Consider the following 56,595-nt stretch of genomic DNA (forward strand, 5'->3'; position numbering starts at 1 on the left):
AACTGCTACGACCGGCTGCACACGCGCGGCCTCAAGCTTCCGCAAGTGCCGACGCCGATCGGCAACTTCACGCACTGCACGCGCGAGGGCAATCTGCTGTTCCTGTCCGGCCAGGGGCCGCTCGACGAACGCGGCGAACTGCTCACCGGCAAGGTCGGTGCGACCGTCAGCGCGGAAGAAGCGTACCGTCACGCGCAACTGGTCGGTCTCAATCTGCTGGCCGTGCTGCACAACGAACTCGGCGATCTGCGGCGCGTGAAGCGCGTCGTCAAGCTGCTCGGCATGGTCAACGCGGCGCCGGATTTCACCGAGCATCCGCGCGTGATCAACGGTTGCTCGGATCTGTTCGTCGACGTGTTCGGCGACGCGGGACGTCACTCGCGCTCGGCGGTCGGCGTGGGTTCACTGCCGGGCAATATTACCGTCGAGATCGAGGCGATCGTCGCGGTCGCGGACTGAATTTCCGTCCGCTGTTCGCGGGGTCGCTCGCGGGCCGGTTTGCAGTCTGGTGGTTGCGCCGCCGCTGCAATACTTATTTCCTCAATTTTCCCCAACTCACCAATACTTCACAAAAGTTACACAGGTCAGCGACTATCCTTCGGCATCGCTGACCTGGGCACATGACTGCCCCGGCGCTCCCCCCGTGCTGGAGACATTGCCATGTCCTTTGCGTCGAAGCCGACAGTTTCCTCGCATCGCAAACGTTTGACTTACGGGCTGTTCGCCGCCGCGCTGTGCACGCTTTGCACGCTGAGCGCCTGCGGCAACGACGACGACGCGCCGGCCCGCGGTCAGACGAACGCCAACGCGATGACCGCCGGCAACGACGGCGCGAATGGCAACGCCAGCACGAGCAACGACAACGCGAACGGCCCCGGCGCCGCGCAGTTGTCGGCGAACCCCGCATCCGTAGCACCCGCACCCGCAGCACTCGCGATTCAAAGTCCAGCACTGCCCGCCTCAAGCGCCGACCCGGCATTGTCCGCCGCCGCGTCGACGCCGCTCGCCACGCCCGTCATCCACACCGTGGATTGAGTTTCGCGCCTTGCCCGGCGCATGGCTCACGCTCGCGCGCCGGGTGCCTCGTTCCTCTTTCGAAGATCGACCGCCCATACCATGACCTCAAAAAATCGCCGTGATTTTCTGCGCTCCGCCGCGCATGCCGCCGGTTCCGCCACCGCGCTAAGCATGTTGCCGCTGGGCATCCGCAACGCCCTCGCCATTCCGGCGAACAACAAGACCGGCACGATCCGCGATGTCGAGCACATCGTCGTGCTGATGCAGGAAAACCGTTCGTTCGACCACTACTTCGGCACGCTGAAGGGCGTGCGCGGTTTCGGCGATACGCGCGCGATCAACCTGCCGAACGGTCAGCCGGTGTGGTACCAACCGCTCGCCGCGGATGCGGGTTACGTGCTGCCGTTCCGCCCGAGCGCGCCGAACCTCGGCCTGCAATTCCTGCAGGATCTCGCGCACGACTGGACCAGCACGCACGCAGCCTGGAACGGCGGCCGCTACGATCAGTGGGTGCCCGCCAAGGGCACCACGACGATGGCCTACCTGACGCGCGACGACATTCCGTTCCACTATCAACTCGCCGACGCCTTCACGATCTGCGACGCGTACCACTGTTCGCTGATGGGCCCGACCGATCCGAACCGCTACTACATGTGGAGCGGCTGGGTCGGCAACGACGGCAGCGGCGGCGGCCCCGTGATCGACAACTCGGAACTCGGCTACGGCTGGTCCACGTACCCGGAAGTGCTGCAAAGCGCGGGCATCACGTGGAAGATCTATCAGGACATGGGCACGGGTCTGAACGCGAGTGGCTCGTGGGGCTGGACGCAGAATCCGTACATCGGCAACTACGGCGACAACTCGCTGCTCTACTTCAACCAGTACCGCAACGCGCAGCCGGGCAATCCGCTGTACGACAACGCGCGCACGGGCACCAACGCCGCGCAGAGCGACGGCTACTTCGACATCCTCAAGCGCGACGTGCAGAACAACGCGCTGCCGCAAGTGTCGTGGATCGTCGCGCCGGAAGCGTATTCCGAGCATCCGAACTGGCCGTCGAATTACGGCGCGTGGTACATCGATCAGGTGTTGCAGATTCTCACGTCGAACCCCGAGGTGTGGAGCAAGACCGTGCTGCTGATCAACTACGACGAGAACGACGGCTTCTTCGACCACATGGCGCCGCCGTTCGCGCCGGCGTCGAGCGCAAACGGTCTGTCCACCGTCGACACCAGCAACGAAATCTACGCCGGCAGCGGCAGCACGCCGGCAGGCCCGTACGGCCTCGGCCCGCGCGTGCCGATGCTGGTGGTGTCGCCGTGGTCGAAGGGCGGCTACGTGTGCTCGGAACTGTTCGACCATACGTCGGTGATCCGCTTCATCGAAAAGCGTTTCGGCCACGACCATAACCTCGGCGAATCGAACATCACGCCGTGGCGCCGCGCGGTGTGCGGCGACCTGATGTCGGCCTTCAACTTCAGCAACCCGAACGACGCGTTCCCGACGCTGCCGAGCACGAGCGGCTACGTGCCGCCGGATCAGAACCGTCATCCGGACTACGTGCCGCTGCCGCCGGCGGTGCAGGCGGTGCCGAAGCAGGAGCCCGGCGTGCGTCCGGCGCGCGCGTTGCCGTACGAACTGTTCGTGCGCGTGCATGGCGAAGGTTCGGCCAACAAGCTGACCATGCGCTTCGTCAATACGGGCCGCACGGGTGCGGTGTTTCTCGTGTACGCCGCCAACAGCAGCGACGCGCCGCGCACGTACACGGTCGAAGCCGGCAAGCGGCTTCAGGATCAACTGCCGTGCAACGCCGACGGCACGTACGACTTCACCGTGTACGGTCCGAACGGGTTCCTGCGCCGCTTCGCGGGCAAGCCGGTCGCGCGCAGCTGGTGGAACGGGTCGGACATCGCGCGTCCGGAAGTGGCCGAAGGCTATGACGTGTCGAACGGCAATCTGCAATTGCGTCTGGAAAACGTCGGCAGCGCGCGCTGCACGTTCACGATCGTCAACGCGTACGACGCCGGCAAGCCGATCAAGCACTCGGTGCGCGGCGGCGATACGGATCAGGTCTACCTCGATCTGCGCAATGCGCACGGCTGGTACGACCTGGCGATCACCGTCGATACGGACCCGACGTTCGCGCGGCGCCTTGCCGGTCACGTGGAAACGGGCAAGAGCAGCATGAGCGATCCGGCGCTGGGGAGCTAAGTTGGGGCGCTGAGTCGAGGCGGCGCTTCGGGTTGGTGTTCCGGCTCGCCGCTTGAACCGCTCGAACCGCTTTAGCCGCTTGAACCGCCCGAAACACGCTGAACGAAACGGCCGCCGCGACTCGATTCGCGGCGGCCGTTTTTTCATCGAGCCGTCATGACATCACGCCGCCACGGCCGTCGTTCGCGACTCGCGTTTGCCTGCCTCGTCCGCGATGGTCTGCACGATGAACTCGGCGTCGCGCGCAATCCCCGAGAAGCGCCCCGATCCCCACGTATGCAGCCATGGCAGTCCGACGAAATACAAGCCGTCGATCGGCGTCACGCCGCGCGCATGGGCCGGATAACCGCGTCCGTTGAACACTGGCGCGTCGAGCCAGCTGAAATCCGGCGTGAAACCGATGCACCAGACGATCGCCGCAATCCCGCTGGCGTCGATGTCGAGCGTCGTGCGCTCCCCGGACGGCTGCCACACCGGTTCGTACGCGCCGCCGGCCGGCACATCGATCCCCTGCTTCGCGATGAAGCTGTCGATGCTCGCGTTGATGCGGTTATACACGGCGTCGGCCGCATCGAGACTGGCGGCCAGCGTCGGCGCGAAATGAAAGCGGCCGTCGCGCAGATCGTCGAGGCGGCCATACAACTCCATGCCCTCGGCGGCGAACCGGCGCAGATCGATATCGCGTCCGCCGTCGCGGCCGGTCACGTAGTGATTGGTGTTATCGCGCACCCCTTCGCGCAGCGGATGCTGTTCGACCGGCATGTCGTAATACTGCATGTCGGCGAGCCAGTCGACCACGTCGCGGCCGCGATAGAAGCGCGCGCAACGTGGCGCCTCGCCGACCGCGAGCACCACCTTGCGTCCGGCCAGATGCAGATCCTCGGCAATCTGCGCGCCGGATTGTCCCGTGCCGACCACCATCACCACGCCGTCGGGCAACGCCCGCGGGTTGCGATACGCGGACGACTGCATCTGCACGATCCGCGCGGGCAAGCGCTCGGCGAGGCGCGGCACGATCGGCGTGTGATAGCCGCCAGCGGCCACCACCAGTCGATCGGCGGTGAAGTCGCCCTGCGTCGTCGCGATCGCATATACGCCGTCGTCGCGCCGTTTCGCGCGTTTGACTTCGGTGCGTTCGAGCACCGGCGCGCCGACATGTTCGATGAATCCGTCGAGGTACGCGACGATCTCGTCCTTCTTCATGAAGCCGTGCGGATCGTCGCCGCGATACGGATAACCGGGCAGCGCGCATTGCCAGTTCGGCGTGACCAGACAGAACGCGTCCCAGCGCTGTTCGCGCCAGGTGTGCGTGACCGTGTTCTTCTCGACGACCAGATGATCGATGCCGGCCTGCGTCAGGTAATAGCTGATCGACAGACCCGCCTGCCCGCCGCCGACGACGAGCACGCTGTAATGTCCATCGGCGCGCGCGGGTTGTTCTCGATTCGACATGATGCGTCCTCTACGAAAATGAGCGGCTAGCTGAAACCGATAATCCTGACCGTCGCGCCGGGCCGGTCGCGATAGCGCGCCGCATCGCGTTCGATCTGCGCGAGCTGATCCAGCGCGGCCGAACACGCGAAGCCGTATTTCTCGCGCACCCGCTCCGACGCGATGCCGAGCGCCTGCCGCGAACGGGCGACGAATTCGTCGAGCGCGTACACGTCGCCCGCCGAGAAGAACTCGCCGACCACGCGCGACGGCGAATAGCAGCTCGCCTCTTCGCCGTCGGGCCATTGAATATGAAAGTGAGTGACGGGCATCGCGATTCCTCAACGCGTGGCGGGCAACGCATCGTCCGGCGGTTGCATCGCGGGTCGTTCGCTATCACCTTCGCCGGCCATGAACGCTTCACGCTCGAAGTCCCACAACACCGCCGTCTCTTCCCGCCGATGCAGAATCACCTGACGCGGCGCGTGAACCACACCGATCACCGAACACGCGAGCGAGCGTTCGTCGAACAGCGCCTGTACCGCCTCCACGTGATGTTCACGCACCGACAGCAGATAGCCGAAGCTCGGAAACGCCGTCACCCAACGCGACAACGGCACGTCATCCGGTTTCGGAATCCGTTCGAGGTCGATGCGCGCGCCCACCTGCGAGCACTCGAGCAACATCAACGCGGTACCGAGCGCGCCCGCCATGCTGATGTCCTTCGCCGCATCGCACAGCCCGCTTTCCGCGAGATGCGGCAACACGTCGAGATCGCCGCGCAGACGTTCCGGCGGCGCACCGGTCGACGCATTCCAGAACGGATACGGTTCTTCGAAGCGTCCGCGCAAATCGGCCGCCATCATCAAACGGTCGCCCGGCTTCGCGTGAAAACTCGACAGCAAGGTCTTCGCGCGGCCAACGATCGACACCGCCAGTTGCGCGGCCTCGCTGCGCGTATTCGTATGACCGCCGACAATCGGCACGCCATACGCGGTGGCGGCCGCGGCCATGCCAGCCAGCACGTCTTCCGCCGCGCCGAGGCCCGGGCTCCACAACGCATCCACCACGGCCAGCGGACGGCCGCCCATCGCATAGATATCGCTGACGTTGACCATCACGCTGCTGTAGCCCGCGAACCACGGCATCGCGTCGACGAAATCGCTGACCATGCCTTCGATCGCGAACAGCAGATAGCCGTCGCCCTCCGCGAGCGCCGCGCAGTCGTCGCCGAGCGCGACCGCCTGATCGAGATCGCGGGCGCCGCGCGGCAGACGTCTCGCCAGCGCATCGACCACGCCGGCGATATCGGTCTTGTGCAGAAAGCCGCGACTCGCGCGCAGACCGGCGACCAGTTCGGCGACACTCATGCCGCGCTCCGTGCGCCAACCTCGGCCGCGTCCGAGGTTGTGGCTTCCGCTCGTGGAGACACGACCTGCGTGCGCGTGACAAAACCGCCGTTCGGCGTGGTGCACGGCGGATACCAATCCAGTTGCGCCCGCATCAAATGATGCGGACGGCCGAGCAGCGTTTCCTCCGCGAGCGTGTCCCAATGCATCGCGTTAAAGAGCGGCACGTTCTGGCTCTGTACATGGGCGAGGAAGGTCTCGCAACCCAGCGCATGCGCGCTGCTGACTGCGAGCCGGATCAGCGTCGCGCCGATCTTGCCGTGACGCCGGAACGCCGCGTGCACCGCCAGCCGCGAACCGAACCACACGTTGCCGCGATCGCGATGAATGCGCACGGTGCCCACCACCTGCTCCGGCATGCCGGCCACGCAACTGAGCGCGACCAGTTGCTGCGCGTGGCGGTCGATCTCGTCGCGATCGTCGCCGACGAAAATGCCCTGCTCGATGCAGAACACCGCGCGCCGCAAGCGGAACGCCTGCTCCGCTTCCCAGTCGAGCGTGGTCCACTTGATGCGGAATTCGTTCGGCGTATAAGGCGTAGCGGGAATGCGAGGCGCGTGGCGTTCATCGCTGACGCGCCCGCTCCGGGCTTCCGCATCCGGCGCCAGACCGGCAATCGCTTCACCAAACATGCTCACACCTCGTACGATGAAAGCGACGAACACGCGCCGCATTTGCCGCAGCCAGCCTTGATATCCGACGAACGCATCGCCGCCTCTTTCAGCATCGCGCCGAGCGGTTGCAACACGGTCTTCATGAATGCCGGCGTCGGTGCGGGATGATCTTCGAGCGGCGTGCCGCTGATCGGCACGAACGGCACCACGAACGGATACACGCCGAGCGCGATCAACTCGCGCGACATCGCGAGCATCGCTTCCGCGCTATCGCCCAGGCCCGCGAGCAGGTAGGTGCTGACCTGTCCGCGCCCGAACACCGCGACCGCCGCCTTGAACGCATCCATGTAGCGCGACAGCGGCACGCTCGCCTTGCCCGGCATGATGCGTTCGCGCAGCGCGGGCGTCACCACTTCCAGATGCATGCCGAGCGTATCGATGCCGCTCGCCTTCATGCGCGCGAACCAGCGGTCGTCGTCGGGCGGTTCGCATTGCGCCTGGATCGGCAGATCCACCGCGGCCTTGATCGCGAACGCGCTGTCGCACAGTATCTGCGCGCCGCGATCCGGCGTCGGCGGCGTACCCGTGGTCAGCACCATGTGCTTCACGCCGTCGAGCAACACCGCCGCGCGCGCCACTTCCGCCAGTTGCTCCGGCGTCTTGCGCGCGATCGTGCGGCCCGCCGCGAGCGACTGGCCGATCGCGCAGAACTTGCAACTCTTGCGGCGGCTCTCGTAGCGGATGCAGGTCTGCAATACCGTGGTCGCCAGTACGTCCGCGCCGTGCAGCGTGGCGATCTGCGCGTACGGCACGCCGTCGAGCGTCTGCATGGCGTAGAAACGCGGCGCCTTCGGAAAGCTCACGCTGGCGATCGGGATCGTGCCGCGCAGCAGCGCGCTCGTGCCCGCCGCGTCCGGCGTCTGCGCGACGAACGGCGAATGCCATGCGCTGCTCGTATGCACGGGCACCATGATCGTCACGCCGTCCACCGTCACGGCCTTGTGGTCGGACGGCCCCGCGCCGCCCCGGCGGCTTGCCGCGCCCGCATCCGGCGACACCAGCCGCAGGCCGGCCGACTGCAACTCAGTCATCAATTGCCGGCTCGCGGCCGACGGCGTCTCGCTGGCGTTCATCGCCTTCTCCGGTGGAAAGGAAATCGGTATCGGCGGCGCCGGACCACGCCGGCATCGGCGCGACGGTTCCGGCGGGCCGCCGGTTGATCGCGAGACTCAGCAACTCGGGACGCGCGTAATGGCCGACCGAATCCATCATCCGCTTGCGCTTGGTGATCAACGCCATGTCGAGATCGGCGATCACCATGCCCTCGCCCTCGCGCAACGGCGGCGCGAGGTGCTGCCCTTCCGGCGACACGATCGCGGTATTGCAGCCGCCACGCAGCGCCTTCTGCAAACCCGGGTCGGCGCTCACCGAGGCAATCTGCGCCTCGCTCAGCCAACCGGTCGCATTGACGACGAAGCAGCCCGACTCCAGCGCGTGATGACGGATCGTCACCTCGATCTGATCGGCGAAGATCGGCCCCACCAGCGAACCCGGGAACTGGCTGCAATGAATCTCTTCGTGCTGCGTCATCAGCGCATAGCGCGCGAGCGGGTTGTAATGCTCCCAGCAGGCGAGCGCGCCGACCCGCCCGAGCGCCGTGTGCGCAACTGTCAAGCCGGCCGCGTCGCCCTGCCCCCAGATCATCCGTTCGTGAAACGTCGGCGTGATCTTGCGGCGCTTGAGCAGCAGGCGGCCGTCCACGTCGAAGATCAGTTGCGTGTTGTAGAGACTGCCGTGATCGCGTTCGTTGACGCCGAGCACCACGACCATGCGATGCAACCGCGCCTGCTCGGCCACCGCCTGCGTGACCGGACCGGGCACCACCACGGCCTGCTCGTACAGCTTCATGTGCTCGGCGCCGGATGCGACCGGCGGCCTCACGAACGAAAAGTACGGGTAATACGGCACGAAGGTCTCGGGAAAGACGATCAGTTGCACGCCTTCGCGCGCGGCCTTGCCGATCGCCTCGCACACCTTGTCGAGCGTGCCGCCGGCGCGTTCGAAGTCGGGTGCGATCTGCACCGCGGCGGCTCGCACCACGCGTTTGCCGGGCATGTCTGATTTCTCGGCCATGGTGATCACCCGCGCTCCGTCAGACCGTCCATGTGTGAATGACCAGTGCGTTGTCCTTGCGATGCAGTAGCTGCAGATCGAGCACGTCGAGCGGATTGATCGGGCGGATGCCCTCGATCAGCGAAGCCTCGCCATGCCCGTAGAGCGCCTGCAATGCAAAGCGGCACGCGTAGACCTTGCCGCCCTCTTCCATGAACTTCGTCAGTTGCTTGTTGAAGTTCAGGTGACCGGGAAACGCCTCGTCGCCGAGTGTCGGGAAGCCGCGTTGCAGACCGAGCGTGACGCCCGGCCCATACAGCAGCACCGAGGTCTCGAAGCCCTTGCGTTGCAGACGCGTGGCCTGCAGCATGTTGACGAAGCCGATCGAGCCTTCGAACGCGACCGTATGAAACGTGACGAGCGCCTTTTCTCCGGGTTCGGCTTTCACATCCTCGAAGACTTTCTCCTCGTAGTCGACGAGATAGTCGCCCTTCTGATGCAGCGGTTTATTGACGGCTGGCATGACACTCTCCGATCAGGTTCACTAAGTAAAGTCCGGCGCGCTTCAAGTTCTCACGCACGGTCCTTAATGCAACGCCCATGCCATTGATCGGCCGCGCGAATGCGATCAATCGACAATCAATTCCGCCTCGATTCGAAGTCCGACACAAAATTTTTTAGGTGCGAAGTTTGCATACAGCGCAGCACGGCCGCGCCGGCGCCTTCGCCGCGTTGCCGGCGCACCAGCCGGGTGCGATTGCGTGGTGAACGCGTGTCGGCGTGGTGCAGTCATTCACCACGGGCGATCAATCCGATCATTGCGCGCGCATCGATCCGATCAACCGTCGTCCTGTCCAAAGCGCAGACTGCACACGATGAATAGCCCGACCCATCACTGGATCAAACGTCTCGCCGACCTTCGCAAGCCGGCCTATCTCGCGATTCCCGATCTGATCGAGGAAGACCTCGCCACGGGCCGGCTGCGTCCGCGCGACCGCCTGCCCGGTCTGCGCGATCTCGCCGAGGAACTCGCGCTGAACTACACGACGGTCGCGCGCGCGTACGCGGAGGCTCGCAAGCGCGGCCTGCTCGATTCGCGCGCGGGCAGCGGCACGTTCGTGCGCGGGCGCACCGCGACCTTGCCGCTCACGGGCGGCAGCAGCATCGAAATGTCGATGAACACGCCGCCCGAACCGCCCGACTACGCGAACCGTTTGCGCGACTCGGCCGCGCGCCGCATGGCCGAGTGCGACCCTTACCAGTTGCTGCGTTATCAGGACTTCGGCGGATCGGCCGCCGATCGCGACGCGGGCGCCGCGTGGCTGCGCCGCCGCGTGCCGCACGCGGATGCGCAGAACGTGCTGGTGTGTCCCGGCATTCACAGCGCGCTGGTGGCGCTGGTGTCGCAACTCGCGCGGCCCGGCGGCACGATCTGTCTCGACACGCTCGCGTATCCGGGCATCAAGGCGATCGCCGCGCAACTCGGCGTGCGTCTGCAGGCGCTGCCGCGCGACGACGAAGGCCCGCTCGCGCACGCGTTCGAAGCGCTCTGCAAAACCGACAAGCCGTGCGCGTTCTATTGCAATCCGACCTTGCAGAATCCGAGCACGCTGACGCTCACGCACCAGCGCCGCGAGGCGCTGGCCGATGTCGCGCTGCGCTACAGCGTGCCGCTCATCGAGGACGACGCGTATGCGATGCTGCCGCACGGCGCGCCCGATGCGCTCGCCACGCTCGCGCCCGAGTTGACCTACTACGTGACGGGTATGTCGAAGAGTTTCGGCGCCGGCTTGCGCGTCGCCCATCTGCATGCGCCGACGCCCCGGCAAACGCAGCGTCTGGCCGGCGCGCTGCGCGCGACCACCGTGATGGCGAGTCCGTTCACGGTGACGCTCGCCACGCAATGGATCGTCGACGGCACCGCGCTCGACATGCTCAACGCGATCCGTCACGAGTCGCGCGCGCGTCAGGCGATCGCCGCGCGGCAACTCGAAGCGTGGCCGTTCGACGCGCATCCGGACGGTTTTCATCTATGGCTGCCGGTGCCCGCGGCGAGCGGCTGGAGCGCATCCGAACTCGCGCTGCAATTGCGCAACCAGGGCATCGCCGCCGTCGCGGGCGCGGCATTCTCGACCGATGGGAATCCGCCCAACGCGATGCGCGTATGCCTCGGCGGTTCGAAGACGCGCGACGAATGCGCCGAGGCCTTGCATATCGTCGCGGAGACGCTCGACCATCCGCATCATCTGCACTCGCCGGTGATGTAGACCGATCTGTCTTCGCGGATTTTCGATGCGTCTTCGACGGGTCTTCGTCGGGTCTAGGACGGGTCTTCGTCGGGTCTAGGACGGGTCTTCGTCGACTTGCACGCGTTATCGTCAGACGAATACAACGCTTCGTGACCGGTGCAGCAGCTCGCCACGCCTTGCGCCATGCGGGTTTCCGCGCATGCTGAAAAGATCCGCGCGACGAAAAATTTTGTGTAGGATCGCGCCCAGCCGCCACAAGCGGCTCACGGGCGGCTCGCCGGCAGGTTTCCAGGGCCGCTGTCACAAACTGAAAGCATTACCTGCTCAAGTCCCAACTGCTCACGCCGTATACCTCCATGAGGCGCCCGCTTCACCGACTACGGCTCACTGCTCACTCCGAAAGACTCCCGACATGTTCTCTACCATTCGCGCGCGCATCGTCGCCCTGTGCGTCGCCATCGTTGTGGTTGCACTCGCCACCAACGCGGCGCTCAACTATGTCGTCGCCAATTCGTACAACGCCGACGCGATCGAAAGCAGTCTGAATGCAGTCGAAAGCGGTCACGCGGACGGGATCGACGACTGGGTCGTCACGCACAGCCAGATGATCAAGTCGTTGCAGGACACGGTGCTGCAACCCGATCCGACCGCGGCGCTCAAGCAGATCGCCGCCGCGGGCAAGTTCACCAACGTGTACGTGGGCTATGCGGACAAGACCACCAAATTCTCCGACCCCGCCGGCATTCCGCCCGACTACGATCCGACCAGCCGTCCGTGGTACAAGCAGGCCGCCGCCGCGGGCAAGCCGGTCGTCACGCCGCCGTACGTCGACGTGGGCACGGGCAAGCTGGTGGTCGCGTTCGCGGTGCCGGTGGTGCGCGACGGCGCGGTCAAGGGCGTGGTCTCCGGCGACGTCGCGATGGACAGCGTGATCGCCAACGTCAAGGCGATTCATCCGACGCCCGCGAGCTTCGGCATGTTGATCGACGCGAGCGGTCATATCGTCGCGCATCCGGATGCGAAGCTGACCCTGAAGCCGGTCTCCGATATCGCCCCGGCCCTGACCAGCGACAAACTGGCGGCGCTGTTCGGCGCCGAGCATCCGCTCGAAGTCGACGTGAACGGCAGCGCCAAACTGCTGCGCGCCCAGGCGATTCCGGGCACCGACTGGTACGCGGTGGTCGCGCTCGACAAGGCCGAAGCGACCGCCGGCATGCGTTCGCTGCTGACCGCCTCGCTGATCGCGCTGATCGTGATCGCCGGCATCGCGGCCGCGATCGTGGCCGCGGTCACCGCCGTGTCGTTCAAGCGCCTGTCGAACGTGCGCGACGCGATGGACGCGATCGGCTCGGGCGAAGGCGATCTGACCCAGCGTCTGCCGGCCGAAGGCAACGACGAAGTCGCGCAGATCGCGCGCTCGTTCAACACCTTCATCGACAAACTGAGCCACGTGATGCGGCAGATTCGCGACGCGAGCGAATCGGTGCGTGTCGCCGCGAATGAAATCGCCGCGGGCAACGTCGATCTGTCGGGCCGCACCGAATCGGCGGCGGCGAGCCTGCAGCAAACGGCCGCATCGATGGAAGAAATTACGTCGACCGTCACGCAGTCGGCGAGCGCCGCGAAGCAGGCCGACGACTCCGCCGTCTCCGCATCGCATGTCGCATCTCGCGGCGGCGTGGTGATCGCCGAAGTGATTACGACTATGGGCGAAATCGAACACGCGTCGGTGAAGATCGCCGATATCATCGGCGTGATCGATGGGATCGCGTTCCAGACCAACATTCTCGCGTTGAACGCGGCGGTGGAAGCAGCCCGTGCCGGCGAACAGGGCCGCGGTTTCGCGGTCGTGGCCGGTGAAGTGCGCAGCCTCGCGCAACGCAGCGCGCAGGCCGCCAAGGAAATCAAGGCGCTGATCGAATCGACGGTGGCAAGCGTCACGTCGGGCTCGGGTCAGGTGCGCCAGGCCGGCGAGACGATGACCGAAATCGTCAGCAACGTCGCCAACGTGACCACCATCATCTCCGAGATCACTCAGGCCGCGAACGAACAGACGCGCGGCATTCAGGAAGTGAATCGCGCGGTCAGCCAGCTCGACGAAATGGTTCAGCAGAACGCCGCGCTGGTCGAGCAATCGACCGCGGCCGCCGCCGCATTGCAAAGCCAGGCGGTAAGCCTCGCGGGCGCGGTCACGCAATTCAAGCTGGACTAACAAGAAACACGTACTACCGGTAAGCCGAAGGAAAATCGCAGTGACGTTTTATCGCAATCTGAAAATCGCCATCAAGCTGGCGTTGCTTGGCGCGGTGCTGCTCGCCGCGACCACGGTAGTCGGCCTCGAAGGCTGGCACGCGCTGACGCAAACCCACGCGTTGCAGGTGCAGTCCGCGCAGACCTTGACGCAATACGCGCAAGCCGCCGATACGGCGCGCGTCGCGCAGGTCGAATTCAAGAAGCAGGTGCAGGAATGGAAAGACCTGCTGCTGCGCGGCGCGGACCCGGCGGCGTTCGCGAAGTATCGTGACGCATTCAATCAGGAAGGCGGCACGACCCACGCCGCGCTCACGCAATTGAAGGATCAGTTGAGCGCGCTCGGCGCGAACGCGGACGGCGTCGACAAGGCGCTCGCCACCCATGCGTCGCTGCAGGACAGCTACCTGGAAGCGCTCAAGCATTACGACGCCGCCGATCCGAATACCGCGCACGTGGTCGACGGACTCGTCAAGGGTATCGACCGCGCGCCGACGGCCGCGATCGACGACATCGTCGCGTCGGTGATGCGTCAGGCGCAGGAGTCGAACGTGCGTACCACCGAAGCGGCGCAAAGCGCGTACACCCTCGCGTGCGTGCTGCTGTTGACGGTGGTGCTCGCCTCGCTCGGCGTCGGCGCGTTCGCGGTGTGGTTCCTCAGCCGCAGCATCACCGTGCCGGTCAAGCAGGCAGTCGGCGTCGCGCAAGCGGTGGCGGCCGGCGATCTGCGCGCGGATGTCGCCGTGATGAGCCGCGACGAAACCGGCCAGTTGCTCGTCGCGCTGAACGAGATGAATCATCGCTTGCGGCATATCGTCAGCGAGATCCGCGAAGGCGCGCACACCATCTCGTCGGCCACCCAGGAAATCGCCGCGGGCAACCTCGACCTCTCCGCCCGCACCGAGGAACAGGCCGCGTCGCTCGAGGAAACCGCCGCGTCGATGCAGCATTTCACCGACTCGGTTCAGCGCAACGCGGACAACGCGCGCGAAGCCACCTCGCTCGCGCAAACCGCCGCGCAAGCCGCGCGCGAAGGCGGCGTGGTGATGAGCGACGCGGTGCGCACCATGGATCAGATCAACGTCGCGTCCAAACGGATCGTCGATATCATCGCGGTGGTCGAGGCGATCTCCGCGCAGACCAACATTCTCGCGCTCAATGCCGCGGTCGAAGCGGCACGGGCCGGCGCCCAGGGTCGCGGGTTCGCGGTGGTGGCGAGCGAAGTGCGCAGTCTCGCGCAGCGTTCGGCCGATGCCGCACGCGAGATCAAGACGCTGATTCGCGAATCGGTCGCGACGATCGATGCCGGCACCGAACTGATCAATCGCGCGAGTACGACGATGGAAGGCGTGGTGCAGAGCGCGGGCAGCGTGACGCGTATCGTCGAATCGATCGCGACGGCCAGTGTCGATCAGGCGACGGGTATCGCCGAAGTCAACGACGCGGTCAACCAGATGGACCAGGTCACGCAAAGCAACGCGGCGCTGGTCGAGCAGGCCGCGGCGGCCGCCGACTCGGTGCAGAGCAAGGCATCCGGGCTGGTGCAGAGCGTGAGCTTTTTTCAGTTGGGCGCGGCCGCCTGACGAACCGGACCGCCTGACACATCAGGATTCGAAATCGAGCCCGCCGATCAACGCGACGGGCTCGCCCTGCGTATGCGACACGAAGTCCAGCTCGCGCGCATGGGTCCACGCGGCGAGCTTGCGCGGCAGCGCGGCCAGATAGCCCGCGAAGCGCGCCTCCCCCTCCTCGCCCATCAAGCGTTCGATCTCGTCGCTGTCCCACGTCAGATACAGATTCAGCGGATGCGCGTAATGCGCGTGGCCGGTGCCCTCAAGCAGCGCGGCATGAATCCGCACTCGGGTGGGATGCCCATGACCGCCGTACGGCAGCACGTCGGTCTGTACGTTCGCGGCCAGGCAGGCGGCGATCGCCGCCGCGATGCGCGGCGCGAACTGTTGGTCGAAACGGGCGGCACTCTCCGGACGCATGGCGATCTCCGACACTCTGCTCGATGAGCGAAGCATCGTAGCATGCACGCCGGATCGAACTTGTTGCCCTCACAGGGGTTTCCTATAATCCGCCGCTGGACCCAACAACAAGAGGCAGTGAATGTCGACTCTCCGGCTGAAAACCCGGCTGCATCCCCGTATCGCGCTGTTGCTCGCCGCCGGCTGCATCGGCACGCACGCGATGGCGGCCGACCTGATCGCGACGAAATCCGGCGTGATGTGCGTGTCGCCGCAAGCGCTCGCGCAACTCACGCTGCCCAACGGCGAGAGCCGCAGTCACGGTGCGTCGGCCACGCCTGAACAACTGGCGCAGGCGCAAGCCGGCGGTTGCATCGACATTCAACCGGGTATCACGGTCAGCGTGGTGAGCGCGCGCAAGAATACGTCGGTGGTCACGTATCAGCGGCCGGGCGCGACGGCACGCGACACCTTCGTGATTCCGAACATCGATTTCTCGCCGGTGTTCGCCGACGATACGGCGGCGCAGCCGGGTGCGAATGTTCAGGCGACGGCGCAGGCATCGGCAGCAGCATCCAAAGCCGCAACGACCGCAACGCCGGCATCGGCATCGACCACCGCCCCGCCCGCCGGCTACCACGTCGTGCAACGCGTGCCAGGCGCTGACGGCGATTCCATCGAACTGCTCGAAGACGAGCGCGTGACGCCGGCGCTGCAAAAACAGCTGTGGGGCACCGGTGAATCGCAGGAAGCGCTGCCCGGCAACGATCCGAAGCCGCTCGCGAAGGCGCAGCTGCGTCTGGTGTCGGCGGCGGGCGCGATCGCGGCCACGCGGCAACTCGACTATCCGCTCGCGCGCGTCGAACCCGCGCCGCTTCATGGCTTGCCCGGCCCCGCGTTGTTCCTGACCGTCGATGCCAGCGCGCCGATGGGTTCCTACAGCGGCCCCGCGACGGAGGTTTTGATGCCGGCGCGGCAGTCCCTCGACACGGTGCGATACACCGGCGCCGACGGCAGGAGCGGTTCGCTGATTCTGGCGCGAACCGGCAAGGCGGACTGGAAGATTTCGCCGGCGCGCAAAGGTCAAGGCGCACCCGACGAGATTCAGCAAGTGTCGAGCAGCCCGAACTTCGACAGCAAGAAGGCGAACAAGGATAGCGACGACGACTTCGTGACGCGTTACGCGACCTTCCGTTTCGTCGACGGCAAATGGCAACTGGCGGAGCGTCAGCGGCCGGGTCTGTGGGAAAACGAAGGCGATTTCCCGAAGCGCAGTCTGTTTCCGTAATACTGAATCGAAGCGAAGCGGTGTGACGCAGTATTCGCCGTACTACATCACACCCGCGTCACACCGTCTTCAGCATCCGCGGCCGTGAGTCGTTCACGGCCGCCGCCAGCTCCGGCGCCGGCTCGGCCAGGCCCGCGCCCTTCTCCGTGCGCATCGACAGATAGCGCAGACAGCACACCCGCAGGAACGACGCGAAGTTGGTCGGCATTTCGCCGCGCAACGCGATCAGTTCGTCGTAGAGCTTCACCGCAAACTGGCTGGTGGTCATGCTCTCGCGCGCGGCGATTTCGTGCAGCACGTCCCAGAACAGGTTTTCCAGCCGGACCGTCGTGATCACTCCGTGAATCCGCAACGAACGGGTGCGCGATTCATACAGGATCGGATCGGCGTTGATATAGACCCCACACATGACGTTTGCTCCCAGTTGCGCGGCGCGCGGCGGCGGCGCATTCATCGCGCCGTCGCACGCTGCCGCTTGCCACGATGTACCACTCGCGTACCACTCACGTACTATCCACGCACCATCGCGCTACACCGCGCGCTTGCCCATCTGCGCGGCGATGTGATCGGCCTGCCGGATCGCCAGCGTGACGATCGTCATGGTCGGATTTTCCGCCGCGCCGGTGGTGAACTGACTGCCGTCCGAGATGAACAGGTTCGACACCTCGTGCGTCTGGCCGAAGCTGTTGCACACGCCGTCGTCGGCACGCGCGCTCATGCGTGCGGTGCCGAGATTGTGCGTGGACGGATACGGCGGCACGCGATACACCGTCTTCGCGCCGGCCGCTTCGTACACCGCGCTGCCCTGCTTGAACGCATGCTCGCGCATCGCCTCGTCGTTCGGATGATCGTCGAAATGCACGTTGGCGACCGGCTGCCCGTACTGATCCTTCACGTCCGTATTCAGGGTCACGCGGTTGCTGTCGCGCGGCATGTCCTCGCCGACGATCCACATGCCCGCCGTGTACGCATACTGATCCATCGCCTGCGTGAAGGTCGGCCCCCACGCGCCGGGGTTCAGGAAGGCCGCGTAAAACGGCAGGCCGAGCGAGATCGTCTCCATGTGATAGCCGCCCGCGAAGCCGCGCTGCGGATTGAACACCGCTTCGTCCTCGATGATGCCGGCCATCGTGGTGCCCTTGAACATGTCCACCTTGTCGTTGAACACCGCGTACACCGAGCCCGTGGTATGGCGCATGTAATTGCGGCCCACCTGCCCCGAACCGTTCGCCAGCCCCTGCGGAAATTTGCTGGAATGCGAGTTCAGCAGCAGACGCGGCGTCTCGATCGAATTGCCGGCCACTGCGACGATACGCGCTTTCTGCCGCTGCAGCTTGCCGTTGCCGTCGTAGTACAGCACTTCCTTCGCCTTGCCGCGCGCATCGGTTTCGATCCGCACCACATGTGCCTGCGTGCGCAGTTCCATATGACCGGTAGCCTGCGCGCGCGGTAGCTCGGTGTATAGCGTCGACCATTTCGCGCCGGTCCGGCAGCCCTGAAAACAGAAGCCGCGCTGGAAACAATGCGAACGATCGTCGCGCACGATGCTGTTGATCGCCATGTGGCCGGTATTGCATTCCTTGTAGCCGACCTTGGTCGCGCCGGCCGACATCACCTTGAAGTTGTTGTTGCCCGGCAAACCCGGCAGACCGTTGGTGCGCGTGACGCCCATCTTCGCCTGTGCACGGTCGTAATACGGATCGAGTTCCTCGCGGGTGAGCGGCCAGTCGAGCAGGTTGGCGTCCTTGACATCGCCATAGGTGGTCTTCGCCTTGAACTCGTGCGGCTGGATGCGCAGGCTCGCGCCGGCCCAGTGCGTGGTCGTGCCGCCCACCGTCTTGCAGATCCACGCAGGCAGGTTCGGAAAGTCCTTCGCCACGCGCCACGTGCCCGAGGTCGTGCGTTTGTCGAGCCACGACAGCATCTGGAACGCGCCCCACTCGTCGGTGGTGAAATCGCCCTGCGTGTGCCACTTGCCGGCTTCGAGCACCACCACGTCGATGCCTTTCTGCGCGAGTTCGTTGGCCAGCGTGCCGCCGCCCGCGCCCGAGCCGATGATCACGACGACCTTGTCGTCGTTGTGCGAGAACCGCACCTTGTTGTTGTCCTGGTTCATGTCTCGTCTCCAGTCAGCTATCCGAGGGGATCGGGCCGCTATCCGCGGCGGGCGGGTTCGGCAGCCACGACAGGCTGTCGAAGCCCTTGTACAGATACCCGCCGTCGCCCTCCGACGCGCCGTAGCCGAAATGCGCGTACGCCATCGTGTTCGCGTACAGCGAGACCACGGCCGTGCTGCGGATCGTGTTGAAGAACGGTGTGCCGGCCATCGCCGCGACGTCCTGCGCCTGCGCGGCGGCCCCGCGCTGGGTCCAGTCCGAGCCGGCTTGCGCGTCGAGTTGCTTGACGCCGTCCGCGAGTTGCCGGCGGATCGCGGGGTCCGCCTTCGCCTTCGCGTCGAGATCCTTGACCACCAGTGCGTAGACCGCGTTGTCAAGCGTCGGATGCGGATAGACCTGACGCGTGAACGCGAGGATCACTTCGCCCTGATGCGTGTCGAGTCCTTGCAGTTCGAGCGCCCACGCACGGCTCGGCGCGAGCGCCGACAGGATCGAGGACAGGGCCAGCGTCCCCATCAGCACGCCGGTGCCGCGCAGCAGTTCGCGGCGCGTCAGCGGAATGCGCAAGGCCGCCGAGGCCGCCTGCGCGGCGCGATGGGCATGATCGTGATCATGGTCGTGCGGGTGGGGATGAGGATGCGTGGGGCGTGCATGGTCGGACGCGACGATCGGAATGACCGTTGTTTTCATGTCTGTCTCCTTGTCGACCGGAGCGGCCGCTTTCGCTGCCGCTCCGGTCTTATGCAAACAACCTGCTGTGGGGGATAAAGCAACTACGCGCCGCGGCCGCCGGACTGATCTGTTCTATTGATAGTGGCCATGGCGCTCGAGCACTTCGATCTTGTAGCCGTCGGGGTCCTGAATGAAAAAGTAGCGCGCCAGCAATGCGCCGTCGTCGTCGTGAAACTCGCGCACGTCGTTGGGCGTCATGCCGAGGTCGACCAGGCGCTGCCGCTCGTTCTTCACATCGTCGACACAGAAAGCCACGTGACCGTAGCCGTCGCCGTGCGAATACGGATCGTCGCGGCCCTTGTTCCAGGTCAACTCGATTTCCGCGTCGTTCTCCGCGTTGCGTAGATAGACCAGCGAAAACTCGGGGAAGTCGAGCCGGTGCGACACGTCGAAACTGAAAGCCTTCTGATAGAACTGCAGCGAACGCGGCAGATCGTGCACGCGGATCATCGTGTGGATGAGTTTGGCCATCGGTGTCCCCTCCTCGTTTGATTCCAGTGTAGGAGGCGCGCCGCGCGGGTGGTAATGCACGGCTAAATCGCGGCGCGCACAGGGGCCAGGGACTTGCCCCAGGTTGTGCGTGACTCGCGGTTGACTCGCGGTGGCGGCGATCCCGCGCGCGACGCGCAGGTTGCAATGCAGCACGCGAGCGAGCGCGATGGCTTTTTTGCGCGACGCCGCCGAACCTCATCAGGCAAAACCCGCCCTCGCCGCCCCGCCAGCGCATCTCGACCGAAGCGCATTCGTATTTGACGCGAGGCGCTGCACAGGCGCCGTACTTTCCCTAACATTCGGCAGTGGATCACCTGTCGATAACGGAGCGTAGTGAAAGATGGAATTCGATACGAAGGTCGCGATCGTCGTGCTGGACGATCTGGCTGTCTGGCAAAAACTGAACGTCACCGCTTTTCTCGCGACGGGGATCGCGGGCGCCGCGCCGGAAGCGCTCGGCGAGCCCTACGAGGATGCCGCCGGGCGTCGCCACGCGCGCCTGCTCGGCCAGCCGATGATGGTCTATCAGGCGGATAGCGCGGGTTTGCTGCGCGCATTCCGTCAGGGCATCGAGCGCGAACTGACGCGTGCGGTCTACGTGCGTGCGATGTTCTCCACCGGCCACGATCAGGCCAATCGCGACGCGTTCCGCGCGGAGCCGGCGGACGCGCCTGATCTCGTCGGGATCGCGGTGCGCGGGCCGAGGAAGGCGGTCGATAAGGCGGTCAAGGGGTTGTCGCTGCACGCGTGAAGCGCGGCCGCGCTACAACGCGGGACTCGGCCCGCGCTCCAGATACGTGGTCAACGCGATATAGCTGCGCGTGCCGGTGAACCCCTCGATCGCATGAATCCGCGCGAGCAGCTGTTCGAGCGTCTGCGTGTCGCGCGTGCGGACTTTCAGCAGCATCGCGCTTTCGCCCGTCACCGTATGAATCTCCTCGACGTCGGACAGCTCCTTGAGCGCGAGCAGTTGCCGCGTCACGGCCCAGCTCGTGGTGTCCACATGCACGAACGCCAGCAGCGGGCGATTCAGACGCGCGGCGTCGAGCGCGGCGACCGTGCCCTTGATCACGCCGTCTTTCTTCAGGCGACGCGCGCGTTCGTGCACGGCCGGCGCCGACAGAAACAGCAGCTTGCCGAGTTCCGCGTAGGTACGCGTCGCGTCTTCGGCCAGCAGCGCGAGGAGCTTGCGATCGGTGTCGTCGAGTACGGCCGGCGCGGCGGGTTGCGCGCCAGGCGTCCTGAGCGACCTGGGCGCGCGTTTCGAGGGAGGACGAGGACTATCGCTCATGATGTCGGGTCGAGAGGATGCGTCATGAGGATTCAGCGCGCCGCGGCATCCGGTGGGTTGGGTGCGCCTTGCGTGCCGGGTTGTGCCGCGGCTGGCGTCAGACCGTCGCGTAACGCCTTGCGGATCACCTTGCCGGTTGCCGTCAACGGCAGACTGTCGACGAAGCGGATCTCGCGCGGATACTCGTGCGCGGCGAGCCGGGTCTTGACGTGCTGCTGGATCTCGCGCACCAACGCATCGTCGCCGACCACACCCGGCTTCAGCACCACGAACGCCATCACGATCTCGGTGCGTTCGCGATCCGGCGCGCCGATCACGGCCGCCATCGACACCGCCGGGTGACGCAGCAACGAATCCTCGATCGACGCGGGCCCGATCCGGTAGCCGGCGCTCGTGATCACGTCGTCGCCACGGCCGACGAAGCGGATGAAGCCGTCCGCGTCGCGCGTGCCGAGGTCGCCGGTGACGAGATAGCGGCCGCGATATTTGTCGCGCGTGGCCGCTTCGTTGCCCCAGTAGCCGAGGAACATCACCGGGTCCGGCGCGGCTACCGCGATATCGCCGATCGCGCCTTGCGGCAGTTCGTTGCCGTCGGCGTCGATGATCGCGACGTGGTGCCCCGGCACCGCGCGGCCGATCGCGCCGAAGCACGGCTCGAACAACGCCGCGCACGACGACACCACCACGTTGCATTCGGTCTGCCCGTAGAACTCGTTGATGGTGACCCCCAACGCCTCGCGCCCCCAGCCGATCAACTCTTCGCCGAGCGATTCGCCGCCGCTCGCCACCGAGCGCAACGCGAGCGGCCAGCGCTCGGGATGCGGAACGCCGCGCATCATCTTCAGCGCGGTCGGCGGCAGAAAGGTATGCGACACCGCGTGGCGCGCCATCAGATCGAACGCGGCCTCGCCGTCGAATTTCGCAAAGCGGCGCGCGAGCACCGCGACACCGTGATGCCACGACGGCAGCAGCACGTCGAACAGACCGCCGATCCATGCCCAGTCGGCGGGTGTCCACATCAGCGTCGCGTGCGCGGGAAAACCTTGTTGCGAGATCTCGACGCCCGGTAGATGTCCCGGCAACACGCGGTGCCCATGCAACGCGCCCTTCGGTTTGCCGGTCGTGCCCGACGTGTAGATGATCACCGCCGGATCGTCGGCGCCGGTGTCGGCGGGCGTGAACGCGGCGGGCGCGCTTCGCAATGCATGCCAGAACGAGCGCACGGGAGTGGCTTGAGCGTCGTCGCTGGCGCTAGCGTTGTCGTTGTCGATATCCACGCTGAACACGTCGCGCAGCGCGGGCAGCGCGCCACGAATCTCGGCGACCTTCGCGACGCCCGCGCGATCGGTAATCAACGCGACCGCGCCGCTGTCGCCGAGCCGATGCTCGATCGCATCGATGCCGAACAGCGCGAACAGCGGCACCGCGACCATGCCTGCCTTGTACGCAGCCAGATGCGCGACGGCGGTTTCGATGGATTGCGACAGAAAGATGCCGATGCGCTCGCCGCGTTGCGCGCCCGATGCCAGCAGCGCGTTGGCGAAACGATCCGACAACGTCTTGAGTTCATCGAAGGTGTAACGGGTCGTGCTGCCGTCGGCATCTTCGACGATCAGCGCGAGGCGTGCGGAACCGTCGGCCCATTTATCGCAGACATCCACGCCGATGTTGTAGCGCGGCGGAATCCGCCACGCGAAACGGCTCGTCAGCGAATCGTAGGTCTGGCCGTCGAGATTCATCGTGTCTGCTCCTGCAAGCCGGTCGGCGGTTGATAGCGGGGAAAGCCGTTGTATTCGATCGTACGCCCGGCGGCGGGCAGCGGAAATGAATGGCGCGCGTTCGGCACGCCGCCGTCCACGCGGATCACCGTGCCGTTGATGAAGGCCGATGCCTCCGACAGCAGAAACACCGCCGCGCCGGCCAGTTCGGATTCGGTGCCGAAGCGCTGCAGCGGCACCTTGCGCTTCAGCGAACGCAGCAACGCCTGATAGTGTTCGTCGTAACTGTCCATGCCGGCGGACGCGATCCAGCCCGGTGCGACCGCGTTGACCCGCACGCCCGCGTGGCCCCATTCGCAGGCGGCCGTCTCGGTGAAATTCCACACGCCCGCGCGCGCCGCGCCGGAGTGGCCCATGCCCGGCATGCCGCCCCAGATGTCGGCGAGCATGTTGACGATCGCACCACCGTGGTCTTGCATCCACTGCGTGTAGCACTCGCGGGACATCAGAAAGGTACCGTGCAGATTGTTGCGGACCACCGCGTCCCAGCCGTTCAGCGAAATCTTTTCCAGCCTGGCGGGAAACTGCCCGCCCGCGCAGTTGAACAAGCCGTCGATCCGGCCGAGGTCGCGAACGATTGACGCGATCGTGTCGCGCACCTGCTGTTCGTTGCGGATGTCGCAGGGAAAGATTCGATGACCGCCCGCATGCGGGTGATCGGCACTCAACTCGTGTTGCACGGCCAGGAGCTTGTCTTCGTTGCGGCCGACCAGGGCGAGCGTGGCGCCCAGCGACGCGAGTTCGTGCGCGGTGCAGCGCCCTAGCCCGCTCCCGCCGCCGGTGACAATGACGACCTGGCCCGCGAACAGGCCGTCGCGGAACACGGAGCGATAGCCGGCCGAGGGCGGCGATGTGCCTGGCGAAGCGGTGGACATGCGGTTGTCTCCTTCATGTGCGCTCGATATTTTTTTGAGTTTAGCTCAAGTTATTCGAAGTCTGCACGCAAACATTCATCGCAATGCAATTTCACGCGTCTTATCACAATCTTCTTTCCGACCTTCATTTGAGCTAGACTCAACAAAACCAACGCACAGCCCTTCTCTCACACGATGACAACGTCCGCCGCCTCCCGCCGCGTGCCCGTGCAGGCCCGCTCCGAGCAACGTCTGAAGTCGATTCTCGACGCCGCGCGTCACGTGTTCTCCGAGGTCGGCTACGCCAACGCGACGATGACGGAAGTCGCACGGCGCGTCGGCGTATCGGAAGCGACGATCTTCACTTACTTCGCGAGCAAACGGGATCTGTGCGTGCGCGTTCTCGGCAATTGGTACGACGAGATCATCGCGCAGGTGGAAAGCGAGTTGCCGATGATCGACGGCACGCGCGGCAAGTTTGCGTATCTGGTGCGCACGCATCTTTACCGCTTGACGGTGGACGGCACGGGCTTGTGTGCGCTGATCCTCTCCGAAGGCCGCGAGAAGGACGACAAGTTCGGCGACGTGATCGTCGAATTGCAGCGCCGCTATACGGCGCCGATGATGAGCGTGCTGGCCGAAGGCGTCGCGAACGGCGTGATCCGCGGCGACATGCCGCTCGGGCTCTTGCGCTCGGCGGTCTACGGTCCGATGGAACATGTGCTGTGGGATGCGGTGCGCAAGCAGAAGGCGGTCGATATCGACACGACCGCGCTGTCGCTGAGCGATCTGCTCTGGCAGGGACTGGCGCCACCCGATGCGAGGCAGGCGGCGTTACGGCAGTTGCGCAACGATGTCATCGGTGCGGTACGGCGGTTCGAGGCGGCGCAGTAGCGCCGCTCATGTCGACCTTCATGCGGACCTTCATGCGGGCCTTCATGCGGACCGCTGGGCCTCCTCACGCTCCCGCGGCAATTGCGCCGCCACCGCCGCGTCGCTCGCCGGCGCACCCGGCATCGCGCGCCCCGGTTTCGCCAACGCCGCCTTCATCCTGTCGCGGTCCAGCTCCTTCTCCCACGCCGCGATCACGATCGACGCCACGCCGTTGCCCATCGTATTGGTCAGCGCCCGGCATTCCGACATGAAACGGTCGATGCCGAGTATCAGCACCATCGCGGTCACCGGCACGGTCGGCACCACCGACAGACTCGCGGCCAGCGTGATGAACCCCGCCCCCGTCACGCCGGTCGAGCCCTTCGACGTGAGCATGGTCACCGCGAGCAGCGTGATTTCCTGCACGAGCGTCAGATGCGTATTGGTCGCCTGCGCGAGAAACAGCACCGCGAGCGTCATGTAGATGTTCGTGCCGTCCAGATTGAACGAGTAGCCGGTCGGCACCACGAGTCCGACGATCCCGCGCGAGCAGCCGAGCCGTTCGAGCTTTTCCATCAACTGCGGCAACGCCGCTTCCGACGTCGACGTGCCGAGCACGATCAGCAATTCGTCCTTGATGTAGACCACGAAGCGCCACAGGCTGAAGCCGCACAGCCGCGCGATCAGCCCGAGGCCGCACGCGACGAACAGGAACGCGGTCAGATAGAACGTGCCGATCAGTTTCATCATCGGCAGCAGCGAGACGATGCCGTACTTGCCGATGGTGAACGCGATCGCGCCGAACGCGCCGAGCGGCGCGAGGCTCGTGATCATCCGCACGATCCGGAAGAAAGTCCGGGAGAGCAGTTCGACCAGGTTGATCAGCGGCCTGGCCGGTTCGCCCATCACCGCGAGCGCGGTGCCGAACAGCATCGCGATCAGCAGCACCGGCAGGATGTCGCTTTGCGTCAGCGCCCCCGCGAAGGTCTCCGGAATGATGTGCATGAAGAAGCCCGTGAGCCCTTCGCCATGCGCGGCCTGCGCGGCGTACGACGACACCGCGGCGCCGTCGAGCGTGGCCGGATCGACGTTGAAGCCCGCACCCGGTTGCAGCAGATGCGCGGCGAGCAGACCGATCGCGAGCGCGAGCGTCGACACGACTTCGAAATACAGCAGCGCCTTGCCGCCGACGCGGCCCACCTTGCGCATGTCGTGCATGCTGGCGATACCGGTCACGACGGTGCAGAAGATCACCGGGCTGATGATCATGCGCACGAGTTTGATGAAGGCATCGCCGAGCGGCTTCATCGCGACGGCGTCGGTGGGCAGATAGTGGCCGAGCGCCACGCCGATCACGATCGCGACGATCACCTGCACGTACAGCACCTTGTAGAGCGGTTTGCGTTTCATGTCTCCTCCGTTTTTTGCTCAGGGCAGCGGGATAATTGATGGCAAAGCACGGCCCTTCCCTTCTCGTGGGGAATCGATCGCGCTATGCGGTTAATCGGGCAATGACGGTCGAGGCGGCGTGACGCGCCGCCTCGTGCTTACAGCACGGCGGCCCAGGGATGCCGTGCGAAATGCTCGCGCTCGAAGGCCTCGATATCGGGCAGCGAAGCGAGCGTCAGGTCGATGGTGTCCATGCCTTCGATCACCATCTGCTTGTGACGCGCGCCGAGCGGGAACGTGAACACCAGGCCGCGGGCGGACGTGACCGTTTGCTGTTCGATATCGATGCGCAGCGTTGCGGCCGGGTCATCGTTCGCGTCGCGCAGGAGCGCGTCCACCTGATCGCGTTCGAGCTGCACGAGCAGCAGGCGGTTGTTCATCGCGTTCGAATAGAAAATCTCCGCGAAGCTCGGCGCGATCACCGCGTCGAAACCGCCTTGCTGAAGTCCCCACACCGCATGCTCGCGGCTCGACCCGCAGCCGAAATTCGCGCCGCCGAGCAGCACGCGCGCACCGCGATACGCGGGCTGGTTCAGCACGCAATCGTCGCGCAGCTTGCCGTGCGCATCGACACGCAGGTCGTACAGCAAGCCCTCGCTGAGACCCGCTTTATCGATGATGCGCAGAAACTGCTTCGGCATGATCTGATCGGTGTCGAGGTTGTCGATCGGCAACGGCGCCGCCGTTCCCTCGATATGCGTGAGTCTCGTCGTCAGTCTCGTCGTCATGCTTGCGTCTCCAGCGTGCGCACGTCGGTGATGCGTCCGGTCAGCGCCGCCGCGGCGGCCATCGCGGGACTCATCAGATGGGTGCGGCCGCCGCGTCCCTGGCGGCCCTCGAAATTGCGGTTGGTGGTGGACGCGCACCGCTCGCCCGCCGCGAGAAAATCGTCGTTCATCGCGAGGCACATCGAACAGCCCGGCTCGCGCCATTCGAAGCCCGCGTCGCGCAGCGTGGCAGCCACGCCTTCGCGTTCCGCCTGACGGCGCACGCTGCCCGAACCGGGCACGATCATCGCGCGCACGCCCGGCGCGACATGACGGCCGGCCACGATCGACGCGACCACGCGCAGATCTTCGATACGTCCATTGGTGCACGAACCGATGAACACGCGGTCGATCGGCGTGCCGGCAATCGGCTGGCCGGCGTCGAGACCGATATAGTCGAGCGCGCGTTCCAGCGAAGCGGCGGCTTCGGGCGTGGCTTGCGAAGCGGCCGACGGAATCCGCGCGTCGATCGCGATCGCCTGATCGGGGCTGGTGCCCCACGTGACGAACGGCGCGATCGCGTGCGCATCGAAACGATGTTCGACGTCAAAGCGTGCACCGGCATCCGATTTCAGTTCGCGCCAGTCGTTCAGCGCGGCCTGCCACGCGGCGTCATCGAGCGAGGTGGCGTGAGCGCGGACGTAGTCGAAGGTGGTCGCGTCGGGCGCGATCAGCGCGGCGCGCGCGCCCGCCTCGACGGTCATGTTGCACAAGGTCATGCGCGCTTCGGCCGACAGCGACGCGATCGTCGAGCCGTCGAACTCCACCGCGAAACCGCGTGCGCCCTGCGCGCCGATGCGGCTGATGATCCACAGAATCACGTCCTTCGACGACGTGCCGAACGGCAGCGTGCCGTCGATCGTGATGCGCATGGTCTGCGCGATCCGGTACACGAGCGTCTGCGTGGCCAGCACGTGTTCGACCTCGGAGGTGCCGATGCCGAAGCCCAACGCGCCCAGCGCGCCGTACGTGGTGGTGTGGCTGTCGCCGCACAGCACCGCCATGCCGGGACGAATCAGGCCGCGCTCCGGCGCGACGATATGTTCGATGCCTTGCAACGGATCGTTCGCGTCGTGCAGCGCGATGCCCGCTTCCTTGCAGTTGCGCGCGAGGTTGGTCGCCTGCAACAGCGACGCGGCGTCGCGAATCACGCGCGGCGATTCGGCGTGCGTCGGAATGATGTGGCTCACCACCGCGAGCTGCTGACGCGGCCGGCGCACGCGGCGCCCCTTGTCCTGCAACGCGCTGAATGCCTGTGGGCTGGTGTATTCGTTCATCAGATGCAGATCGACGTAGAGCAGCACGTTCTGCGCATCGATCCGCTTGATGACGTGCGAGTCGACCAGCTTCTGGTAAAGGGTTCGTGTTGACATGATGAATGCGCGCCTAAGCCTGCAGGAAAGGAAGCACGCGTTCGAGCAGCAGCTCGGGCGCCTCTTCCGGAATGTAATGGCCGCACGGCAGCGCCTCGCCGCTCACGCGCGCCGACCACTGCCGCCATTCGGCGAGCGGTTCGAAACACTGTTCGATCACGCCTTGCGCGCCCCACAGCGCGAGAAAATCGCATGCGATCTTCTGCCCTTGCGCGAGCGACGCGCGGTCGTGTTCCAGATCGATCGTGATGCTCGCGCGGTAGTCCTCGCAGATGCCGTGCGCGGTCGCCGGGTCGCTCAGGCAGCGCAGATACTCCGCGTACGCTTGCGGCGTGAACGGCGCGAGCCCGGCGCTGCGCGCGCCGATGGTCTGCTTCAGATAGAGATCCGGGTCCGCGCGAATCAGCGTCTCCGGAAACGGCGCGGGCCGCACCAGAAAGAACCAGTGCCAGTAAGCGCGCGCGAAATCGAACGAGGTCTGTTCGTACATCGCGAGCGTCGGCGCGACGTCGAGCGTCACGAGTTTCGTCACCGCGCGCGGATGATCGAGCGCCATGCGCGCCGCCACCCGCCCGCCACGATCGTGGCCGATCACCGCGAATGCGTCGAAGCCTTGCGCCTGCATCAGCGCGACCTGATCGGCGGCCATGCGTTGCTTCGAATAGTTGCCGTGATCCGGCGCGCCCTGCGGTTTGCCGCTGTCGCCGTAACCGCGCAGATCCGCGGCGATCACCGTGAAATGGCGCGCCAGCGTGGGCGCGACCTTGTGCCAGATCGCGTGGGTCTGCGGGTGACCGTGCAACAGCAGCACAGCCGGGCCGTTGCCGCCGCGAATCGCGTTGATCCTGATGCCGTCGACCTCCGCCGACGCGTCCATGAACTCTGCAAACATCGTTGCCTCCAGTGAGTGAATGAAGTCTAATTGATGCCTGCAGCGATATGGTTTCTATTGAGGCAATCCGGAATTAACTTTTAGGAACGAATCGATGGACAGTTTCTCCGACCTGAATCTGTTCGCGCTGGTCGCGCGCCATCGCAATCTGGCGGCTGCCGCGCGCGAACTCGGCGTGACGCCGCCGTCCATCAGCAAACGTCTCGCGCAACTCGAACAGCGTCTCGGCGTGCGGCTCGTGAACCGCACCACGCGGCGCGTGAGTCTGACGGCGGAGGGCGAGATCTATCTGGCGAACGGCTCGCGCATCCTCGACGATCTCGCCGAGCTCGAACATCTGGTCACGCAAAGCCGCGCCGAGCCGGCCGGTCTGCTGCGGGTGAATGCGTCGTTCGGATTCGGGCGTGCGCAGATCGCGCCGGCCATTTCACGCTTCAGCGAGCGCTTTCCGTCGATGAAGGTCCAGCTGCATCTGACGGACCGGCCGATGAGCCTGCAGGAAGAAGGCTTCGACCTCGGCATCCGTTTCGGCGACGTGCCGGATGCGCGCATCAACGCGCGTCTGCTGTTGAAGAACCGGCGGCTGGTGTGCGCGTCGCCCGCTTATCTGAAGCGGCACGGCGCGCCGCAAACGCCGCACGATCTCGCGCGCCACCCGTGCCTCGTGATCCGCGAGAACGAATCGGCGTACGGCACGTGGCATTTCTCGCGCGGCAAGAAGTCGGAGACCGTCAAGGTGGATGGGCCGTTGAGCAGCAACGACGGCAGCATCGTCACGCAATGGGCGCTGGAGGGGCGCGGCATCGCCATGCGTTCGGGGTGGGAGGTCGGCACTCACGTGCGGCAGGGCGAGCTCGTGCCGGTGTTGAATGAATGGGCGCTGCCGAACGCGGACATCCACGCGGTTTATCTGGAGCGGCACAGTCTGTCGGCCAGGCTCCGGACGTTTATCGATTTTCTCGGCGAGGAACTGCGCGGGCGCGTGCAGCCGTTGTAGTGCGCCGCCGCTTTCAGCGCTCGCAGCGCACGTCCTGCCGGCGCACCTGGATAATCACCGGATACGTGCCGTGATCGAGCTCGACGCGCGCGACCACCGCCATCGTCGTATCGTCGACATCGTCATACACGCTGACTTCCTCGTTGCGCAGATTGGTCACACCGGTGCAGCCGGATGCGCGGCCTTCGTCGGAGACCTTGCAGTTGATCGGGTTGTCGGCGATATAGCGGTAGCGATCGCGCTCGGGCGTCGCCAGATACTCGTGAAAGCTCAGCGCCGCGCCGCCGACGCCGGTCACATAGCCGATCGCGCATTGCAGTTTCGGTGTGCCGCCGGCGGACGAGGCTTGCGCCAGCGCGGCGCCGCTGAAGGTCGCGGCGAGCGCGACGAACGCGGTGAGAGCGAGACTACGGGTCGAGGCAGAAAGAGATTTCATCGCGCGGTTCAGGCCGGTCAGGATCGAAGTACTGGATTGTAATGGCAGGTGGACGACGAGGTCGTGGCGCCGCCCCGTTCCCGTACAATGGCCCGCTTTAAATCCGCCGCCAGACCGTCTTTCGCGTCGCCTTCTTTCGCCATGAATCACGACATCGATCCCGCCATCGAACGAACCCTCGCCACGGCGCAACAGCATTTCGCGGCCGGACAATTCGACGACGCCGCGCGTTTGCTGCGCGAGATCGTGGCGAACTTTCCCGATCATGGCGAGGCGCATGAAGGTCTCGGCTATATCGCCGCGAAACAGGGCGACCCGGCGCGTGCGGCCACGCATTTGCTGAAGGCGGCGGAGCACATGCCGATGTCCGTCGAACAGTTGAATCTCGCCGCCGATGTCTGCCGGCTCGCGCAGCGGCACGACGACGCGCGCACGCTGCTCGAACGCTGTATCGCCCGTGAGCCCAACCACGTCGGTTCGCTGCACGGCCTCGCGATGTCGCTGATCCAGTTGGGCGAACTGGAGGCGGCGCTGGAACACATGACGCGGCTGTGCCGGCTCCAGCCGCAATCCGCCGAGGCGCAGTACAACCTCGGCACCCTGCTCGGCACGATGCGCCGCCATGACGACGAACTCGACGCCTACCGGCGCGCGATCGCGATCAACCCGCGCTTCGTGAACGCGTACGTGAATCTCGGCGTCGCGCTGCGCGATCTGCGGCGCTTCGACGAGGCCTTGCAGCAGTTCAAGAAAGCGCTCTCGCTCGATCCGAACGACGCCGGCGCCCGCACCAATCGCGCGCAGACGAATCTGCTGCTCGGCGAATTCGAGCATGGCTGGCGCGAATACGAATGGCGCTGGCGTGACGGCACGCAGAACCACGGCTTCGCGCAGAACACGCAATGGACCGGCAGCCAGCCGATCGGCGGCAAGACCGTGTTTGTGCACCATGAACAGGGATTCGGCGACACGCTGCAGTTTCTGCGCTTCGTCCGCAGACTCGACGCGGCCGGCGCACGCGTCGTATTGCGCGTGCAGGACGCGCTCGTGCCGCTGCTGCGCGGCACGCCCGGCGTCGCGGACGTGATCGGCGAAACCGCGGAAACGCCCGCTTTCGACTTTCATATTCCGATGCTCAGCCTGCCCGCCGCGCTGAAGCTTCGCGCGGACGATCTCGGTGTGGCCGCGCCCTACATTCACGCCGACCCCGCGCGGTTGCCGCAATGGGACGAGCTGTTCGCGGATCACACCAGGCGGCCGGCGATCGGCATCGTGTGGTCGGGCAGCCGCACGCATCTGAACGACCGCCAGCGTTCGATGTCGCTCGACGAACTCGCGCCGCTGCTCGATGCGAACGCGCAGTTCTTCTCGCTGCAGCCGGATATCCGCGAACGGGACCATGCACGCCTCGCGGAACTCGATCGACGCGGCGTGCTGCGCGACGTCGGCGGCCGGCTCACGTCGTTTGCCGACACTGCCGCGCTGATCGCGCGACTCGATCTCGTGATCACCGTCGACACGGCCGTCGCGCATCTGGCGGGCGCGCTCGGCAAGCCGGTGTGGATCGCGCTGCCGTTCATGCCCGACTGGCGCTGGCAACTCGACCGGCACGACAGCCCGTGGTATGCGCAGGCGCGGCTGTTCCGGCAGACGAAGCAGCACGACTGGTCGACGGTTGTCGGCGCGCTGCGCGACGCGGTCGATGCGTTAAAGACATAGCGAACGGGTCGAGTCTCTACGGTGAACGCTGCGACACCGTTCGACGCGGAGTTCACTTCATCGCCCTATACGCATGCCGCCTCTGGTTTATTTGCGCGTCTTCCGCTGCGGCGCGCGCACGCCGCCCAACTCCGTTTCGTCGAGAAAATACTCGCGGTTATCCGCGAGCCGCTCGACCATGAAATCGATGAACGTACGCACCCGCAGCGGCTGTTCGGTTCGATGCGCGTAGTAGATATACATCGCGCCGTACACGGTGACATGTTGCGTCAACAACGGTACGAGCCGCCCGCCACGAATATGCGGCGCCGCATTGAAACTGCCGAGCTGCCCGATGCCGAGCCCCGACAACACCGCCTGCGTTTCCAGCTCCGTGTCGTTCACGCAGACGGCGGGCGGCACGTCGCGATACACGATCTCGTCGCCGATGCCGAACTGCCATTGCGCGAGCTTGCCCGTATTCGCGCGCCGATAACCGGTGCAGCGATGCCGCGCCAGGTCGTCGATGGTGCGCGGCGCGCCATGCCGCTCGATATAGCCGGGCGACGCGCACACGATCAGCTGGATCGGCAACAGCCGGCGCGCGATCGACCCGGCCGCCGGCGGCGGCCCGCCACGAAAGCCGACGTCGGCGCGCTCGGTCACGAGATCGGTGAAATGGTCGTCGAACTGGACTTCGAGCCGCACGTGCGGATACAGCCGCTGGAACGCCTCGAAGTGCGGCCACAGCACCGGCATGCCGAACGCGCGCGGCGCGCTCACGCGCAGCAGGCCATCCACTTCTTCCTTGGACCGACGCGCGTCGCCGAGCGCGGACGCGAGGATCGCCAGCGCGGGCTGCACGCTGTCGAACAGGCGCTGGCCCTCCTCGGTCAGACTCAGCTTGCGGGTGGTGCGATGAAACAGCCGCACGCCCAGTTCCTTTTCGAGTTGCATCACCGCGTGGCTCGCGGCCTGCGGCGAGATGCCCTGATCGACGGCCGCGCGCCGCAGACTGCCCAGCGTGGCGGCACGCACGAAGGTGGTGATCGCCCGGACTTCGTTCATCGCCGCCCTCCCGATTCGCAAATAAAAATTGATTATGAGTCTAGCAATTGACGGCTAGTTCGTGTCAGTCCGCGCCCCTACCATGGCCTCACTTCAACCGACGACACGCAGGAGCGACATCATGGCCGACACCCCACGCGGTGGATTCAAGAAAGTCTGGTTCATTACCGGCGCATCGCGCGGCATCGGCGCGCTGATCGCCGGAGCCGCGCTCGCGGATGGCAATGCGGTGGTGGCCGCCGGACGCAATGTCGCGGCGATCGTCGAGCGGCTGGGTGCCGGTCGGGATACGTCGGCCACGTTGCTGCCGGTCGCGCTCGACGTCACCGACGAAGGCGAGGCCAAGGCAGCGGTCCACGCCGCGATGGAAAAATTCGGCCGCATCGACGTGCTGGTCAACAACGCGGGCTTCGGCCTGCTGGGCGCGATCGAGGAGTCCACCGACGCGGACGTGCGCCGCATGTACGACACCAACGTGTTCGGCCTGCTGAACGTCACGCGCGCGGTGCTGCCCGTCATGCGCGCGCAACGCGCGGGACACGTGATCAATATCTCGTCGATCGGCGGCTACCGGGCCGCGGCCGGTTTCGGCGCGTATTCGTCGACGAAGTTCGCGGTCGAGGGCATCACCGAATCGCTGCACGCCGAACTGAAGCCGCTCGGCATCCACGCGACGGTCGTCGAACCAGGCTATTTCCGCACCGATTTTCTCGATGCCTCGTCGCTGGTCACGGCGCCGCACGTGATCGACGATTACGACGCAACCTCGGGCGCGGTGCGCCGCCGTGCAACGCAAATGAACCACAACCAGCCGGGCGATCCGCAAAAACTGGCCGCCGCGATGATCGAGCTGGTGGCCGCCGACGCGCCGCCGCTGCGCCTGCCGCTCGGCACCGACACGCTCGCCGCGATCGAAGCGAAAAACGCGTATGTCGCGCAGGAAATGGCGGCGTGGCGGCGCCTGTCGGCATCGACGGATTTCGCGGCGTGAGCGGAAGGGGCTGTCTGGCGGCCTCGGCAACCCAAGCAAAATAAGCGACGCGCTTCACGCAAGCCACGTCGCCGATATGCAGCGGCCGTGCCCTCACCCGGGGCACGGCCGCTTCATTTGTGCGATTATTGGCCGGCGTCGGCCTTTGGGCGACCCTGCCCCGGCCACGTCGAACAACGGATAGTTCGTGACACTCTCTTCGAGGCGTAGCCATGAAACCAGTCATCGCACCGCTTGTTGTCGCCGCTCTTCTCGGCACTTCGGTGGCCGCTTTCGCACAACCCCATAACGACGATCACCATGGCGGTCCGCCGCACGGCGCGCGCGGACACGGCGCGCCGCACGAGGCCGACGCCAGCCGCCCCGGCGGTCCGATTCCTCATAGCGACTGGCACAAGGGCGAGCGGCTGCCCACCGAATATCGCGACCACAACTACGTGGTCGACGACTGGCGCGAGCATGGACTGCATGCGCCGCCGCGCGGCTATCAGTGGGTCGGTGTGAACGGCGACTATGTGCTGGCCGCCGTCGCGAGCGGTGTGATCGCGGACGTCCTGCTGTCCGGTCACTGACCGGTACGCCGGCGGGGCCCGCCGTCCGGCACGGCCACGCTACCTGTTGCGCTGATGCGCGCGGCTCGCGCGCCAGCGCAGCACGCCGTTCACCAGCACCGCGAAGGCCGCGGTGCCCGCATAACCGGCGACGCGAATCGCGTCTTCGCCCGGCAGACGCCACATCAACAGCGTGATCGCCGCGAGCGTCGCCAGCACGGCCAGAAACCGGATCAGCCATTTCATCCGCAGTCTCCGCGTCCGATGGATGGTGGATACAAGCGTCGCGTCGGCATCGCGCATTCACGTTCGATGCCGACGGCCCCTCGTTCCAGCATACCCACCCGGCCGGCAAAAACAATTCGCGGCTAACCCGATGCGGTGCGCCTCACGCCTCACGCCTCGCGCCTCACGCCTCGCGGATATTGCAGCTTCTTCCTGCATCCAGCGAGCGCTCGCGCGGCACATCACGCCCAGCCACCCGTCACGCGCCCGCCCCTCTGCCGCTGCCTTGCGCCTGCTCCAACACGAAGTCGATGAAGGTCGACGCCGCGCGCGTATGGTGCCGGTTCGGCATGTACAGCATGTACATATGCGTGCCGAAAATGCTCAGCCGCCATTCGTCGAGCGCGGTCACGACCGCGCCGCGCGCCAGATCGTCCTGCACCACGTAATCGGGCACGAGCCCGACGCCCAGCCCCGCGAGTATCGCGTCGCGCAGAAACAGAAAGTTCTCGGAGATCAGCGTCGGTTCGAGCAGCACCTCGTGCCGTTCGTCGCGCCAATAGGCCGCCACGCGCAGTTGCCGCCCGACCACCGCCGAAGTGATCAGCGGCGCGGTGCGCAGCTCGTCGAGCGCGACCGGCATGCCATGGCTCGCCGCGAACGCGGGCGAAGCGCAGGCGACGTAGCGCACCGGCCCCATGTCGCGCGCCACCAGGTTTTGCGGCGGCTCGGACATCACGCGCACGGCGATGTCGATTTCGTCGCGCATCAGGTCCTCGACGCGGTTCTCGAACATCACGTCCAGCACGATGCCCGGATACAGACGCTTGAACGCGATCAGCCACTCCGACATCACGAGTTGCCCGTAACCGCTCGGCACGCTCAGCCGCACGCGCCCCTGCAGACTCTGGCCGAGCGTGGCGACCGATTCGCGCGCGGCCAGCAGCGCGTTCTGGATCGCGCGGCCGTGTTCGACCAGTTGCAGGCCGATCTCGGTCGGCTCGACCCGGCGCGTGGTGCGCCTCACCAGTTGCAGACCGATCGACCGCTCCAGCTGGTTCAGGTGGTAGCTGACGTTCGCGCGGCTCATTTTCAGGCGGCGCGCGGCCTCGCTCAGGTTGCCCGCGTCGAGAATGTCCACCAGCAAGGTCAGCGAATTGACGTCCACGTTGTCTCCCCAAGACGGCCTTTGTCAAAACAATTTTGACAGTCTGTCAACCGGCCATGGGATTGTCAATGAACCTTGACCGCCGCACAATCTTCAGGATCGCGGCGGCCGGTGTGCGCGCGCCTTGCGCGCCTTGCGCGTTGAAGCGCGTTGAAGCGCGTTGAAGCGCGTTGAAGCGCGCTTAAGCACGTTGTAGCCCATTCAGCCGTGCACACCGGCGCGCAGCCTGCCCAAATTCCAGAACACCCAGCCTCGGAGACGATAACCATGACCCTCACTCCCTCAGCCGATGTCGTCACGCACGCCTTGCGCGGCACCGTCCTGCTGGTGACCATCGACCACGCGCCGGTCAACGCGCTCTCCGCCGACGTGCGGCGCGGCCTCGCCGCCGCCATCGATGCCGCCGAAGCCGATCCGGCCGTCGAAGCCGTGCTGATCGTCGGCGCCGGGCGCAACTTCATCGCCGGCGCGGATATCCGCGAGTTCGGCAAGCCGCCGGTGCCGCCGTCGCTGCCGGACGTGTGCAACCGCATCGAAGCGTGCGGCAAGCCGGTGATCGCCGCGCTGCACGGCGCCGCGCTCGGTGGTGGACTGGAGGTGGCGCTCGCCGCGCACTACCGGATCGCGCTCGACGGCGCGAAGCTTGGCCTGCCCGAAGTGCAGCTCGGCCTGCTGCCCGGCGCGGGCGGCACGCAGCGCACGCCGCGTCTGATCGGCGCGGCTGCCGCGCTCGATCTGATCCTCAGCGGCCGTCATGCAAGCGCGCGCGAAGCGCTGGAGCTGGGTCTGGTCGATCGCGTCGGCGCGAGCGACGACGTGCTCGCCGAAGGTCTCGCCTACGCGCAGGCGTTGCTCGCCGCGCACGCGCCGGTACGCCGCACGCGCGACGCCAACGCGCTCGCCGACCGCGCCACGAACCTTGCCGCCGTCGCCGCCGCGCGCACGGACACCGCGAAGAAAGCCCGCGGACTATTCTCGCCGCTGAAGATCGTCGACGCGGTCGAAGCCGCGATCGAACTGCCGTTCGACGACGGTCTGCGAGTCGAACGCACACTGTTCCTCGAATGCCTCGACAGCCCGCAGCGCGCGGGGCTGATTCACGCGTTCTTCGCCGAGCGCGAAGTGCTCAAGGCGCCCGAAACGCGCAGCGCGCAACCCCGCGCGTTCGAGACCATTGGCGTGATCGGTGGCGGCACGATGGGCGCGGGCATCGCGGTCGCGGTGCTCGACGCAGGCCTGCCGGTGACGATGATCGAACGCGACGACGCATCGCTCGCACGCGGCCGCGCGCACATCGACAAGGTCTACGACGGTCTGATCGCGAAAGGCCGCATGAGCGCGGAGAAAAAAGCCGCCGTGATGGCGCGCTGGAGCGGCAGCACCTCGTACGACGCGCTCGCGAATGCCGATCTCGTGATCGAAGCCGTGTTCGAAGACCTCGCCGTGAAAAAGGCCGTGTTCGCCGAACTCGATCGCGTCTGCAAGCGCGGCGCCGTGCTCGCGACCAACACGTCGTATCTGGACATCGACGCGATTGCGTCGAGCACCTCGCGCCCCGCCGACGTGATCGGCCTGCACTTCTTCTCGCCGGCCAACATCATGAAGCTGCTCGAAGTGGTGGTGCCGAAGCAGGTCAGCGCCGACGTGGTCGCCACCGCGTTCGACCTCGCGAAGAAGCTGCGCAAGACGCCGGTGCGCGCGGGCGTGTGCGACGGCTTTATCGGCAACCGCGTGCTCGCGGTGTATCGCGCCGCCGCCGATGCGATGATGGAGGACGGCGCGTCGCCGTATCAGATCGACGCCGCCGTGCGCGCGTTCGGTTTTCCGATGGGACCGTTTCAGGTGGTGGATCTGGCGGGCGGCGACATCGGCTGGGCCGCGCGCAAGCGCCGCGCGGCGACCCGCGATCCGGCGGCTCGCTACGTGCAGATCGCCGATCGCCTGTGCGAGCGCGGCTGGTTCGGCCAGAAGACCGGCCGCGGTTTCTATCTATACCCGGAAGGCTCGCGCAGCGGCGCGCCGGACCCGGAAGTCGCAGCGATCATCGACGCCGAACGGCAACGCGCCGGCATCACGCCGCGCACGTTCAGCGACGACGAGATCCTGCGCCGCTACATGGCCGCGATGATCAACGAAGGCGCGAACGTCGTGCACGAAGGCATCGCGCTGCGGCCGCTGGATGTCGACGTGACCTTCCTGTACGGCTACGGCTTCCCGCGCTATCGCGGCGGTCCGATGAAGTACGCGGACACGGTGGGCCTGCCGAAGATACTCGCCGACATCCGCGAGTTCGCGAAGGAAGACCCGCTGTTCTGGCGCGCGTCGCCGTTGCTCGTCGAACTGGTGGAGCGCGGCGCGGATTTCGCGAGCCTGAACCAGCCGGCCTGACGACCCCGCACCCGCGCGCCGCCCTCCTCACTCTTTACGGAACCCTCCGCCATGGACCTGAATTTCACGCCCGAAGAAGAAGCCTTCCGCGCCGACGTGCTGGCATTTCTGCGCGACCGGCTCCCGTCGCGCATCGCCGGCAAGGTGCGCGGCGGTCTACGGCTGACGCGCGACGACATGGCGCAGTGGCACGCGATCCTCAACGAACGCGGCTGGCTCGCCAATCATTGGCCGCAGGCATACGGCGGCCCGGGCTGGACGCCGGTCCAGAAATTCATCTTCGAAAACGAATGCGCGCTGGCGGGCGCGCCGCGTATCGTGCCGTTCGGCGTCAATATGCTCGGGCCGGTGCTGATCAAATACGGCAGCGAGGAGCAGAAGCGCCATTGGCTGCCGCGCATTCTCGACGGCTCGGACTGGTGGTGCCAGGGCTATTCGGAACCGGGCGCGGGCTCGGATCTCGCGGCCGTCAACACCCGCGCGGTACGCCAGCGCGACGCGCAAGGCGAGTACTACCTCGTCAACGGTCAGAAAACGTGGACCACGCTCGGCCACTTCGCGAACATGATCTTCTGCCTCGTGCGCACCGCGACCGACGTGCGCAAGCAGGAAGGCATCAGCTTTCTGCTGATCGACATGAATACGCCGGGCGTCGACGTGCGCCCCATCATCACGCTCGACGGCGAGCACGAAGTCAACGAAGTGTTTTTCAGCGATGTGCGCGTGCCGGTCGAGAACCTCGTCGGCGAAGAGAACAAGGGCTGGACCTACGCCAAGTATCTGCTCACCTACGAGCGCACCAATATCGCGGGCGTCGGCTTTTCGGTGGCGGCCTTCGAGCGGCTGCGCAAGATCGCCGCCACGCAGCGCCGCAACGGCCGGCCGCTCGCCGACGATCCGTCGTTCGCGGCCCGCATGGCGCGGGTCGAGATCGATCTGGAGAACATGAAGACCACCAACCTGCGCGTGATCGCGGCGGTCGCGGGCGGCGGCGTGCCCGGCGCGGAAAGCTCGATGCTGAAGATTCGCGGCACCGAGATCCGTCAGGAGATTCTCTCGCTCACGCGCCGCGCGATGGGACCGTATGCGCAGCCGTTCGTCGAGGAAGCGCTGCACGACGGCTCCACCGGCGCGCCAGTCGGCCCCGCCGACGCCGCGAGCGCCGCCGCGCAGTACTTCAACAATCGCAAGCTGTCGATCTTCGGCGGCTCGAACGAGATCCAGAAGAACATCATTTCCAAAATGATCCTCGGACTGTAAGGGGCACACCCGATGAACTTCCAGCACACCGAAGACCGCCGCATGCTGGCGGATACGCTGAACCGCTTCGTCAGCGAGCAATACGGCTTCGAGACGCGCGACCGCATCGCGCGCTCGGCGCAAGGTTTCAGCGGCGACCTGTGGCAGCGCTTTGCCGGGCTTGGCGTGATCGGCGCATTGTTCGACGAGGCGCAAGGCGGTTTTGGCGGCGAGGGTTTCGACATCGCCGTGGTGTTCGAATGCCTCGGCCGCGGACTCGTGGTCGAGCCGTTTCTCGATACGCTGATCGTCGGCCAGGCGCTGGCGCGTGGCGGCGATGGAGCGCAGCAGGCGTTGCTCGAAGGCTTGATCGACGGATCGCGGATCGTCGCGCTCGCGCATGGGGAGCCGGACGGGCACTACGAGTTGGCGCAAGTGACGGCGCGGGCGCAGCGTGAAGGTCAAGCGGCGGATGCAGGCGCCTACGCCGGCGCGGACGCGGGTTCGCGTGTCGGTAACGACAACGCCGCGTGGCGATTGAACGGCGCGAAAGCCGTCGTTCAGCATGGCGAACAGGCCGCGCTGTTCCTGGTGTCGGCGCGCACGCACGGCGACGACGACGCGCCCGACGGCATCAGCCTCTTTCTCGTCCCGCGCGATGCGGCCGGCGTGACCGTGCGCGGCTATCGCAAGATCGACGGCGGCCGCGCCGCCGAGGTGACGTTCGAGCACGTCGCGCTCGACGCCGGCGCGCTGGTCGGCACGGCGGGCGAAGGCTTCGCGACGCTCGAATACGCGATCGGCTGCGGCGTGCTCGCGCTGTGCGCCGAAGCGCTCGGCGCGATGGACGTCGCGAAAGATCACACCCTCGACTACCTGCGCACGCGCAAGCAGTTCGGCGTGCCGATCGGCAGCTTCCAGGCGTTGCAGCACCGGATGGCGGATCTGCTGCTGGAAATCGAACAGGCGCGCTCGGCGGTGATCAACGCGGCGGCCGCGCTCGGCGCGCCGCGCACCACGCGCGAACGGGCGTTATCGGCGGCCAAGTACAGCATCGGACGGATCGGCACGCTCGTCGCCGAGGAGTGCATTCAACTGCACGGCGGCATCGGCATGACGTGGGAGCTGCCGCTCGCGCATTACGCCAAGCGTCTGGTGATGATCGATCATCAGTTGGGCGATGAGGATCACCATCTCGAACGATTCATCGCGTTGGGGAAGGAACCGGCGGTTTAGCGCGTCGTTCAACGCGCCGGAGCCGGCATTGCCGGCCCCGTCTGCCCCGTCTGAGTTCAAGCGCCGAATGCCGCCTCGACGTTGAACACCGAGACCGCGACGCGCAACTCGCGCGCCTGTTCGGCAAGCGCCTGGGCCGCTGCCGATGCCTGCTCGACGAGTGCCGCGTTCTGCTGCGTCACTTCGTCCATCTGCGTGACGGCCTTGTTGACCTGGCCGATGCCGGTGCTCTGCTCTTCGGACGCGGCGGCGATCGCGTTCATGATGCCGGTCGTGCGTCCCGCCGACGCGACGATTTCGTCCATCGTGCGGCCCGCGCTTTCGACCAGCTTCGAGCCGTTGTCGATGCGCGTCACCGACTCCGTGATCAGTTCCTTGATTTCCTTCGCGGCGCTCGCGCTGCGCTGCGCGAGCGTGCGCACCTCGCCCGCGACGACCGCGAAACCGCGCCCTTCCTCGCCCGCGCGCGCCGCCTCGACGGCCGCGTTGAGCGCGAGGATGTTGGTCTGAAACGCGATGCCCTCGATCACGCTGATGATTTCCGCGACCCGCGCCGAACTCTCGGCGATGTCCTGCATGGTCGTCACCACCCGGTTGATCTCCTCGCCGCCACGCTGCGCGACGCTCGATCCCGTGCCGGCCAGTTGACTCGCCTGGCGGGCGTTGTCGGCGTTCTGCCGCACCACGCTCGTCAACTGCTCCATGCTCGACGCGGTCTGCTGCAGCGACGCCGCCTGCTCCTCGGTGCGCTGCGACAGATCGGTATTGCCTTGCGCGATTTCGGCAGCCGCCAGCGAGATCGATTCGCTCGACTGCTTGATGCCGCGCACGATGCCGGTCAACTGCTCCTTCATCGCGACGAGCGAATGCATCAGGCTGCTGGTGTCGCCGGCTCGCAGCGGCACGGCGATGCGCAGATTGCCCCCGGCGATCGCGCTGGCCATCGCCGCCGCTTCACGCGGTTCGCCGCCGAGTTGCCTGACCACGCCGCGCGCGATGATCAGCGCGACGCCGAGTGCAATCAACGCCGCCACGACGATCGACGCGATCGTCAGCACGATCGCCGAGTGATAGGCGTCGTTGGCGATCGCGCCTTCCGAGGCCGCGCCCTGTTCGCTGCTCTTGACCATCGCGTCGATGCCCTTCGCGAGCGCGTCGCGCACCTTGCCGGCCTGACCGGTCAGGATGCTCATGGCCTGCTGCGCGTTGCCGCTCTTCGCTTGCGCGCGCACCTGCAGATCCAGATCCAGGTATTGCGCGACGAGCGGTTGCAGGTCGTCGAACGCGGCCTTTTCTTGCGGGGTGGAGATCAGCTTTTCGAAGTCGGCGCTCGCACGACGGTAAGCGTCGATGCGCGGCTGCATCCGCGATTCGACGCCTTGCACTTCGTCGAGCTTGCTGGTGGAGGCCATCCGGAATTCGGCCAGACGGATCTGGTTCAGCGCGTCCTGCATCCGCAGGCTGCTGCTGACGCTCGCCGACCATTTGTCACGCAGTACCGCTACGTGGTCGTTTTCCGCGCTGACCTCGCGCAGCGAAAACACGCCTAAACCAATCAGCAAAACGATGACGACCGCGAAGCCTGAAACGAGCTGCGTCGCCACTTTCATGTTCCTGAAATACGTCACGATAAATTGTCCGGTTCGTTGCGATCGAGGCGCCGGATACCGGACCTGAGTGCCGGTCCGGTGCGTCGCCCTCGTGCAGCCTCAGCCAATATATGGAATTGGTGAAGATACCTATACGTTTACGGGTATCCCGGTCGAATCTTGAACGAACCGTTGGAAAAATCGTGGCGTCGTGGTGGCGTGCTCCGTCGTGGTGCGTGCGTGTGCGCGTACTTTTTCGATGCGTTAGACGTGCTGGTGGAACCAGTCGAGTTGCCGCGCAATGCTGCTGTCGAAGTGCGAGCCGTCATACATGTCGTAGTGACCGGCGCCATCTTCGACGTGCAGTTGCTTCGTGGTTGCGGCAACCGACTCGAAGAGCGCGATGCCCTGCTCCGGCGGATTCACGCCATCGGCACCTGCAACGATCACCAGCGTGGGGCACGTGACGCGCGCGGCGTGTTGCTTCGGTTTGTAGTGCAGCATCTCGCGCACGGTGAGGAAAGGAATCTTGATGTCCATCGCGGGATAACGCTGACGGTTCTCCTCGACGAACGCCTTCGATTGTTCGTCCGCCAACACCTTCGTGATCGACACGAACATTTCCTTGCCGGTGTTCACTTTCTTTTCGTGCATACGATCCAGCGTTGCAGCGAACGCCTGCTGTTCCTCTTCGCTCATGTGACCCGTGACGACCTGCTGGCCATCGGCAAAACTGAGCTGGCTGACCACGGCCTTGATCGACGGATCGCTGGCCGCCGCCGCGAGTACATGCGCGCCGCCCAGCGATGTGCCCCACAACGCGATACGCGCCGTGTCGATTTGCGGCAAGCCCTTCACGAAGTCGATGACGGTATGGATATCCTCGATCTGCATGGCCGGCACGAGACGTCCCTTCTCGCCGCCGCTGGCGCCGAAACCGCGATAGTCGAAGGTGATCGCGGCGTAACCGGCGGCAACGAAGGCATCCGCGAAGCGCGGGAGCAGGACTTCCTGGATGCCGCAGAAACCGTGGCAGAGGATGATCGCCGGGACATTTTGATCCTGAACGTCGGGACGATGGACGGTGAGCGCGATGTCGTTGGGCGTGCGGAGCGAGACAGTTGCCATGGAGTGGATAGGTGCGGGTGGTGAAAGTTGGAGCGGATGCGGACGATGCGCTTGATGCGGTTGATGCGCCTGATGCGATCGCGCGGAGGAAAACTTGCCGCGCGAAATCGCGAAGGATTAAAGCACGTATCGGCGACCGCCGTATGAAGGAAAAAATTCGGCGGACTACGTTTACTCGGATGTCGGATAAGCGGTGTAGAACTCGCTGGCGATTTTCCATTCGCCTCTGACGCGTAGCAGATGCAGCACCTTCCAGCCGTAACCGACGTGGCCGGTGGCCACATCCTTGGTTGCATAGTCCAGTGAGACTTGCGCCAGATCGCCCATCTGCTCGATGGCGATGTTGTGGAACTGCTGCTCGAATTGCTCGCCGCTGTCGAAGATCACCGCCTTGAAGCTCGCGTAGTTTCGCGTTTCGACGGACTTGTTCGCCTCGTCCGGCTTGGGCAGGACGCGAGTCGATGAAAATGGAATGTCCGGGTGGAGAAGCAGGGACTCGAAGCGTGGTTTGTCGTTGGACGTGACGCTCTGGGTGTAGCTCGTCAACAGCCGTTCGATTGCTTCGCGGTCTTCTGGCGTGCCGTGGTGCTGGCCGAAATTAGCGGGGATGGCGGTCAAGGTAGTTGCTCCGAAAGGCGATGCTGTGCTGTGCTGTGCGATGCGCACGATCGGATGGATTGGAGCACGATATAATTAGCATGGCAACTAATAAGCACGTTGTTCACAAAGTGAACTTGCGTGCTCTCAGGTCACGGACCGAAACTGCGATGACCGCCGTCGCGTGACCCGAGTACTGCATGTACTCCGCTACGCCGCTACTCCGGTCACGGTTAGCGAAACCGCTGCAGGGACGGGTCCGTAATCGCCTGCTCCGGCAGATTCAGAAGGGCCGGCAATGCGCTCAAATGCGGCAGGCCGCTGACGTCTGCCCATCGGCCGCCGCTCGTCTGGTAAATGATCGTCGGTGTGCCGTCGAAGCCGAAGTCCTTGAACATCTTCGCGTTGCCGTTCAGCTTCGTTTGCGTTGCAAACGACACCTTGTCTAACGGCTTGATGCCGCCGGATTCGTCCTTCTCGGAAAATTTGGTCTCGAGTTCGCGCATCAAGGCCGGCGCATTCTGTGCCTCGAGCAGCGCAGCGGCCTTGCCTGGCGAATCCGGCTTCAGGAAGCCCATCGGAATCCAATGCACCTGCAAGCCCGCGGCCTCGTACGGCTGGAGTGCTTTCCATGCGTAGTGGCAGAAGATGCAGTTCGGGTCCATGAAGACGTAGATCGTCGATTTGACGTTTTTGCCCGAAGCGCCTTCGACGATCGCCGGCGCGTTCTCGAAGGTCGCGGCAGCCGAAGCTGGCAGGTAAGTGACAGCGGGTGCGTCCGCCGCCGCGGCGATACCCGAGAACATCCCCGCGGCGCCGATTGCGGCAACAACAAGTCTTACAGCTTTCAACATGTTCACTCCTGTTCGCTACGAGATAAGAGGTCGGCTTCGTATGTTCATCGCAGGACGAAGCCTGCTACGCGAATGATAGTAGCGAAGTGGAGGCCGGCTTGCAGCGGGTTGACCAGGAAGCTCACGATGCTTGCGACGCTGCGAAGATCGCCTCGGCGATTTTCGTTGTGCCCGCATGAAAGGGAGTGCGAACGCGATCGCGTTCTGATGCGAGAAACGAAAAAGCCGCAACATCTTTCGATGTTGCGGCTTTGATCTTTGGTCGGGGCGAGAGGATTTGAACCTCCGACCACCTGCACCCCATGCAGGTACGCTACCAGGCTGCGCTACGCCCCGAACAGCACGAAACTATAACAGAAACTTCATTCGATTAGAACCGCCCCGCGCCAAGAAAGTGGTCTAGTGCTTCAACAGATCGATCACGCCCAGCAGCGCCTTGCGCAACTGATCGACGTCGACCGAAGGCGAAGCGGCAGCCGCCGCCGATGCCTGCGCCGACTCTGCGGCAACGCCCTCGCCTTCGTCCTGCATCTCGCCCGACGACGCGCCATGCGCCCCACCGCCATGCGAGTCGAGCCGATTGCGCGCGCCGTTGATCGTGAAACCCTGCTCGTACAACAGCTCACGAATCCGCCGGATCAACAGCACCTCGTGATGCTGATAGTACCGACGATTGCCGCGTCGCTTGACCGGCCGCAACTGCGTGAACTCCTGCTCCCAGTAACGCAACACATGCGGCTTCACGCCGCATAGTTCGCTGACCTCACCAATCGTGAAGTAGCGCTTCGCCGGAATCGGAGGCAAGACGACTTTTTCGATCGTCGCTGTCATCGTCGGTTAGCCGTGATGGGTTGCGCAGGCGCGCGCCAGTCGCTCAGCGCGCGAAGCTCGCTTCGGCGCCGTTCTCAACCAGCGCTTTCAGCTTTTGACTTGCATGGAACGTCACAACACGGCGCGCGGCGATGGGAATCGCCTCGCCGGTTTTCGGATTGCGGCCGGGACGCTGCGGTTTGTCGCGCAACTGGAAGTTGCCGAAGCCCGACAGCTTCACGCTGTCGCCACTCTCCAGCGCATCGCGGATCACCTCGAAGAACGCTTCGACCATATCTTTCGCTTCCCGCTTGTTGAGTCCGACATTGTCGAACAGCAACTCGGCAAGTTCAGCTTTGGTGAGCGTCGGCGTTTCAGTGGAAACGACGGCGGGTGATGTCGGAATTTCGCGAATCATGGCGCTGCGTTGCGCCGTAAGAAGGGCTTCGAAATCACTCGAGTTCATTTCATTCATATCTATCAAATGGCGCGCCAGGCAAAAAACAAAGGAAGCGGAAACAGCCGTGCAATTGTTTGATGCGGGTTATCCGCGCAAGCGTGCGCCATATACTCGAGCCAGACGTTCCACCAGAGTTTGAATGGCCAGATCGACCGTCTCATCCTGAAGGGTTCCGCCAGTATCTTGCAAGGTCACACGGAACGCAAGGCTTTTCTCGTGCGCTGCCAGGCCGCCGGAAGTGTTTGATTTTGGACGGAATTCGTCGAAAAGCGCAACCCGCTGGACGCTCTTGCAAGCGGCCTCGGACTGCGCCGCGCGCAGCTCGTCCAGCAGCGCCTGGACCTCGATTTTCTGATCGACGACCACGGCAATATCGCGACGCACCGGCGGGAATTTAGATACTTCCGCGGGAGTCGGCAATACACGCTGCATTAATGCTTCCGCTTCGATTTCAAACAGAATCGGCGCATGCGGCAAATCATATTTTTGCATCCAGCGCGGATGCAATTCGCCAATCCAACCCACGGCGCGGCCATTAACTTCGATACGCGCGCTACGTCCCGGATGCAATGCCGGATGTTCCGCTTTCACGAAACGCGCCACCGCTGGCGCCAGCAATGCCTCCAGATCGCCCTTCACGTCGAAGTAGTCGACCGTGCGCGTCGTCGCGCCCCATTGTTCGTCCAGCGCCGGGCCGTAGGCGAGCGCGCCGATCATCTTCGGCTGCGCGAAACCTTCGACCGTCAGTTCGCCCGCCTTGATCGACGGATCGTGCAGGAACACGCGCCCCGCTTCGAACACGCGCACGCGATCCGCGGCGCGACGGTTCAGGTTCGTGCGCAGCACGTGGATCAGGCTGCCGAACAGCGTCGTGCGCATTACCGACAACTGGCTTGCGATCGGATTCAGCAGACGCACGGGCTTGTCGTTGCCGGCGAAATCCTGCTCCCATTCGGCGTCGACGAAACTGAAGTTGACCGTTTCCGCGTAGTCGCGCGCGGCGAGCGCGTGGCGCACCACGTGGATCGAACGCTGGGTCTCGTTGGTCGCGCGCATTTCGCTGCGTGCGACCGGCGGACGCGCCGGAATCTTCTCGAAGCCGTAAATACGCGCGACTTCCTCGATCAGGTCCTCTTCGATCTCGATGTCGAAGCGATACGACGGCGGCATCACCGAGAAGGTGTCCTCGCCGCGCTCGAACGTCAGACCGAGGCGCGTGAAAATCTGCGCGATCTCGTCCGCGTCGATCTTGATGCCGATGATGCGGTTCGCACGCGACACACGCATGGTCACCGGCTCGCGCTTCGGCACGTTGACGATCTGATCGTCGACCGGGCCGGCCGCGCCGCCGCAGATGTCGAGGATCAGTTGCGTGATGCGTTCGATATGCTCGACCGTGGTCGCGTAATCGACACCGCGCTCGAAGCGATGACCCGCGTCAGTCGAGAAGTTGTACTTGCGCGAGCGGCCGCGGATGCTGTCCGGCCACCAGAACGCGGCTTCCAGATAGATGTTCGTGGTGTCGAGCGTGACAGCCGTGCTGTCGCCGCCCATGATGCCCGCGAGACTCTCGATGTGTTGCTCGTCCGCGATCACGCCGACGCTTTCATCGAGCTCGACCGTGTTGCCGTTCAGCAGCTTGAGCGTTTCGCCCTTGCGGCCCCAGCGCACGTCCATGCCACCGTGGATCCTGTCCAGATCGAACACGTGCGAAGGACGGCCCAGCTCAAGCATCACGTAGTTCGAGATATCGACCAGCGCGGAAATGCTGCGCTGACCCGAGCGCTCGAGACGCTCGACCATCCATTGCGGCGACTTCGCGCGCGCATTCACGCCGCGAATCACGCGGCCCGAGAAACGGCCGCACAGATCCGGCGCCGAAATCTTGACCGGCAGCGTTTCATTGAGCTTGACCTCGGCTGGCTTGATTTCGAGCGGACGCAGCGGTGCACCCGTGATCGCCGAGGTTTCGCGCGCCACGCCGAAGACCGACAGGCAGTCCGCCTTGTTCGGCGTCAGCTTGATTTCGAAAACCGTGTCATCGAGATTGAGCGTTTCGCGGATGTCCTGACCGATCGGCGTGGCCTCCGGCAGGATCATCAGGCCGCTATGGTCTTCCGACAGCTTCAGCTCGCGCGCCGAGCACAGCATGCCCTGGCTTTCGACGCCGCGCAGCTTGGACAGCTTGATCGCGAACGGCGCGCCGCCCTCTTCGGCCGGCGGCAGTTGCGCGCCGACCAGCGCGACCGGCACCTTGATGCCCGGCGCCACGTTCGGCGCGCCGCACACGATGTTCAGCGTCGCGCCGGTGCCGGCGTCGACCTGACACACGTTGAGCTTGTCAGCGTCCGGGTGCTTGACGACTTCCAGCACCTGGCCGACGACGATCTTCGAAGTCGGCGGCGCGGCCGGCCGCAGGTCTTCCACTTCGAGACCCGCCATGGTCAGCGCGTGCGACAGTTCGTCGGTCGTCAGTTGCGGATCGACAAAGGTTCTCAGCCAGGATTCCGGAAATTGCATGGTTCTGTGTACGTTCTGATCAGGTTAGGTCCGCGTCCGGCGGTGCGGACTCGAGATGCTGCCTTCGGTTGCTTTCGCTTGCCGCCCGAAGGCGCTGCTCTGGGCACTGCCGGGGACGCTGCGGGCGGCACGCTTCGCGCACCGCGCCGCGCTCTATGCTTGTCGCGTTCGACCGCGCCGCATCGTCAAGCGAATTGACGCAGGAAACGCAGGTCGTTTTCGAAGAACAGACGCAGGTCTTGCACGCCATAGCGCAACATGGTGAGCCGTTCGAGGCCGCTGCCGAACGCGAAGCCGATATAGCGCTCCGGGTCGAGACCCATGTTGCGGATCACCGTGGGGTGCACCTGGCCGGAACCCGAAATTTCGAGCCATTTGCCGGCGTTCTTGCCCGTTTCGAACAGCATGTCGATTTCGGCCGACGGTTCGGTGAACGGGAAATACGACGGACGGAAGCGCACCTGAATATCGTCGCGCTCGAAGAATTTCTTCAGGAAGTCCGTGTAGACGCCCTTCAGGTCAGCGAAGCTGATGTTCTCTTCGATCCACAGGCCTTCGACCTGGTTGAACATCGGCGAATGGGTGGCGTCGCTGTCCACGCGATACGTGCGGCCCGGCACGATCACCTTGATAGGCGGCGTGTTGGTGCGCGCGTAGCGCACCTGCATCGGGCTGGTATGCGTGCGCAACAGCAGTTGACGTCCGTCGGCGTCTTTGCCGTCGACGTAGAAAGTGTCCTGCATCGAACGCGCCGGATGGTTTTCCGGGCTGTTCAACGAGGTGAAGTTGTACCAGTCGGTTTCGATCTCGGGGCCGTCGGCCACGTCGAATCCGATCGTACGGAAAATCTGTTCGACGCGCTCCCATGTGCGCATCACCGGATGCAGGCTGCCTGCATCGGCGCCGCGGCCGGGCAACGTGACGTCGATGGCTTCGGCGGCAAGGCGCTGGTTCAGCAACGCGTCGGCCAATGCCTGACGGCGCGCGGTCAACGCAGCTTCCACCTGTTGCTTGACGAGGTTGATCCGTGCGCCTTCGGTCTTGCGCGTTTCGGGATCGAGTTTGCCAAGGCCCTTCAATAGCTCGGTCAACGCACCCGATTTACCAAGAAAGCGCGCTTTCTCGTTCTCGAGGGTGGTGACGTCGGAGGCTTCTGCGAAGGCTTTTTGCGCGTCGGCGACAATCTGGTCCAGATCCATTGATCCCATCATTTCAACGTCAGTGTTCAATTGAAGCAAAACTGGTTCTACCAACAAAAACGGGGCTCGGTGAGGAGCCCCGTTTTTGCTGCAGCGTCACCGAGACTACCGGATGTTCGCTGCAACGAACCACGCAGTGTTAATTGCCAGAAGCGCAATCAGGCTGCAACGGCGGCTTTCACCTGCTGAACGATCGCAGCAAAAGCAGCCTTGTCGAACACAGCCATGTCGGCCAGCACCTTGCGGTCGAGTTCGATCGAAGCCTTCTTCAGGCCGTTGATGAACACGCTGTACGTCATGTCGTGCTGACGCACCGCCGCGTTGATACGCGTGATCCACAATGCGCGGAACACACGCTTCTTGTTGCGGCGATCGCGGTAGGCGTACTGGCCTGCGCGCATGACCGCCTGCTTGGCGATGCGATAGACGTTATTGCGACGGCCGCGGTAACCCTTGGCCAGCTTGATGATCTTCTTGTGACGGGCCCGTGCGGTAACCCCACGTTTTACTCGAGGCATGTCTTGCTCCTATGAGTGTCGGTTAAGGGTTAAGCGAACGGCAGCATTGCGCGCACGGAGTTCAGATCGGAATCATGAACTGCCGTCGAACCGCGCAGATGGCGTTTGTTCTTGGTGGTTTTCTTGGTAAGAATGTGGCGCTTGAAGGCTTGACCGCGCTTGACGGTACCGCCCGGACGCACCACGAAGCGCTTTGCAGCACTCTTCTTGGTCTTCATCTTCGGCATGACAACTCCATTATTAGATGGACATGGGTGTGCGGTCGGCCAGAGGCCATGACCCGCCCTTCGAAACCCATTCCACTTGGTATGCAGACCGCCGATACTGCCGACGGCCGCTTTTCAGGACCGGCCTGGATCACGCCGAGTTCACGTCACGTCAAACCCGATCGCTTTCCACACCGTTCCGAAACCTGCCGACACCGCACCGGACACCCAGTGCGACATCGCTTCAATCCTGCACAACCGAAGCGCGCGCCACACGGCGCGCCGCTGCTTCAGCTGATTACTTCTTTTTCTTCGGCGCGAGCACCATGATCATCTGGCGCCCTTCCATTTTCGGCATTTGCTCGACCTGACCGACTTCGTCGAGGTCCGTGCGCAGGCGTTCGAGCATGCGCATACCGATTTCCTGGTGAGCCATTTCGCGTCCACGGAAACGCAACGTGATTTTCGTCTTGTCGCCGTCTTCGAGGAAGCGAACGAGATTGCGCAGCTTGACGTTGTAGTCACCGTCGTCGGTACCCGGACGGAATTTGACTTCCTTGACCTGGATGACCTTCTGCTTGAGCTTGGCCTCGTGCTGCTTCTTCGCTTCCTGGTACTTGAACTTGCCGTAGTCCATCAAGCGGCAAACCGGCGGGACCGCTTGCGGGGCGATTTCGACCAGATCGACATCCTGCTGTTCCGACATGCGGAACGCATCAGCGAGTTTCACGATGCCGAGCGGTTCGTTCTCGACTCCGACCAGACGCACCTCGGGTGCCGTAATTTCACCGTTGATGCGGTGCGCAGACTTATCAGTAGCGATGTTACGTTTCCTCTAAAAATTAAAAAAACGAGCCGGGCTGCCAGGTGGCTCAGTTGAACGACTGCACGTCCTGACGCAGACGCTCAATGAAGGTATCGACAGGCATCACACCCAGATCGACACCACCACGGGCACGCACGGCTACCGTTTGGGCTTCACGCTCTTTGTCGCCGACCACAAGCAGATACGGGACCTTCTCCAGCGTGTGCTCGCGTATTTTATAGCTAATCTTCTCGTTGCGCAAATCGGCCTCAACTCTAACCCCTTGTTTTTGCAACGATTGGGCTAGCGAATTTGCATATTCGGCCTGATTTTCCGCGATATTCATGACCACGACCTGCATCGGCGCGAGCCACGACGGCATGGCGCCGCCATGGTGCTCGATCAGAATGCCAAGGAAGCGCTCCATTGATCCGACGATTGCCCGGTGCAGCATGATCGGCCGGCGACGGCCGTTGTCTTCAGCGACGTATTCCGCGCCAAGACGCTCCGGCAGCACCATGTCCAGCTGCAACGTGCCGCATTGCCACGAACGGCCCAGCGCGTCCTTGATGTGATATTCGACCTTCGGGCCGTAAAAGGCGCCCTCGCCCGGCAGCTCTTCCCACGTGACGCCGCAGGCGGTCAGCGCCTCGCGCAGGCCTTGTTCCGCGCGATCCCAGGTTTCATCCGTGCCGGCGCGCGCATCCGGGCGCAGCGACAGCTTGATGTCGACGTTGTCGAAGCCGAAGTCCTTGTACACGCTCATGGCGAGCGTGTTGAACGCGATCGACTCGCTGATGAACTGATCTTCGGTACAGAAAATGTGCGCGTCGTCCTGCACGAAACCGCGCACGCGCATCAATCCGTGCAATGCGCCCGAAGATTCGTTGCGATGGCACGACCCGAACTCCGCGTAACGCAGCGGCAGATCGCGGTACGAACGCAGACCGTGGTTGAACACCTGCACGTGACCCGGGCAGTTCATCGGCTTGATCGCGTAGTCGCGCTTTTCCGATTCCGTCGTGAACATGTTTTCACGATAGTTCTGCCAGTGGCCCGACGCTTCCCACAGCGAACGGTCCATGATCATCGGCGTCTTGATTTCGAGGTAGCCGGCGTCGTTCACGCGACGGCGCATGTACTGCTCGACCTGCTGCCACAGCGTCCAGCCGCGCGGATGCCAGAACACCATGCCCGGCGATTCGTCCTGCATATGAAACAGGTCGAGTTGCTTGCCGAGCTTGCGGTGATCGCGCTTTTCCGCTTCCTCGAGCATGTGCAGATACGCTTCCTGGTCTTCCTTTTTGGTCCAGGCCGTACCGTAGATGCGCTGCAACTGCTCGTTCTTCGAATCGCCGCGCCAATAGGCGCCCGCCACCTTCATCAGCTTGAAAACCTTCAGCTTGCCGGTGGACGGCACGTGCGGCCCGCGGCACAGATCGGTGAAACCGCCATGCGAGTACAGCTTGATATCGTCGCTGGACGGAATCGATTCGATGATCTCGGCCTTGTACTTTTCGCCGATGCTCTTGAAGTAGTCCACCGCTTCGCCGCGCGACACCACGCGGCGCGACACCGGCTCGTCTTTCTTCGCGAGTTCCTGCATGCGCTTTTCGATCTTTTCCAGATCTTCCGGCGTGAAGGGACGGCTGTACGCGAAGTCGTAATAGAAGCCGTTGTCGATCACCGGGCCGATCGTCACCTGCGCTTCCGGGAACAGATCCTTCACGGCATACGCGAGCAAGTGCGCGGTGGAGTGACGAATGATGTCGAGGCCGTCCGCATCTTTTTCCGTGACGATGGCGAGCGCCACGTCGTGATCGATCAGCGCGGACGTATCGACCAGTTCACCGTCGATCTTGCCGCCGAGCGCGGCCTTCGCGAGGCCGGGGCCGATCGACGCGGCCACTTCGGCGACCGTCACCGGATGCTCGTACTGTCGAACAGAACCGTCAGGCAGACGTATCGAAACCATTGCGTTCTCCGTGGTGCCGACCGGCGGCGGCACATACAACAGGTCTAAAAGCCAAAAAAAATGCGGCCCCGCTTTCGAGGGGCCGCATTCACATTTCCTGCAAACTACATTGGCGAAATTGGTCCTCGACTAGCGTCGCTCCGAAGCAGTTTCGGTCAACGTTCGCGGTGTCATAACCGTATTTGCCTTTTGCGCCGAGGGCACTTACTGCAGTTTGCGAAACCCCGGCAGAACCGGAATTTCTCTTTCGTTGGTAGGCTCGATTGGACTCGAACCAACGACCCCCACCATGTCAAGGTGGTGCTCTAACCAGCTGAGCTACGAGCCTGAAGAAACGAGATTATATGGAGCCCCACGCGGCTTGGCAAGTACTTTTATGAACCGACTTCAAATTTCTACTCACGTACTCGGGCGTACGTGAGTGCATACGGGACCGGGCCCCGTTGCGCCATCAAACGCCCGCTGATCGATCAACTCTTGCGCGACGCGCGCACCACGCCCGTCACTTCGCCGAGCACCGTGCACGCGCGCTGAATCTGCGCGGCGCTCGATACCTCGACGGTGAATTGCATGAATGCGGTGTTACGACGGGATTGTGTCTTCACACCGATGACATTCATCTTCTCGCGCGCGAAAACTTCCGAAATATCGCGCAACAAGCCCTGACGGTCGGTCGCTTCGATACTCAGGTCGACCGGATACACCGACTGCCCGCGTCCGCTCATCACGTCCGCCGACCACGCGGTTTGCAGCACGCGCTCCGGCGCGCGCTCGGCCATGCGCACGAATGTCGGGCAATCGCTCCGGTGAATCGACATGCCCTTGCCGCGCGTGACGAAACCGCTGATGTCGTCCGGCGGCGCGGGACGGCAGCAGCGCGCGAGCTGCGTGAGCAACGCGTCGACGCCGACCACCAGCACGCCGGTCGACGCACCGCGCGCGACGCTCGCGCCGCTGCTGCGCTTTTCGAACTGCTCCGGCGCCTCGACCACGGGCTCGGGCGGCGGAGCATCGTGCAACGCCTGCTCGACGAGCCGCAGACTGAACTCTTCCTTGCCGACCACCGAGAACAGATCGTCGGTGGTCTTGAAGCCGAGCCTGGATGCGAGCTGGTCGAGATTGACCGAGGTCTTGCCTTCGCGCTGCAAGGTCTTTTCGACCATCGCGCGACCGCTCGCGATGTGCTCCTGCACTTCGACCGCATTGAACCACGCGCGCACCTTCTGCCGCGCACGTGGACTTTGCAGATAGCCGAGCTGCGGATTGAGCCAGTCGCGCGACGGCCCCCCCTCTTTCACCGCGACGATCTCGATCGTCTGGCCGTTCTGCAGCGGCGTGTTGAGCGGCACCATCGCACCGTCGACGCGCGCGCCACGGCACCGGTGCCCCAGTTCGCTATGCAGGTGATACGCGAAATCCACCGGCGTCGCGCCATGCGGCAACGGAATAACGCGCGCCTGCGGCGTCAGCACGTAGATGTGATCGTCGTCAAGCGTGGCCTGGCGCAGTTGCTCCCACGGCTGCGCGGCGCGCTTCTCGCCGTGCTCGCCTTCCGAGACCTCGTCTTTCCATGCGAGCAGTTGCCGCAGCCACGCGATCTTCTCGTCGTACTTCTCGTTGGCGCTGAACTGCCCGCCGTACCCACGCGTGCCCGCTTCCTTGTAGCGCCAGTGCGCGGCCACGCCATATTCGGCGAACTGATGCATGTCGTGCGTACGGATCTGCACCTCGAACGCGCGGCCATCGTCGCCGATCACCACCGTGTGCAGCGACTTGTAGCCGTTCGGCTTGGGTCGCGAGATGTAATCGTCGAATTCGCGCGGCACCGGTTGCCACAGGTTATGCACGATGCCGAGCACCGTATAGCAATCCTTGATGTCCGGCACGATCACGCGAAACGCGCGCACGTCGTACAGCTCGGCGAAGTCCAGCTCCTTGCCGCGCATCTTGCGCCAGATGCTGTAGATGTGTTTCGGCCGGCCGCTGACCTCGGCGCGTATATTCGCCGCGGCCAGTTCCTGCTGCAGCCGCCCGATGGCCTGCGCGACGTAACTCTCGCGCTCGACACGCTTTTCGTCGAGCAGCTTGGCGATGCGCTTGTAGGTCACCGGCTCCTCGAAGCGGAATGCGAGGTCTTCCAGCTCCCACTTCAATTGCCAGATGCCGAGGCGATTGGCGAGCGGCGCGTAAATATCCAGCGTTTCACGCGCCACGTCCGGCGACGGCGTGATCTTCGCCGCCGCGTAGTAGCGCATGGATTGCAGACGCGATGCGAGCCGGATCAGCACCACGCGAATGTCCTGCGCGAACGCGAGCAGCATCTTGCGCAGCGCCTCGACCTGCGTACGGCGCGCAGCCTGTGCATCGCGACCGGCTTCGGGCATCGCGTTCTGCGCGGCGCGCAGGCTGACCGTGCCGAGGCGCAGCAACTTGCGCACGTCGCCGACCAGTTGCGCGACTTCCTCGCCGAAGTTGTCGGCAATCACGCGCTCCGGGTCCTGCAAGTGCGGCGTCAGCGCGAACAGCGCCGCCGCCAGCACCGCCGGCGGGTCGACGTTGAGCGTGCGCATGATCGACGCCGTGCCCGCCGCGTGATCCGCCAGCAACTCGCCCGACGACAACCGCACCTCGCCCGCATGTTCGCGCACGAACGCCATCGCTTCGTCGAAGGAAGGCAGGGGGTGCGGCGCGTTCGTCACGATTTCGGTATTCATGGTGCGGCGGTCCGACGGACCGGACGATTCAGCGTTGTGTCAGCAATGGCGATA

Annotated in this window: 52 protein-coding genes and 2 tRNA genes (1 of these 54 running past the window's edge); 16 read left to right on the forward strand and 38 right to left on the reverse strand. The window is 64.8% G+C overall.

Annotated elements, in window-relative coordinates:
• From LFL96_RS13045 to LFL96_RS13055, 3 genes are all read left to right on the forward strand, one after another.
• A protein-coding gene (locus tag LFL96_RS13045) for a RidA family protein (protein WP_280995649.1) crosses the window boundary here: on the forward strand, positions 1-459 show its 3' portion. 3 nt of this gene lie to the left of the window's left edge; 459 of the gene's 462 nt are visible here — the last part of the coding sequence; its start codon lies beyond the left edge, outside the window; its stop codon occupies positions 457-459.
• A gap of 201 nt (positions 460-660) precedes the next feature.
• A complete protein-coding gene (locus LFL96_RS13050; RefSeq protein ID WP_280995650.1) occupies positions 661-1,035 on the forward strand; it encodes a hypothetical protein in 375 nt (124 codons plus the stop codon).
• An 81-nt stretch (positions 1,036-1,116) separates the two neighbouring features.
• Positions 1,117-3,228 carry a phospholipase C, phosphocholine-specific gene (locus tag LFL96_RS13055; RefSeq protein WP_280995651.1) on the forward strand — a complete coding sequence of 704 codons (2,112 nt, stop codon included), beginning with the start codon at positions 1,117-1,119 and terminating at the stop codon, positions 3,226-3,228.
• A gap of 162 nt (positions 3,229-3,390) precedes the next feature.
• Here LFL96_RS13055 and LFL96_RS13060 read toward each other — a convergent pair whose 3' ends face one another.
• From LFL96_RS13060 to LFL96_RS13090, 7 genes are read right to left on the reverse strand one after another with little or no spacing between them, the layout of a single operon-like run.
• Positions 3,391-4,680 (reverse strand): MSMEG_0569 family flavin-dependent oxidoreductase, encoded by a 1,290-nt coding sequence (locus LFL96_RS13060; protein WP_280995652.1) that lies wholly within the window; start codon positions 4,678-4,680, stop codon positions 3,391-3,393.
• Positions 4,681-4,706: 26 nt separating this feature from the next.
• Complete coding sequence (locus LFL96_RS13065) at positions 4,707-4,991, reverse strand: MSMEG_0570 family nitrogen starvation response protein (protein ID WP_280995653.1); 285 nt, start codon at positions 4,989-4,991, stop codon at positions 4,707-4,709.
• A gap of 9 nt (positions 4,992-5,000) precedes the next feature.
• On the reverse strand, positions 5,001-6,029 hold the full coding sequence (locus tag LFL96_RS13070; protein ID WP_280995654.1) for a sll0787 family AIR synthase-like protein: 1,029 nt from the start codon (positions 6,027-6,029) through the stop codon (positions 5,001-5,003).
• Complete coding sequence (locus LFL96_RS13075) at positions 6,026-6,700, reverse strand: MSMEG_0567/Sll0786 family nitrogen starvation N-acetyltransferase (RefSeq protein ID WP_280995655.1); 675 nt, start codon at positions 6,698-6,700, stop codon at positions 6,026-6,028. The genes LFL96_RS13070 and LFL96_RS13075 overlap by 4 nt, the downstream gene beginning before the upstream one ends.
• A 2-nt stretch (positions 6,701-6,702) precedes the next feature.
• Complete coding sequence (locus tag LFL96_RS13080) at positions 6,703-7,815, reverse strand: MSMEG_0568 family radical SAM protein (RefSeq protein WP_280995656.1); 1,113 nt, start codon at positions 7,813-7,815, stop codon at positions 6,703-6,705.
• Positions 7,766-8,797 carry a Nit6803 family nitrilase gene (locus tag LFL96_RS13085; protein ID WP_281000738.1) on the reverse strand — a complete coding sequence of 344 codons (1,032 nt, stop codon included), beginning with the start codon at positions 8,795-8,797 and terminating at the stop codon, positions 7,766-7,768. The genes LFL96_RS13080 and LFL96_RS13085 overlap by 50 nt, the downstream gene beginning before the upstream one ends.
• Positions 8,798-8,834: 37 nt before the next feature.
• Positions 8,835-9,317, reverse strand: coding sequence for an MSMEG_0572/Sll0783 family nitrogen starvation response protein (locus LFL96_RS13090; RefSeq protein ID WP_280995657.1), 483 nt, complete (start codon positions 9,315-9,317; stop codon positions 8,835-8,837).
• Between the two features lie 352 nt (positions 9,318-9,669).
• Here LFL96_RS13090 and LFL96_RS13095 point away from each other — a divergent pair, with 352 nt between their 5' ends.
• From LFL96_RS13095 to LFL96_RS13105, 3 genes are all read left to right on the forward strand, one after another.
• The gene (locus LFL96_RS13095; protein WP_280995658.1) at positions 9,670-11,061 is read left to right on the forward strand and encodes a PLP-dependent aminotransferase family protein; all 1,392 of its coding nucleotides are present in this window, start codon (positions 9,670-9,672) and stop codon (positions 11,059-11,061) included.
• Positions 11,062-11,455: 394 nt separating this feature from the next.
• Positions 11,456-13,255 carry a methyl-accepting chemotaxis protein gene (locus LFL96_RS13100; RefSeq protein WP_280995659.1) on the forward strand — a complete coding sequence of 600 codons (1,800 nt, stop codon included), beginning with the start codon at positions 11,456-11,458 and terminating at the stop codon, positions 13,253-13,255.
• A gap of 40 nt (positions 13,256-13,295) precedes the next feature.
• Positions 13,296-14,876, forward strand: a complete 1,581-nt coding sequence (locus tag LFL96_RS13105; RefSeq protein WP_280995660.1) for a methyl-accepting chemotaxis protein — start codon at positions 13,296-13,298, stop codon at positions 14,874-14,876.
• A 21-nt stretch (positions 14,877-14,897) separates the two neighbouring features.
• Here LFL96_RS13105 and LFL96_RS13110 read toward each other — a convergent pair whose 3' ends face one another.
• Positions 14,898-15,284, reverse strand: a complete 387-nt coding sequence (locus tag LFL96_RS13110; protein WP_280995661.1) for a DUF5594 family protein — start codon at positions 15,282-15,284, stop codon at positions 14,898-14,900.
• Positions 15,285-15,405: 121 nt separating this feature from the next.
• Here LFL96_RS13110 and LFL96_RS13115 point away from each other — a divergent pair, with 121 nt between their 5' ends.
• Positions 15,406-16,551: a hypothetical protein gene (locus LFL96_RS13115; RefSeq protein WP_280995662.1), complete on the forward strand. Its 1,146-nt coding sequence runs from the start codon at positions 15,406-15,408 to the stop codon at positions 16,549-16,551.
• A gap of 58 nt (positions 16,552-16,609) precedes the next feature.
• Here the strand turns inward: LFL96_RS13115 and LFL96_RS13120 are convergent, their stop codons facing one another.
• The 4 genes from LFL96_RS13120 to LFL96_RS13135 form a co-directional block, all read right to left on the reverse strand.
• A complete protein-coding gene (locus tag LFL96_RS13120) occupies positions 16,610-16,960 on the reverse strand; it encodes a ribbon-helix-helix domain-containing protein (protein ID WP_280995663.1) in 351 nt (116 codons plus the stop codon).
• A gap of 120 nt (positions 16,961-17,080) precedes the next feature.
• A complete protein-coding gene (locus tag LFL96_RS13125; RefSeq protein ID WP_280995664.1) occupies positions 17,081-18,667 on the reverse strand; it encodes a GMC family oxidoreductase in 1,587 nt (528 codons plus the stop codon).
• A 13-nt stretch (positions 18,668-18,680) separates the two neighbouring features.
• Entirely contained in the window at positions 18,681-19,358 is a 678-nt protein-coding gene (locus LFL96_RS13130; protein WP_280995665.1) for a tat (twin-arginine translocation) pathway signal sequence, read from the reverse strand.
• A 114-nt stretch (positions 19,359-19,472) separates the two neighbouring features.
• A complete protein-coding gene (locus LFL96_RS13135; protein WP_280995666.1) occupies positions 19,473-19,871 on the reverse strand; it encodes a VOC family protein in 399 nt (132 codons plus the stop codon).
• A 361-nt stretch (positions 19,872-20,232) separates the two neighbouring features.
• Between LFL96_RS13135 and LFL96_RS13140 the strand changes: the two genes are divergently transcribed.
• Complete coding sequence (locus LFL96_RS13140; protein ID WP_280995667.1) at positions 20,233-20,643, forward strand: DUF2000 domain-containing protein; 411 nt, start codon at positions 20,233-20,235, stop codon at positions 20,641-20,643.
• A gap of 12 nt (positions 20,644-20,655) precedes the next feature.
• Here the strand turns inward: LFL96_RS13140 and LFL96_RS13145 are convergent, their stop codons facing one another.
• The 3 genes from LFL96_RS13145 to LFL96_RS13155 are packed head-to-tail and all read right to left on the reverse strand — an operon-like array spanning position 20,656 to position 23,836.
• Positions 20,656-21,183: an Lrp/AsnC family transcriptional regulator gene (locus tag LFL96_RS13145; RefSeq protein WP_280995668.1), complete on the reverse strand. Its 528-nt coding sequence runs from the start codon at positions 21,181-21,183 to the stop codon at positions 20,656-20,658.
• 32 nt (positions 21,184-21,215) lie between these two features.
• Entirely contained in the window at positions 21,216-22,922 is a 1,707-nt protein-coding gene (locus LFL96_RS13150; protein WP_280995669.1) for an acyl-CoA synthetase, read from the reverse strand.
• On the reverse strand, positions 22,919-23,836 hold the full coding sequence (locus LFL96_RS13155) for an SDR family oxidoreductase (RefSeq protein ID WP_280995670.1): 918 nt from the start codon (positions 23,834-23,836) through the stop codon (positions 22,919-22,921). Before LFL96_RS13155 ends, LFL96_RS13150 begins: the two co-directional genes overlap by 4 nt.
• 174 nt (positions 23,837-24,010) lie before the next feature.
• Between LFL96_RS13155 and LFL96_RS13160 the strand changes: the two genes are divergently transcribed.
• Positions 24,011-24,709 (forward strand): TetR/AcrR family transcriptional regulator, encoded by a 699-nt coding sequence (locus LFL96_RS13160; protein WP_280995671.1) that lies wholly within the window; start codon positions 24,011-24,013, stop codon positions 24,707-24,709.
• 42 nt (positions 24,710-24,751) lie between these two features.
• On the opposite strand, the gene LFL96_RS13165 is transcribed toward LFL96_RS13160, so the two are convergent.
• The 4 genes from LFL96_RS13165 to LFL96_RS13180 form a co-directional block, all read right to left on the reverse strand.
• A complete protein-coding gene (locus LFL96_RS13165) occupies positions 24,752-26,098 on the reverse strand; it encodes a dicarboxylate/amino acid:cation symporter (RefSeq protein WP_280995672.1) in 1,347 nt (448 codons plus the stop codon).
• A gap of 137 nt (positions 26,099-26,235) precedes the next feature.
• The gene (leuD, locus tag LFL96_RS13170; RefSeq protein ID WP_280995673.1) at positions 26,236-26,865 is read right to left on the reverse strand and encodes a 3-isopropylmalate dehydratase small subunit; all 630 of its coding nucleotides are present in this window, start codon (positions 26,863-26,865) and stop codon (positions 26,236-26,238) included.
• A complete protein-coding gene (leuC, locus tag LFL96_RS13175; protein ID WP_280995674.1) occupies positions 26,862-28,277 on the reverse strand; it encodes a 3-isopropylmalate dehydratase large subunit in 1,416 nt (471 codons plus the stop codon). Before leuC ends, leuD begins: the two co-directional genes overlap by 4 nt.
• Positions 28,278-28,290: 13 nt before the next feature.
• On the reverse strand, positions 28,291-29,169 hold the full coding sequence (locus LFL96_RS13180; RefSeq protein ID WP_280995675.1) for an alpha/beta hydrolase: 879 nt from the start codon (positions 29,167-29,169) through the stop codon (positions 28,291-28,293).
• 94 nt (positions 29,170-29,263) lie between these two features.
• On the opposite strand from LFL96_RS13180, the gene LFL96_RS13185 reads away from it, so the two are divergent.
• The gene (locus tag LFL96_RS13185) at positions 29,264-30,166 is read left to right on the forward strand and encodes a LysR family transcriptional regulator (protein WP_280995676.1); all 903 of its coding nucleotides are present in this window, start codon (positions 29,264-29,266) and stop codon (positions 30,164-30,166) included.
• 13 nt (positions 30,167-30,179) lie between these two features.
• Here the strand turns inward: LFL96_RS13185 and LFL96_RS13190 are convergent, their stop codons facing one another.
• Positions 30,180-30,602 (reverse strand): hypothetical protein, encoded by a 423-nt coding sequence (locus LFL96_RS13190; RefSeq protein WP_280995677.1) that lies wholly within the window; start codon positions 30,600-30,602, stop codon positions 30,180-30,182.
• 141 nt (positions 30,603-30,743) lie between these two features.
• On the opposite strand from LFL96_RS13190, the gene LFL96_RS13195 reads away from it, so the two are divergent.
• A complete protein-coding gene (locus LFL96_RS13195; protein WP_280995678.1) occupies positions 30,744-32,321 on the forward strand; it encodes a tetratricopeptide repeat protein in 1,578 nt (525 codons plus the stop codon).
• Between the two features lie 87 nt (positions 32,322-32,408).
• Here the strand turns inward: LFL96_RS13195 and LFL96_RS13200 are convergent, their stop codons facing one another.
• Positions 32,409-33,368, reverse strand: coding sequence for a LysR family transcriptional regulator (locus LFL96_RS13200; RefSeq protein WP_280995679.1), 960 nt, complete (start codon positions 33,366-33,368; stop codon positions 32,409-32,411).
• A 121-nt stretch (positions 33,369-33,489) separates the two neighbouring features.
• On the opposite strand from LFL96_RS13200, the gene LFL96_RS13205 reads away from it, so the two are divergent.
• A complete protein-coding gene (locus LFL96_RS13205) occupies positions 33,490-34,359 on the forward strand; it encodes an oxidoreductase (RefSeq protein ID WP_280995680.1) in 870 nt (289 codons plus the stop codon).
• A gap of 212 nt (positions 34,360-34,571) precedes the next feature.
• Positions 34,572-34,931 (forward strand): RcnB family protein, encoded by a 360-nt coding sequence (locus LFL96_RS13210; protein ID WP_280995681.1) that lies wholly within the window; start codon positions 34,572-34,574, stop codon positions 34,929-34,931.
• A 39-nt stretch (positions 34,932-34,970) separates the two neighbouring features.
• On the opposite strand, the gene LFL96_RS13215 is transcribed toward LFL96_RS13210, so the two are convergent.
• Both LFL96_RS13215 and LFL96_RS13220 read right to left on the reverse strand, forming a co-directional pair.
• Positions 34,971-35,156, reverse strand: coding sequence for a hypothetical protein (locus tag LFL96_RS13215; protein WP_280995682.1), 186 nt, complete (start codon positions 35,154-35,156; stop codon positions 34,971-34,973).
• A gap of 238 nt (positions 35,157-35,394) precedes the next feature.
• The gene (locus tag LFL96_RS13220) at positions 35,395-36,303 is read right to left on the reverse strand and encodes a LysR family transcriptional regulator (protein ID WP_280995683.1); all 909 of its coding nucleotides are present in this window, start codon (positions 36,301-36,303) and stop codon (positions 35,395-35,397) included.
• Between the two features lie 267 nt (positions 36,304-36,570).
• On the opposite strand from LFL96_RS13220, the gene LFL96_RS13225 reads away from it, so the two are divergent.
• Genes LFL96_RS13225 through LFL96_RS13235 form a run of 3 tightly spaced genes read left to right on the forward strand, consistent with a single transcriptional unit; the run spans position 36,571 to position 41,166 of the window.
• Entirely contained in the window at positions 36,571-38,691 is a 2,121-nt protein-coding gene (locus LFL96_RS13225) for a 3-hydroxyacyl-CoA dehydrogenase NAD-binding domain-containing protein (protein WP_280995684.1), read from the forward strand.
• Positions 38,692-38,742: 51 nt separating this feature from the next.
• Positions 38,743-39,951, forward strand: a complete 1,209-nt coding sequence (locus LFL96_RS13230) for an acyl-CoA dehydrogenase family protein (RefSeq protein WP_280995685.1) — start codon at positions 38,743-38,745, stop codon at positions 39,949-39,951.
• Between the two features lie 12 nt (positions 39,952-39,963).
• Positions 39,964-41,166 (forward strand): acyl-CoA dehydrogenase, encoded by a 1,203-nt coding sequence (locus tag LFL96_RS13235; RefSeq protein ID WP_280995686.1) that lies wholly within the window; start codon positions 39,964-39,966, stop codon positions 41,164-41,166.
• Between the two features lie 56 nt (positions 41,167-41,222).
• Here the strand turns inward: LFL96_RS13235 and LFL96_RS13240 are convergent, their stop codons facing one another.
• The 15 genes from LFL96_RS13240 to LFL96_RS13310 all read right to left on the reverse strand — a co-directional run bounded on the left by LFL96_RS13240 (position 41,223) and on the right by LFL96_RS13310 (position 56,541).
• Positions 41,223-42,776, reverse strand: a complete 1,554-nt coding sequence (locus LFL96_RS13240) for a methyl-accepting chemotaxis protein (RefSeq protein ID WP_281000739.1) — start codon at positions 42,774-42,776, stop codon at positions 41,223-41,225.
• Positions 42,777-43,019: 243 nt separating this feature from the next.
• Positions 43,020-43,883: an alpha/beta fold hydrolase gene (locus tag LFL96_RS13245; protein ID WP_280995687.1), complete on the reverse strand. Its 864-nt coding sequence runs from the start codon at positions 43,881-43,883 to the stop codon at positions 43,020-43,022.
• 171 nt (positions 43,884-44,054) lie between these two features.
• Positions 44,055-44,501 carry a hypothetical protein gene (locus LFL96_RS13250; protein WP_280995688.1) on the reverse strand — a complete coding sequence of 149 codons (447 nt, stop codon included), beginning with the start codon at positions 44,499-44,501 and terminating at the stop codon, positions 44,055-44,057.
• A 212-nt stretch (positions 44,502-44,713) separates the two neighbouring features.
• A complete protein-coding gene (locus LFL96_RS13255; protein WP_280995689.1) occupies positions 44,714-45,334 on the reverse strand; it encodes a thioredoxin fold domain-containing protein in 621 nt (206 codons plus the stop codon).
• 259 nt (positions 45,335-45,593) lie between these two features.
• A tRNA-Pro gene (locus LFL96_RS13260) sits at positions 45,594-45,670 on the reverse strand.
• 63 nt (positions 45,671-45,733) lie between these two features.
• Entirely contained in the window at positions 45,734-46,165 is a 432-nt protein-coding gene (locus LFL96_RS13265; RefSeq protein ID WP_280995690.1) for a MerR family transcriptional regulator, read from the reverse strand.
• A 43-nt stretch (positions 46,166-46,208) separates the two neighbouring features.
• Positions 46,209-46,619, reverse strand: coding sequence for an integration host factor subunit alpha (locus LFL96_RS13270; RefSeq protein ID WP_280995691.1), 411 nt, complete (start codon positions 46,617-46,619; stop codon positions 46,209-46,211).
• A gap of 69 nt (positions 46,620-46,688) precedes the next feature.
• A complete protein-coding gene (gene pheT, locus LFL96_RS13275) occupies positions 46,689-49,124 on the reverse strand; it encodes a phenylalanine--tRNA ligase subunit beta (RefSeq protein ID WP_280995692.1) in 2,436 nt (811 codons plus the stop codon).
• A 185-nt stretch (positions 49,125-49,309) separates the two neighbouring features.
• Positions 49,310-50,323 carry a phenylalanine--tRNA ligase subunit alpha gene (pheS, locus tag LFL96_RS13280; protein ID WP_280995693.1) on the reverse strand — a complete coding sequence of 338 codons (1,014 nt, stop codon included), beginning with the start codon at positions 50,321-50,323 and terminating at the stop codon, positions 49,310-49,312.
• A 158-nt stretch (positions 50,324-50,481) separates the two neighbouring features.
• On the reverse strand, positions 50,482-50,841 hold the full coding sequence (rplT, locus tag LFL96_RS13285; RefSeq protein ID WP_006052502.1) for a 50S ribosomal protein L20: 360 nt from the start codon (positions 50,839-50,841) through the stop codon (positions 50,482-50,484).
• A gap of 29 nt (positions 50,842-50,870) precedes the next feature.
• The gene (gene rpmI / locus LFL96_RS13290; protein WP_006052501.1) at positions 50,871-51,068 is read right to left on the reverse strand and encodes a 50S ribosomal protein L35; all 198 of its coding nucleotides are present in this window, start codon (positions 51,066-51,068) and stop codon (positions 50,871-50,873) included.
• Positions 51,069-51,345: 277 nt separating this feature from the next.
• The gene (gene infC, locus LFL96_RS13295) at positions 51,346-51,870 is read right to left on the reverse strand and encodes a translation initiation factor IF-3 (protein WP_075643713.1); all 525 of its coding nucleotides are present in this window, start codon (positions 51,868-51,870) and stop codon (positions 51,346-51,348) included.
• Positions 51,871-51,919: 49 nt separating this feature from the next.
• On the reverse strand, positions 51,920-53,827 hold the full coding sequence (gene thrS, locus LFL96_RS13300) for a threonine--tRNA ligase (RefSeq protein WP_280995694.1): 1,908 nt from the start codon (positions 53,825-53,827) through the stop codon (positions 51,920-51,922).
• 251 nt (positions 53,828-54,078) lie between these two features.
• Positions 54,079-54,155: transfer RNA gene (locus LFL96_RS13305), tRNA-Val, on the reverse strand.
• A gap of 142 nt (positions 54,156-54,297) precedes the next feature.
• On the reverse strand, positions 54,298-56,541 hold the full coding sequence (locus tag LFL96_RS13310) for a bifunctional (p)ppGpp synthetase/guanosine-3',5'-bis(diphosphate) 3'-pyrophosphohydrolase (RefSeq protein ID WP_280995695.1): 2,244 nt from the start codon (positions 56,539-56,541) through the stop codon (positions 54,298-54,300).
• Positions 56,542-56,595 lie beyond the last annotated feature (54 nt).

Origin of the sequence: Paraburkholderia sp. D15 (genome assembly GCF_029910215.1) — a bacterium.
Lineage (GTDB): Bacteria > Pseudomonadota > Gammaproteobacteria > Burkholderiales > Burkholderiaceae > Paraburkholderia.

Excerpts from the sequence above, each read along its gene's own strand:
- LFL96_RS13195 (WP_280995678.1), top strand. The coding sequence starts at position 30,744 with ATGAATCACGACATCGATCCCGCCATCGAACGAACCCTCGCCACGGCG.
- LFL96_RS13135 (WP_280995666.1), bottom strand. The coding sequence starts at position 19,871 with ATGGCCAAACTCATCCACACGATGATCCGCGTGCACGATCTGCCGCGT.
- LFL96_RS13245 (WP_280995687.1), bottom strand. The coding sequence starts at position 43,883 with ATGGCAACTGTCTCGCTCCGCACGCCCAACGACATCGCGCTCACCGTC.
- LFL96_RS13270 (WP_280995691.1), bottom strand. The coding sequence starts at position 46,619 with ATGAATGAAATGAACTCGAGTGATTTCGAAGCCCTTCTTACGGCGCAA.
- LFL96_RS13050 (WP_280995650.1), top strand. The coding sequence starts at position 661 with ATGTCCTTTGCGTCGAAGCCGACAGTTTCCTCGCATCGCAAACGTTTG.
- LFL96_RS13090 (WP_280995657.1), bottom strand. The coding sequence starts at position 9,317 with ATGCCAGCCGTCAATAAACCGCTGCATCAGAAGGGCGACTATCTCGTC.
- LFL96_RS13150 (WP_280995669.1), bottom strand. The coding sequence starts at position 22,922 with ATGAATCTCGACGGCCAGACCTACGATTCGCTGACGAGCCGTTTCGCG.
- LFL96_RS13265 (WP_280995690.1), bottom strand. The coding sequence starts at position 46,165 with ATGACAGCGACGATCGAAAAAGTCGTCTTGCCTCCGATTCCGGCGAAG.
- pheT (WP_280995692.1), bottom strand. The coding sequence starts at position 49,124 with ATGCAATTTCCGGAATCCTGGCTGAGAACCTTTGTCGATCCGCAACTG.
- LFL96_RS13310 (WP_280995695.1), bottom strand. The coding sequence starts at position 56,541 with ATGAATACCGAAATCGTGACGAACGCGCCGCACCCCCTGCCTTCCTTC.
- leuD (WP_280995673.1), bottom strand. The coding sequence starts at position 26,865 with ATGACGACGAGACTGACGACGAGACTCACGCATATCGAGGGAACGGCG.
- LFL96_RS13235 (WP_280995686.1), top strand. The coding sequence starts at position 39,964 with ATGAACTTCCAGCACACCGAAGACCGCCGCATGCTGGCGGATACGCTG.
- LFL96_RS13225 (WP_280995684.1), top strand. The coding sequence starts at position 36,571 with ATGACCCTCACTCCCTCAGCCGATGTCGTCACGCACGCCTTGCGCGGC.
- LFL96_RS13190 (WP_280995677.1), bottom strand. The coding sequence starts at position 30,602 with ATGAAATCTCTTTCTGCCTCGACCCGTAGTCTCGCTCTCACCGCGTTC.
- LFL96_RS13180 (WP_280995675.1), bottom strand. The coding sequence starts at position 29,169 with ATGTTTGCAGAGTTCATGGACGCGTCGGCGGAGGTCGACGGCATCAGG.
- LFL96_RS13125 (WP_280995664.1), bottom strand. The coding sequence starts at position 18,667 with ATGAACCAGGACAACAACAAGGTGCGGTTCTCGCACAACGACGACAAG.
- LFL96_RS13240 (WP_281000739.1), bottom strand. The coding sequence starts at position 42,776 with ATGAAAGTGGCGACGCAGCTCGTTTCAGGCTTCGCGGTCGTCATCGTT.
- LFL96_RS13160 (WP_280995671.1), top strand. The coding sequence starts at position 24,011 with ATGACAACGTCCGCCGCCTCCCGCCGCGTGCCCGTGCAGGCCCGCTCC.
- LFL96_RS13120 (WP_280995663.1), bottom strand. The coding sequence starts at position 16,960 with ATGTGTGGGGTCTATATCAACGCCGATCCGATCCTGTATGAATCGCGC.
- leuC (WP_280995674.1), bottom strand. The coding sequence starts at position 28,277 with ATGTCAACACGAACCCTTTACCAGAAGCTGGTCGACTCGCACGTCATC.
- LFL96_RS13070 (WP_280995654.1), bottom strand. The coding sequence starts at position 6,029 with ATGAGTGTCGCCGAACTGGTCGCCGGTCTGCGCGCGAGTCGCGGCTTT.
- LFL96_RS13065 (WP_280995653.1), bottom strand. The coding sequence starts at position 4,991 with ATGCCCGTCACTCACTTTCATATTCAATGGCCCGACGGCGAAGAGGCG.
- LFL96_RS13215 (WP_280995682.1), bottom strand. The coding sequence starts at position 35,156 with ATGAAATGGCTGATCCGGTTTCTGGCCGTGCTGGCGACGCTCGCGGCG.
- pheS (WP_280995693.1), bottom strand. The coding sequence starts at position 50,323 with ATGGATCTGGACCAGATTGTCGCCGACGCGCAAAAAGCCTTCGCAGAA.
- LFL96_RS13095 (WP_280995658.1), top strand. The coding sequence starts at position 9,670 with ATGAATAGCCCGACCCATCACTGGATCAAACGTCTCGCCGACCTTCGC.
- LFL96_RS13060 (WP_280995652.1), bottom strand. The coding sequence starts at position 4,680 with ATGTCGAATCGAGAACAACCCGCGCGCGCCGATGGACATTACAGCGTG.
- LFL96_RS13110 (WP_280995661.1), bottom strand. The coding sequence starts at position 15,284 with ATGCGTCCGGAGAGTGCCGCCCGTTTCGACCAACAGTTCGCGCCGCGC.
- LFL96_RS13185 (WP_280995676.1), top strand. The coding sequence starts at position 29,264 with ATGGACAGTTTCTCCGACCTGAATCTGTTCGCGCTGGTCGCGCGCCAT.
- LFL96_RS13155 (WP_280995670.1), bottom strand. The coding sequence starts at position 23,836 with ATGTCCACCGCTTCGCCAGGCACATCGCCGCCCTCGGCCGGCTATCGC.
- LFL96_RS13210 (WP_280995681.1), top strand. The coding sequence starts at position 34,572 with ATGAAACCAGTCATCGCACCGCTTGTTGTCGCCGCTCTTCTCGGCACT.
- LFL96_RS13100 (WP_280995659.1), top strand. The coding sequence starts at position 11,456 with ATGTTCTCTACCATTCGCGCGCGCATCGTCGCCCTGTGCGTCGCCATC.
- LFL96_RS13085 (WP_281000738.1), bottom strand. The coding sequence starts at position 8,797 with ATGCCCGGCAAACGCGTGGTGCGAGCCGCCGCGGTGCAGATCGCACCC.
- LFL96_RS13115 (WP_280995662.1), top strand. The coding sequence starts at position 15,406 with ATGTCGACTCTCCGGCTGAAAACCCGGCTGCATCCCCGTATCGCGCTG.
- LFL96_RS13255 (WP_280995689.1), bottom strand. The coding sequence starts at position 45,334 with ATGTTGAAAGCTGTAAGACTTGTTGTTGCCGCAATCGGCGCCGCGGGG.
- LFL96_RS13165 (WP_280995672.1), bottom strand. The coding sequence starts at position 26,098 with ATGAAACGCAAACCGCTCTACAAGGTGCTGTACGTGCAGGTGATCGTC.
- LFL96_RS13075 (WP_280995655.1), bottom strand. The coding sequence starts at position 6,700 with ATGTTTGGTGAAGCGATTGCCGGTCTGGCGCCGGATGCGGAAGCCCGG.
- LFL96_RS13080 (WP_280995656.1), bottom strand. The coding sequence starts at position 7,815 with ATGAACGCCAGCGAGACGCCGTCGGCCGCGAGCCGGCAATTGATGACT.
- LFL96_RS13205 (WP_280995680.1), top strand. The coding sequence starts at position 33,490 with ATGGCCGACACCCCACGCGGTGGATTCAAGAAAGTCTGGTTCATTACC.
- rpmI (WP_006052501.1), bottom strand. The coding sequence starts at position 51,068 with ATGCCGAAGATGAAGACCAAGAAGAGTGCTGCAAAGCGCTTCGTGGTG.
- rplT (WP_006052502.1), bottom strand. The coding sequence starts at position 50,841 with ATGCCTCGAGTAAAACGTGGGGTTACCGCACGGGCCCGTCACAAGAAG.
- LFL96_RS13140 (WP_280995667.1), top strand. The coding sequence starts at position 20,233 with ATGGAATTCGATACGAAGGTCGCGATCGTCGTGCTGGACGATCTGGCT.
- LFL96_RS13145 (WP_280995668.1), bottom strand. The coding sequence starts at position 21,183 with ATGAGCGATAGTCCTCGTCCTCCCTCGAAACGCGCGCCCAGGTCGCTC.
- thrS (WP_280995694.1), bottom strand. The coding sequence starts at position 53,827 with ATGGTTTCGATACGTCTGCCTGACGGTTCTGTTCGACAGTACGAGCAT.
- LFL96_RS13055 (WP_280995651.1), top strand. The coding sequence starts at position 1,117 with ATGACCTCAAAAAATCGCCGTGATTTTCTGCGCTCCGCCGCGCATGCC.
- LFL96_RS13230 (WP_280995685.1), top strand. The coding sequence starts at position 38,743 with ATGGACCTGAATTTCACGCCCGAAGAAGAAGCCTTCCGCGCCGACGTG.
- LFL96_RS13200 (WP_280995679.1), bottom strand. The coding sequence starts at position 33,368 with ATGAACGAAGTCCGGGCGATCACCACCTTCGTGCGTGCCGCCACGCTG.
- LFL96_RS13130 (WP_280995665.1), bottom strand. The coding sequence starts at position 19,358 with ATGAAAACAACGGTCATTCCGATCGTCGCGTCCGACCATGCACGCCCC.